General features: G+C 68.2%; 54 protein-coding genes (1 of these 54 running past the window's edge). 23 read left to right on the top strand and 31 right to left on the bottom strand.

Going from position 1 to position 56,423, the window contains the following annotated elements:
- Window positions 1-730, top strand: partial view of a LysR family transcriptional regulator gene (locus tag ACZ3HV_RS06930; RefSeq protein ID WP_465681679.1) — the 3' portion only. The gene continues 173 nt to the left of window position 1, outside the view; the window shows 730 of its 903 coding nt (coding positions 174-903); its start codon lies off the left edge, out of view; it ends in the stop codon at window positions 728-730.
- Here the strand turns inward: ACZ3HV_RS06930 and ACZ3HV_RS06925 are convergent.
- Together ACZ3HV_RS06925 and ACZ3HV_RS06920 are read right to left on the bottom strand one after the other, a co-directional pair.
- Window positions 727-1,560 (bottom strand): SRPBCC family protein, encoded by an 834-nt coding sequence (locus ACZ3HV_RS06925; protein ID WP_465681677.1) that lies wholly within the window; start codon window positions 1,558-1,560, stop codon window positions 727-729. The genes ACZ3HV_RS06930 and ACZ3HV_RS06925 overlap by 4 nt on opposite strands.
- Complete coding sequence (locus ACZ3HV_RS06920) at window positions 1,553-2,116, bottom strand: ArsR/SmtB family transcription factor (RefSeq protein WP_465681712.1); 564 nt, start codon at window positions 2,114-2,116, stop codon at window positions 1,553-1,555. Before ACZ3HV_RS06920 ends, ACZ3HV_RS06925 begins: the two co-directional genes overlap by 8 nt.
- A 194-nt stretch (window positions 2,117-2,310) precedes the next feature.
- Between ACZ3HV_RS06920 and ACZ3HV_RS06915 the strand changes: the two genes are divergently transcribed.
- From ACZ3HV_RS06915 to ACZ3HV_RS06895, 5 genes are all read left to right on the top strand, one after another.
- Entirely contained in the window at window positions 2,311-3,390 is a 1,080-nt protein-coding gene (locus ACZ3HV_RS06915; RefSeq protein ID WP_465681675.1) for an ABC transporter ATP-binding protein, read from the top strand.
- Window positions 3,391-3,488: 98 nt separating this feature from the next.
- The gene (locus ACZ3HV_RS06910; RefSeq protein ID WP_465681673.1) at window positions 3,489-3,917 is read left to right on the top strand and encodes a protein-tyrosine phosphatase family protein; all 429 of its coding nucleotides are present in this window, start codon (window positions 3,489-3,491) and stop codon (window positions 3,915-3,917) included.
- A gap of 42 nt (window positions 3,918-3,959) precedes the next feature.
- A complete protein-coding gene (locus ACZ3HV_RS06905) occupies window positions 3,960-4,355 on the top strand; it encodes a RidA family protein (RefSeq protein ID WP_360379237.1) in 396 nt (131 codons plus the stop codon).
- Window positions 4,352-4,864 carry a GrpB family protein gene (locus ACZ3HV_RS06900; RefSeq protein ID WP_465681671.1) on the top strand — a complete coding sequence of 171 codons (513 nt, stop codon included), beginning with the start codon at window positions 4,352-4,354 and terminating at the stop codon, window positions 4,862-4,864. The genes ACZ3HV_RS06905 and ACZ3HV_RS06900 overlap by 4 nt, the downstream gene beginning before the upstream one ends.
- A gap of 127 nt (window positions 4,865-4,991) precedes the next feature.
- The gene (locus ACZ3HV_RS06895) at window positions 4,992-5,294 is read left to right on the top strand and encodes a hypothetical protein (protein ID WP_465681669.1); all 303 of its coding nucleotides are present in this window, start codon (window positions 4,992-4,994) and stop codon (window positions 5,292-5,294) included.
- Here the strand turns inward: ACZ3HV_RS06895 and clpX are convergent.
- Entirely contained in the window at window positions 5,242-6,480 is a 1,239-nt protein-coding gene (gene clpX / locus ACZ3HV_RS06890; protein ID WP_465681667.1) for an ATP-dependent Clp protease ATP-binding subunit ClpX, read from the bottom strand. The genes ACZ3HV_RS06895 and clpX overlap by 53 nt on opposite strands.
- Before the next feature lie 68 nt (window positions 6,481-6,548).
- Here clpX and ACZ3HV_RS06885 point away from each other — a divergent pair, with 68 nt between their 5' ends.
- Complete coding sequence (locus tag ACZ3HV_RS06885; RefSeq protein ID WP_465681665.1) at window positions 6,549-7,538, top strand: TetR/AcrR family transcriptional regulator; 990 nt, start codon at window positions 6,549-6,551, stop codon at window positions 7,536-7,538.
- A gap of 9 nt (window positions 7,539-7,547) precedes the next feature.
- Here the strand turns inward: ACZ3HV_RS06885 and ACZ3HV_RS06880 are convergent, their stop codons facing one another.
- Together ACZ3HV_RS06880 and ACZ3HV_RS06875 are read right to left on the bottom strand one after the other, a co-directional pair.
- Window positions 7,548-7,949 carry a hypothetical protein gene (locus ACZ3HV_RS06880; RefSeq protein ID WP_465681663.1) on the bottom strand — a complete coding sequence of 134 codons (402 nt, stop codon included), beginning with the start codon at window positions 7,947-7,949 and terminating at the stop codon, window positions 7,548-7,550.
- The gene (locus ACZ3HV_RS06875; RefSeq protein ID WP_465681661.1) at window positions 7,946-8,452 is read right to left on the bottom strand and encodes a DoxX family protein; all 507 of its coding nucleotides are present in this window, start codon (window positions 8,450-8,452) and stop codon (window positions 7,946-7,948) included. Before ACZ3HV_RS06875 ends, ACZ3HV_RS06880 begins: the two co-directional genes overlap by 4 nt.
- A gap of 87 nt (window positions 8,453-8,539) precedes the next feature.
- On the opposite strand from ACZ3HV_RS06875, the gene ACZ3HV_RS06870 reads away from it, so the two are divergent.
- Complete coding sequence (locus ACZ3HV_RS06870; RefSeq protein WP_465681659.1) at window positions 8,540-9,172, top strand: MerR family transcriptional regulator; 633 nt, start codon at window positions 8,540-8,542, stop codon at window positions 9,170-9,172.
- Between the two features lie 201 nt (window positions 9,173-9,373).
- On the opposite strand, the gene ACZ3HV_RS06865 is transcribed toward ACZ3HV_RS06870, so the two are convergent.
- Window positions 9,374-12,448 (bottom strand): replicative DNA helicase, encoded by a 3,075-nt coding sequence (locus ACZ3HV_RS06865; RefSeq protein WP_465681710.1) that lies wholly within the window; start codon window positions 12,446-12,448, stop codon window positions 9,374-9,376.
- Window positions 12,449-12,918: 470 nt separating this feature from the next.
- On the opposite strand from ACZ3HV_RS06865, the gene ACZ3HV_RS06860 reads away from it, so the two are divergent.
- Window positions 12,919-14,244, top strand: a complete 1,326-nt coding sequence (locus tag ACZ3HV_RS06860) for an MATE family efflux transporter (RefSeq protein ID WP_465681657.1) — start codon at window positions 12,919-12,921, stop codon at window positions 14,242-14,244.
- Between the two features lie 41 nt (window positions 14,245-14,285).
- Entirely contained in the window at window positions 14,286-15,011 is a 726-nt protein-coding gene (locus ACZ3HV_RS06855) for a hypothetical protein (protein WP_465681656.1), read from the top strand.
- 51 nt (window positions 15,012-15,062) lie between these two features.
- On the opposite strand, the gene ACZ3HV_RS06850 is transcribed toward ACZ3HV_RS06855, so the two are convergent.
- Genes ACZ3HV_RS06850 through ACZ3HV_RS06810 form a run of 9 tightly spaced genes read right to left on the bottom strand, consistent with a single transcriptional unit; the run spans window position 15,063 to window position 26,022 of the window.
- On the bottom strand, window positions 15,063-15,437 hold the full coding sequence (locus ACZ3HV_RS06850) for a DUF4913 domain-containing protein (protein WP_360379204.1): 375 nt from the start codon (window positions 15,435-15,437) through the stop codon (window positions 15,063-15,065).
- Complete coding sequence (locus ACZ3HV_RS06845; RefSeq protein ID WP_465681654.1) at window positions 15,427-17,274, bottom strand: type IV secretory system conjugative DNA transfer family protein; 1,848 nt, start codon at window positions 17,272-17,274, stop codon at window positions 15,427-15,429. The genes ACZ3HV_RS06850 and ACZ3HV_RS06845 overlap by 11 nt, the downstream gene beginning before the upstream one ends.
- Window positions 17,274-20,192 carry an LAGLIDADG family homing endonuclease gene (locus tag ACZ3HV_RS06840; protein WP_465681652.1) on the bottom strand — a complete coding sequence of 973 codons (2,919 nt, stop codon included), beginning with the start codon at window positions 20,190-20,192 and terminating at the stop codon, window positions 17,274-17,276. The genes ACZ3HV_RS06845 and ACZ3HV_RS06840 overlap by 1 nt, the downstream gene beginning before the upstream one ends.
- Before the next feature lie 34 nt (window positions 20,193-20,226).
- The gene (locus ACZ3HV_RS06835) at window positions 20,227-21,735 is read right to left on the bottom strand and encodes an SCO6880 family protein (protein ID WP_360379196.1); all 1,509 of its coding nucleotides are present in this window, start codon (window positions 21,733-21,735) and stop codon (window positions 20,227-20,229) included.
- The gene (locus ACZ3HV_RS06830) at window positions 21,722-23,317 is read right to left on the bottom strand and encodes a type IV secretion system protein (RefSeq protein ID WP_465681649.1); all 1,596 of its coding nucleotides are present in this window, start codon (window positions 23,315-23,317) and stop codon (window positions 21,722-21,724) included. The genes ACZ3HV_RS06835 and ACZ3HV_RS06830 overlap by 14 nt, the downstream gene beginning before the upstream one ends.
- A gap of 1 nt (window position 23,318) precedes the next feature.
- Window positions 23,319-24,227, bottom strand: coding sequence for a type IV secretion system protein (locus ACZ3HV_RS06825; protein ID WP_465681647.1), 909 nt, complete (start codon window positions 24,225-24,227; stop codon window positions 23,319-23,321).
- A complete protein-coding gene (locus ACZ3HV_RS06820) occupies window positions 24,224-25,069 on the bottom strand; it encodes a DUF8175 domain-containg protein (RefSeq protein WP_465681645.1) in 846 nt (281 codons plus the stop codon). Before ACZ3HV_RS06820 ends, ACZ3HV_RS06825 begins: the two co-directional genes overlap by 4 nt.
- A 41-nt stretch (window positions 25,070-25,110) precedes the next feature.
- Window positions 25,111-25,377, bottom strand: coding sequence for a TrbC/VirB2 family protein (locus ACZ3HV_RS06815; protein WP_360379186.1), 267 nt, complete (start codon window positions 25,375-25,377; stop codon window positions 25,111-25,113).
- A gap of 15 nt (window positions 25,378-25,392) precedes the next feature.
- On the bottom strand, window positions 25,393-26,022 hold the full coding sequence (locus ACZ3HV_RS06810) for a DUF6668 family protein (RefSeq protein WP_360379183.1): 630 nt from the start codon (window positions 26,020-26,022) through the stop codon (window positions 25,393-25,395).
- 248 nt (window positions 26,023-26,270) lie between these two features.
- On the opposite strand from ACZ3HV_RS06810, the gene ACZ3HV_RS06805 reads away from it, so the two are divergent.
- Entirely contained in the window at window positions 26,271-27,713 is a 1,443-nt protein-coding gene (locus ACZ3HV_RS06805; protein ID WP_465681643.1) for a hypothetical protein, read from the top strand.
- Window positions 27,710-27,979: a hypothetical protein gene (locus ACZ3HV_RS06800; protein WP_465681641.1), complete on the top strand. Its 270-nt coding sequence runs from the start codon at window positions 27,710-27,712 to the stop codon at window positions 27,977-27,979. Before ACZ3HV_RS06805 ends, ACZ3HV_RS06800 begins: the two co-directional genes overlap by 4 nt.
- A gap of 145 nt (window positions 27,980-28,124) precedes the next feature.
- Here the strand turns inward: ACZ3HV_RS06800 and rplI are convergent, their stop codons facing one another.
- From rplI to ACZ3HV_RS06775, 5 genes are all read right to left on the bottom strand, one after another.
- Window positions 28,125-28,571, bottom strand: coding sequence for a 50S ribosomal protein L9 (gene rplI / locus ACZ3HV_RS06795; RefSeq protein WP_360379175.1), 447 nt, complete (start codon window positions 28,569-28,571; stop codon window positions 28,125-28,127).
- Between the two features lie 14 nt (window positions 28,572-28,585).
- Window positions 28,586-28,819, bottom strand: coding sequence for a 30S ribosomal protein S18 (gene rpsR, locus ACZ3HV_RS06790; RefSeq protein WP_012924539.1), 234 nt, complete (start codon window positions 28,817-28,819; stop codon window positions 28,586-28,588).
- 78 nt (window positions 28,820-28,897) lie between these two features.
- Window positions 28,898-29,479, bottom strand: coding sequence for a single-stranded DNA-binding protein (locus tag ACZ3HV_RS06785; protein ID WP_465681638.1), 582 nt, complete (start codon window positions 29,477-29,479; stop codon window positions 28,898-28,900).
- Window positions 29,480-29,572: 93 nt separating this feature from the next.
- Complete coding sequence (gene rpsF / locus ACZ3HV_RS06780) at window positions 29,573-29,863, bottom strand: 30S ribosomal protein S6 (RefSeq protein WP_145804544.1); 291 nt, start codon at window positions 29,861-29,863, stop codon at window positions 29,573-29,575.
- A 196-nt stretch (window positions 29,864-30,059) separates the two neighbouring features.
- Entirely contained in the window at window positions 30,060-31,193 is a 1,134-nt protein-coding gene (locus ACZ3HV_RS06775; RefSeq protein ID WP_465681636.1) for an MFS transporter, read from the bottom strand.
- A gap of 94 nt (window positions 31,194-31,287) precedes the next feature.
- On the opposite strand from ACZ3HV_RS06775, the gene ACZ3HV_RS06770 reads away from it, so the two are divergent.
- Together ACZ3HV_RS06770 and ACZ3HV_RS06765 are read left to right on the top strand one after the other, a co-directional pair.
- Entirely contained in the window at window positions 31,288-31,788 is a 501-nt protein-coding gene (locus ACZ3HV_RS06770; protein WP_465681635.1) for an Lrp/AsnC family transcriptional regulator, read from the top strand.
- Between the two features lie 63 nt (window positions 31,789-31,851).
- Window positions 31,852-32,655 (top strand): deoxyribonuclease IV, encoded by an 804-nt coding sequence (locus ACZ3HV_RS06765; RefSeq protein ID WP_465681634.1) that lies wholly within the window; start codon window positions 31,852-31,854, stop codon window positions 32,653-32,655.
- Here ACZ3HV_RS06765 and ACZ3HV_RS06760 read toward each other — a convergent pair.
- The gene (locus tag ACZ3HV_RS06760; RefSeq protein WP_465681633.1) at window positions 32,636-33,055 is read right to left on the bottom strand and encodes a hypothetical protein; all 420 of its coding nucleotides are present in this window, start codon (window positions 33,053-33,055) and stop codon (window positions 32,636-32,638) included. The two genes, ACZ3HV_RS06765 and ACZ3HV_RS06760, sit on opposite strands and share 20 nt — an antisense overlap.
- Before the next feature lie 35 nt (window positions 33,056-33,090).
- Here ACZ3HV_RS06760 and ACZ3HV_RS06755 point away from each other — a divergent pair, with 35 nt between their 5' ends.
- The gene (locus ACZ3HV_RS06755) at window positions 33,091-33,627 is read left to right on the top strand and encodes an NUDIX domain-containing protein (RefSeq protein WP_465681631.1); all 537 of its coding nucleotides are present in this window, start codon (window positions 33,091-33,093) and stop codon (window positions 33,625-33,627) included.
- On the opposite strand, the gene ACZ3HV_RS06750 is transcribed toward ACZ3HV_RS06755, so the two are convergent.
- The 3 genes from ACZ3HV_RS06750 to ACZ3HV_RS06740 are packed head-to-tail and all read right to left on the bottom strand — an operon-like array spanning window position 33,596 to window position 36,128.
- Window positions 33,596-34,801, bottom strand: coding sequence for an MFS transporter (locus ACZ3HV_RS06750; protein WP_465681629.1), 1,206 nt, complete (start codon window positions 34,799-34,801; stop codon window positions 33,596-33,598). The two genes, ACZ3HV_RS06755 and ACZ3HV_RS06750, sit on opposite strands and share 32 nt — an antisense overlap.
- A gap of 31 nt (window positions 34,802-34,832) precedes the next feature.
- Window positions 34,833-35,549 carry an SDR family NAD(P)-dependent oxidoreductase gene (locus tag ACZ3HV_RS06745; RefSeq protein ID WP_465681627.1) on the bottom strand — a complete coding sequence of 239 codons (717 nt, stop codon included), beginning with the start codon at window positions 35,547-35,549 and terminating at the stop codon, window positions 34,833-34,835.
- A gap of 9 nt (window positions 35,550-35,558) precedes the next feature.
- Complete coding sequence (locus ACZ3HV_RS06740) at window positions 35,559-36,128, bottom strand: TetR/AcrR family transcriptional regulator (RefSeq protein ID WP_360363284.1); 570 nt, start codon at window positions 36,126-36,128, stop codon at window positions 35,559-35,561.
- Between the two features lie 123 nt (window positions 36,129-36,251).
- On the opposite strand from ACZ3HV_RS06740, the gene ACZ3HV_RS06735 reads away from it, so the two are divergent.
- The 4 genes from ACZ3HV_RS06735 (at window position 36,252) to ACZ3HV_RS06720 (ending at window position 40,154) form a co-directional block, all read left to right on the top strand.
- Window positions 36,252-37,169, top strand: coding sequence for an SDR family NAD(P)-dependent oxidoreductase (locus ACZ3HV_RS06735; protein ID WP_465681625.1), 918 nt, complete (start codon window positions 36,252-36,254; stop codon window positions 37,167-37,169).
- A gap of 81 nt (window positions 37,170-37,250) precedes the next feature.
- Window positions 37,251-38,381 carry a lipid II:glycine glycyltransferase FemX gene (locus ACZ3HV_RS06730; RefSeq protein WP_360363288.1) on the top strand — a complete coding sequence of 377 codons (1,131 nt, stop codon included), beginning with the start codon at window positions 37,251-37,253 and terminating at the stop codon, window positions 38,379-38,381.
- 4 nt (window positions 38,382-38,385) lie between these two features.
- On the top strand, window positions 38,386-39,387 hold the full coding sequence (locus ACZ3HV_RS06725) for an alanine racemase (RefSeq protein WP_465681623.1): 1,002 nt from the start codon (window positions 38,386-38,388) through the stop codon (window positions 39,385-39,387).
- Between the two features lie 44 nt (window positions 39,388-39,431).
- Window positions 39,432-40,154 (top strand): methyltransferase domain-containing protein, encoded by a 723-nt coding sequence (locus ACZ3HV_RS06720; protein ID WP_465681621.1) that lies wholly within the window; start codon window positions 39,432-39,434, stop codon window positions 40,152-40,154.
- Here the strand turns inward: ACZ3HV_RS06720 and ACZ3HV_RS06715 are convergent.
- Window positions 40,151-41,308 carry an NAD-dependent epimerase/dehydratase family protein gene (locus ACZ3HV_RS06715; RefSeq protein ID WP_465681619.1) on the bottom strand — a complete coding sequence of 386 codons (1,158 nt, stop codon included), beginning with the start codon at window positions 41,306-41,308 and terminating at the stop codon, window positions 40,151-40,153. The two genes, ACZ3HV_RS06720 and ACZ3HV_RS06715, sit on opposite strands and share 4 nt — an antisense overlap.
- Window positions 41,309-41,466: 158 nt before the next feature.
- Here ACZ3HV_RS06715 and ACZ3HV_RS06710 point away from each other — a divergent pair, with 158 nt between their 5' ends.
- Window positions 41,467-41,946: a GtrA family protein gene (locus tag ACZ3HV_RS06710; RefSeq protein WP_465681617.1), complete on the top strand. Its 480-nt coding sequence runs from the start codon at window positions 41,467-41,469 to the stop codon at window positions 41,944-41,946.
- Here the strand turns inward: ACZ3HV_RS06710 and ACZ3HV_RS06705 are convergent.
- Both ACZ3HV_RS06705 and ACZ3HV_RS06700 read right to left on the bottom strand, forming a co-directional pair.
- Window positions 41,852-44,017: a glycosyltransferase gene (locus ACZ3HV_RS06705; protein WP_465681615.1), complete on the bottom strand. Its 2,166-nt coding sequence runs from the start codon at window positions 44,015-44,017 to the stop codon at window positions 41,852-41,854. The two genes, ACZ3HV_RS06710 and ACZ3HV_RS06705, sit on opposite strands and share 95 nt — an antisense overlap.
- A gap of 41 nt (window positions 44,018-44,058) precedes the next feature.
- Window positions 44,059-44,958 (bottom strand): NAD-dependent epimerase/dehydratase family protein, encoded by a 900-nt coding sequence (locus tag ACZ3HV_RS06700; RefSeq protein WP_465681613.1) that lies wholly within the window; start codon window positions 44,956-44,958, stop codon window positions 44,059-44,061.
- A 265-nt stretch (window positions 44,959-45,223) separates the two neighbouring features.
- On the opposite strand from ACZ3HV_RS06700, the gene ACZ3HV_RS06695 reads away from it, so the two are divergent.
- On the top strand, window positions 45,224-49,183 hold the full coding sequence (locus tag ACZ3HV_RS06695) for a GH92 family glycosyl hydrolase (protein ID WP_465681611.1): 3,960 nt from the start codon (window positions 45,224-45,226) through the stop codon (window positions 49,181-49,183).
- Window positions 49,184-49,334: 151 nt separating this feature from the next.
- On the opposite strand, the gene ACZ3HV_RS06690 is transcribed toward ACZ3HV_RS06695, so the two are convergent.
- The 4 genes from ACZ3HV_RS06690 to ACZ3HV_RS06675 form a co-directional block, all read right to left on the bottom strand.
- Window positions 49,335-49,685, bottom strand: a complete 351-nt coding sequence (locus tag ACZ3HV_RS06690; protein WP_465681609.1) for a hypothetical protein — start codon at window positions 49,683-49,685, stop codon at window positions 49,335-49,337.
- Between the two features lie 47 nt (window positions 49,686-49,732).
- Entirely contained in the window at window positions 49,733-50,929 is a 1,197-nt protein-coding gene (locus ACZ3HV_RS06685) for a mannosyltransferase family protein (protein ID WP_465681607.1), read from the bottom strand.
- Between the two features lie 134 nt (window positions 50,930-51,063).
- Window positions 51,064-53,268, bottom strand: a complete 2,205-nt coding sequence (locus ACZ3HV_RS06680) for a transglycosylase domain-containing protein (protein ID WP_465681605.1) — start codon at window positions 53,266-53,268, stop codon at window positions 51,064-51,066.
- 161 nt (window positions 53,269-53,429) lie between these two features.
- Window positions 53,430-54,437: a TIGR00366 family protein gene (locus ACZ3HV_RS06675; RefSeq protein WP_465681603.1), complete on the bottom strand. Its 1,008-nt coding sequence runs from the start codon at window positions 54,435-54,437 to the stop codon at window positions 53,430-53,432.
- 216 nt (window positions 54,438-54,653) lie between these two features.
- Between ACZ3HV_RS06675 and ACZ3HV_RS06670 the strand changes: the two genes are divergently transcribed.
- Window positions 54,654-55,223, top strand: a complete 570-nt coding sequence (locus ACZ3HV_RS06670; RefSeq protein ID WP_360363309.1) for a PadR family transcriptional regulator — start codon at window positions 54,654-54,656, stop codon at window positions 55,221-55,223.
- 9 nt (window positions 55,224-55,232) lie between these two features.
- A complete protein-coding gene (locus ACZ3HV_RS06665) occupies window positions 55,233-56,312 on the top strand; it encodes an inositol-3-phosphate synthase (RefSeq protein WP_465681600.1) in 1,080 nt (359 codons plus the stop codon).
- The last annotated feature ends 111 nt before the right edge of the window (window positions 56,313-56,423 follow it).

Below are 56,423 nucleotides of genomic sequence, written 5' to 3'. Positions count from 1 at the left end.
CGCGGCCGGTCAGGCTTTGTTGCCGGAGGCAAAGGCTGCGTTGGAGGCCCTGGACCGGGCGCGGGCCGCGGTCGAGGAGGCGTCGGCCGGACTGCGCGGCAACATCCGGATCGGCACGCTGGCACGGCTGAACCTGGTCAATCTGGCTGAGCTGCTCGGGGCGTTCCACCGGACGTACCCGCTGGTCGACGTACAGGTGGCCACCTCGCCGACCGGTTCGAGCGGGCTGTCGGACGACATACGGCACGGCCGGCTGGATGTGGCGCTGGTCGGCCAGGCCAGATCGGACCTGCCCGGACTCGAGGTCCGCGAACTCGCCACGGTGCCCTTCGTCGTACTGCTGCCGTCGTCGCATCCACTCGCCGACGAGCCGGCGGTCCGGCTCGATGAGCTCACCGGCGAACGGTTCGTCGACATGCCGCGCGGATTCGGCAACCGCAGCACGGTCGACCGGGCCTTCGAGAACGCCGGCATCCCACGGCGAGTCCAGGTCGAGGTGCCGGAACTCACGACGATCCCCGAATACGTCCGCGTCGGCCTCGGTGTCGCCGTCGTACCCGAGCTGGAGCCGGCGAACGCACCAGGCGTCGTCGAGAGGCCTATCGCCGGCACCGACCTGACCTGGACGTTGTCCGTGGTCACGACGGGCAGCAGGAGACCGAGCAGAGCGGTGAGCGCCCTGCTCGATCTCCTCACCGACTCGGTCCGCTCAGCTGGACCGTACTTCTAGGCAACCCAGATCGACTGCCAGTCCTTCTGCTCGTTGAAGCGACGTAGCGACGCAACACCGCTGAGCCAACCGAGCCAGGCGCCGTACGGCGGGTTGCCCTCGTCGAACCCGCTCATCACGAAGGTCAGTCGCGTCTTCCCACCGGAGTCGGCCAGCTCCCAGGTGCTGATGCCGGCCGGACCCCAGTCCATCGACATCTTCCGGCCCTCGACCAGGTCGACGATCTCCACGCCAGGCCCGGCGTCGAAGCCGCCCATCGCGAACCGGCCACCCTTGCGCAGATCGATGTCGACCGGGTAGCCGAACCACGCTGACGCCTTCGCCGGCTCGGTCAGCGCCGAGTACACCTGGGCGATCGGCGCATCGATCAGCGCCTCACCCTCGAAGGTCGACGACGTGAAGTCCGGGCGCGTGGTGAGCTCGCGGCCCTCCAGGTGGTCGACGAGGTTGGCCAGCGCCAGCGACCAGAAGGTCTGCAGTACGCCGCGGATGTTCGCCCCGCTGATCGCGTCGGCGAAGTCGAAGTGGCTCTGCTCGAGCTTGACGACCGTGGAGTCGTCGCCCTCGGGGGTCAAGGTGATCTCGGTGGTGGTTTCCTCGCCGCCGAGGAACCAGGCCAGCTTCAGCGTCTGGCCGTCGTACGCGAGCACTCGCTGGTGCGGCGCGTCGCCTTCGGGGATGTAGCGGCCCCAGAACTCGAACGTGCCGGGCAGGTCGACGGTCGAGTGCTCGCCGAGCCAGAGGTTCAGGGCCTTGGGGTCGGTCAGCGCCTGCCGGACCTCGTCGATGCCGGCCTTGGCGCGGGCTTGCAGGATGAGCGGTTCAGTCATGATCTTGGTCTCCCTTGGGGTAGCAGGCCACGGCCAGCTTGAAGGCGTCGCCCTCGGCGCCGCCGTAGCGCGAGAAGAGGTCTTGCAGCGTGCTCTGCAGGTCTTGGAAGAACTCCCGCCGCCGTTCGGGCGGGACCCTGATCTCACCGGACACCCCGACGGACGGCAGCTCCGGAGCTGTCCGGTCCAGCGCGGCGATGTCGGTCTGGACCTCTTCCATCAGGTCCAGCAGGTAGCCGAGGCTCAGCTCGTCCTGAGCCCGGCGCAGGCCGCCGATCCGGCCGACAAGCTTCGGCGACAGCCAGTACGAGCGGGCGGTCGCCTGGTAGATGCCTTCGTGGACGCCGCGCACCTTGCGCTCCTCGACGAGCGTGACCAAGCCGGCGTCGACGAGGCGCTTGACGTGGTAGTAGACGCGCTGCGGTGTCTGCCCGAGCTGCTCGGCCACCTCACCACAGGTGTGCGGCTCGGCGAGCCGCCGCAGCACCTCGATCCGCTGCGGCTTGAACAGCGCCTCGGCCTGTTCGAGCTGCTCCAGGTGCATCACGTCTCTCATCACACAAAAAAGTTTGTACGTAAAAAATCTGCTTGTCAATGAGGTGGTTTACATCACCCGGGAATGTAAATCGGGCTTCAACCGTTGGAACAAGTGCTTTGGTGATGCATCGCCCAGGCAGACACCCAGACCCTGGGGGCCTTTGCTACGGATCGTCCGGCACGTTCCTGCCGGCGAAGGAAAGGAAGCGCGACATGGCAACTGTCTCGTTCAAGGGAGCCACCCGGGTCTACCCGGGCACCGACATCGCCGCGGTGGACAAGCTCGACCTCGACATCTCCGACGGCGAGTTCATGGTGCTCGTCGGGCCGTCGGGTTCCGGTAAGTCGACGGCGCTGCGGATGCTGGCCGGCCTCGAAGAGGTGAACGAGGGCTCCATCTACATCGGCGACCGCGACGTGACCAACGCCCCGCCGAAGGAACGCGACATCGCGATGGTGTTCCAGAACTACGCGCTCTACCCGCATATGTCGGTCGCCGACAACATGGGCTTCGCGCTCAAGATGCAGGGCATCCACAAGGACGAGCGGGCCAAGCGCGTGCTCGAAGCCGCCAAGCTGCTCGGCCTCGAGGAATACCTCGACCGCAAACCGAAGGCCCTGTCCGGCGGCCAGCGCCAGCGCGTCGCCATGGGCCGCGCGATCGTCCGTAACCCGCAGGTCTTCCTGATGGACGAGCCGCTGTCCAACCTCGACGCCAAGCTCCGGGTCCAGACCCGCACCCAGATCGCCGAACTCCAGCACCGCCTCGGCGTCACCACCGTCTACGTCACCCACGACCAGGTCGAGGCCATGACGATGGGCGACCGCGTCGCCGTCCTCAAGGACGGCCTGCTCCAGCAGGTCGACACCCCGCTGAACCTCTACGACCGGCCGAAGAACAAGTTCGTGGCCGGCTTCATCGGCTCGCCCGCAATGAACCTGATCGAGGCCGAGATCACCGACGGCGGCGCCAAGATCGGCGACTACGTCGTACCGATCGAGCGTGCGGTGCTGGCCAAGGCCGGCGACGACAAGACGCTCACCCTCGGCATCCGGCCGGAGGCGTTCCACCTGGCCGACGCGGGCCTGCCCGTCAAGGTCGCCGTGATCGAGGAACTCGGCTCGGACGCGTTCCTCTACGGCACCGCCGAACACACCGACGAGAAGCAGCAGATCATCGCCCGCATCGGCACCCGCCTGCACAACGACAAAGGCACCCTCGTCCACCTCGCACCAGACGCCGACAAGCTGCACCTCTTCTCCACCTCGACCGAGGAACGGCTGACCGCCTGATTGGTCGTGTCTGGTGCTCCGGCGCCGCAGCGAGCAGGTGCCGTGCCGAGTGCCGCGCGGTAGGCGCGGGAGCACCAGACACGGCCTACTGTTGCCTGGTGCAGACGTGGGAGAAGGATGCACCTGGCGTGATGGTGCTGCCGTCGGGTCGGATGGTGCGCGGACGTGGTCTGCGCAACGGCCCGGCGGCAGCGCCATTTCCTACGTACGGCGTCTACCTCTTGGGTAAGCCACCTCCTGCCGTCAACTGGGACGCGCAGTGGCTGCGGTGGCCCGATTTCCGGCTTCCCGCCGATCGTGACGAGGCTCGCTCCGTATTCGTCGACGCGTTGGAGCGCGCGGGCTCTGAGCGAGTCGAGTTCGCCTGCGGCGGTGGCCGCGGCCGGACCGGTATGGCGCTCGCCTGCCTTGCCGTCCTCGACGGGATCCCCGCCGCGGACGCCGTCGAGTACGTACGGCGAAACTACGACTCGCACGCGGTGGAGACGCCGTGGCAGAAGCGGTTCGTACGACGCCTTACCCGGTAAACCTTTTGACCCGGGCAGGTGATCTCGCGTTGGCTCTGAGGCGTGACGATCGAGCGCACGAATCCCGCCGGGCTGCACCCGACGCCCGGGTACCACCATGTGACCAAGGTTCAGGCCGACACTCTGATCTACCTGGCCGGGCAGTGTCCGCTCCAACCCTCGGGTGACCTGGCCGAGGGCGGACTCGAAGCCCAGACCGAGCAGGTGATCCGCAACATCCTGACCGCCCTCGAATCCGCCGGCGCCTCCCCGGAGCACGTCGTACGGACCGTGATCTATGTCGCCAGCCCGGTCCGCGAGGACCTTGCCGCAGTGTGGACCCAGCTGAACGCGTCCCCGCTCGCTCCGGCCTTCACTACGGCCAGCACGCTGCTTGGCGTCGCGCAGTTGGGCTTCCCCGGTCAGCTCGTCGAGATCGACGTGACGGCGGCCCTGTGATCGTGCCGGCCGAGGTCGTCGAGTACGACCCGCGCTGGCCGGTGTGGTTCGCCGAGATCCAGGCGCGACTCACGCCGTACCTGACCGAGTTGCCGCACCAGATCGAGCACGTGGGGAGCACCGCCGTACCGGGGCTCGCTGCCAAACCGATCATCGACGTGGATGTCGTGGTCCCGTCGGCGGACCTGCTCCCGGCGGCGATCGCGGCACTGATCGCCGCCGGCTACCAGCATGAAGGCGACATGGGAGTCCCCGGACGGGAGGCGTTCGCACTCCCGCCGGACACCGTCCGCTATCACCATCTGTATCTGGTTGTCGAAGGCAACAAGGCTCACCAGGACCACATCGTGCTGCGCGACCACCTGCGGACGGACCCCGCCGACCGCGAACGGTACGCCGCCCGCAAGCGCGAACTGGCGCACCTGCTGACGACGGACCGCGCCGCGTACGTCGACGGGAAGTCGGCACTCGTCGAGGAGCTGATCCGGCGCGCGGCTCAGCCCTCGTGATCCGGCGTGCGGCCCTCGTGATCCGACATGCGGCCCTCGTGATTCGGCATGCGGCCCTCGTGATTCGGCATGCGGCCCTCCTGATTCGGCATGCGGCCCTCGTGATTCGGCGTGCGGCTCAGAGTTCGTGATTCGGCGCCAGCCGGTGGTCGGCGTCGTACCGCTGCCGGAGCTCGGTGAGCCGTCGGCAGTCACCGGGGTCGAAGGCCTCGGCAACCTCATCGCGGGCCTGGACGCGTGCGTGGTCCGGTTCAGCGCGGACACGCCGTCGCTGGTGCTGTCCCAGGTCGTGCCGATCGTTGCCCTGGGCGCCGAGTTCGCCGTCGACGAGGCGACGCCGGAGGTCGCCGTACGGATGACCGAGGTGGGCGACCGGCTCAGGCGGTCCTCCGCCGCCGCGGCGGAATCCGTGGAACCAGGGTCGGATTGACGTTGCTCTCGACGGCGTCGCGGTCGACGACCACGCGCTCGATGTCGTCGCGGCCGGGTACGTCGTACATCACCGGGAGGAGCACCTCCTCGAGGATCGCGCGGAGGGCGCGGGCGCCGGTGCGGCGGAGGAGGGCGAGGTCGGCGATCGCCTCGACCGCGTCGAGGGTGAACTCGAGGTCGACACCGTCGAGCCGGAAGAGCTTGCGGTACTGCTTGATCAGGGCGTTGCGCGGCTCGGTCAGGATGCGGACGAGCGCGTCGCGGTCGAGACCCGGGACGGTCGCCACGATCGGGAGCCGGCCGACGAACTCGGGGATCAGACCGAACTTCACCAAGTCCTCGGGCATGACCTTCGGTTCTGACGACTGCTGCATCGACAGGCCGAACCCGACGCTCGTCGGGCGGCTGCGGCGAGCGATCAGTTCGTCGAGACCGTCGAAAGCACCGCTGACGATGAACAGCACCCGCGTCGTGTCGAGCTGGATGAACTCCTGCTGTGGATGTTTGCGACCACCCTGCGGCGGGACACTCGCCGTCGTACCCTCCAGGATCTTCAGCAGCGCCTGCTGCACACCCTCACCGGAGACGTCACGGGTGATCGACGGGTTCTCGCTCTTGCGGGCGATCTTGTCGATCTCGTCGATGTAGACGATGCCGGTCTCGGCCTTGCGTACGTCGAAGTCGGCGGCCTGGATCAGCTTGAGCAGGATGTTCTCGACGTCCTCACCGACGTACCCGGCCTCGGTCAGCGCGGTGGCGTCGGCGATGGCGAACGGGACATCGAGCATCCGGGCCAGCGTCTGCGCCAGGTGGGTCTTGCCGGATCCGGTCGGGCCGATCAGCAGGATGTTGGACTTGCCGAGCTCGACGTCGGCGTCCCCCCGGTTTGAAGGACGCTGCGTTCGATTCCGTTTGTAGTGGTTGTAAACGGCGACGGCCAGCGCCTTCTTCGCCTCGTCCTGGCCGATCACATAGCCGTCGAGGAACTCCCGGATCTCCTGCGGCTTGGGCAGCCGGCCGGGCAGCTCATCACTGAGGTCGGAGAGGTCCTCGTCAGCGATCAGCTCGTTGCACAGCTCGACGCAACCGTCGCAGATGCACAGCGGGGTGGGGCCGGCGATCAGCTTGCCGACCTGCTGCTGGCTCTTGCCGCAGAACGTGCACTTCAGCACCTCGGCTGCCATCCCCACTCACCCTTCAGATGTTGTCATCATCCAGATGATAGCAACATCTGAGTGCTATCGTAGGGTCCGTGAGCCGGTTGAGCAGGGCTGAGTTGCAGCTCCGCACCCGGGCGAAGGTGCTGGCCGCGGCCCGGGCGGAATTCGCCGAGCACGGCTACGGCGACACCACCATCGACCGCATCGCCGCCCGCGCCGATCTCACCCGGGGCGCGGTGTACTCGAACTTCCCCGGCAAACGCGCTCTCTACTTCTCGACTCTCACTCCTCACATCTCCCAACGAGCCGCGCCCCGGCAGGTGACTACTCCGGCTGAGGGACTCGCCGCGTTCGCGTCTGCGTGGCTCGACCAGCAGCACCCCGGTCCGGAAGTGCTGACGGAACTGGCCGACCTCGGCACGCCGTACGCCGGGCTGCTCGGGCTGAACGCCGTACTACTCGGGCTCTCCCTCGACGCGCAGGATCTCGGCCGGATGATCCGGATCTCACGGCTCGCTCTGACCCTGCTCGCCGGCGCGGACCAGCTCACGTCGGCGCCCGGGTTCGTCCAGCCTCTCGCCGTCGCCCGGGCGTGCGCGCACCTCGCCGACCTCTCTCTTGATGATCCCTGGACTCCGCCACCGACCGCTCCCCCGATCCGTCCAGCTGATGAGGCATGGTCACCGCCGGCTGTGACCGACGAGGTGCTTGGTCGTACGGCGGACCTCGACGGGGTGATCGCGGTGCTCGGACTCAACCGCCTCAGCGCTGCGGAGGACGTCGTACGGACGACCGACGGACCCATCATCATCGCGCTTGTGTCCAGCCACCCGGACGAGCTCGGGCCACTGGCCCGTTACACGACCGGCGCTCTGCTTGGTTGCCTGCGGCAAGCAGTTCCCGTGCTCCAGCTCGTGCACGACGAGGACGGCGTACTCGCGTCCGCACTGGGGTGTGACGTGATCGGGGACGACCTCGAGTTCGCGGCGTCGGTCGCTGACGGCCGGGTTGTCGCCCGGGCCGAGGGGTTCGGTGCTGCGCATGCGATCGCACAACTGTTGCAGAACACCTGCGGGAGGTAGTCCTGTTTGTCAGGCGACGATCAGGCCGATGCCGAGCGTGAGTACGCCAAGGGCCAGGGACGCGGCGCCGAGCCAGAGGACCCAGAGGAACTGGTTCGGCTGGGTGCGGTCCTTGCCCGCGGACGAGGCGAAGAAGCCGCCGGACATCAGGATCGCCGCGGCCGGGATCGCCAGCCGGGCGACCCACAGCCAGAAGCCGGTCAGGCTGGTCTGGTCGACGTACAGCAGTCCGACCAGGCTGAGGATCACCAGTACGCCGGCGTGCGCGTGACCGGCCCGGGCGAACGACTTCTGGAATCCCGTCATCGGCACCTGACCACGGACGATCCTGGTCATGAAATAGCCGCCGAACTGGATCGTGACGATGGTCAGCAGGATGACGCCGGCGATGATCCGGGACGAGTCGGTCATGAGTACGAGTGCTCCTTGCGGGTGGCGAGTTCGATGGTGGACTTCGCCGTACGCGCAACCCACAGAGCGACGGCGATGTAGAGGACCTGCTCGGGGATGCGCTGCCACAGCGGCGTGGCTTCGCCGCCCGCGAACGGTACGTCGGCGACAGCGGCGTAGATGTTGGCCGGAATCAGCGCCACGAACAGCGTGGCCAAGGCGTAGCCGGCTGGTTTGCGCGTCGCGGTGAGCACGAGGCCGGCCGCGCCGAGCAGTTCGAGGACGCCGGTGACGTAGACCAGCGCATCCGCGAACGGCAGGAACGGCGGCACCATCCGCACCATGTCAGCGTGGTTCGGCATCACCGTCACGCCGGCCGGGACGAAATGCGCGCTCGCGGTGATCGGCAGCATCACGGCCATCCCGTGCGCCGCGCTGACCGGCCAGCTGGCGAACCGCCGGACCCCAAGCGCACCCAGCGCCCGGAAGACCAGCGTCGCCAGCACCAGTACGAGGGGGATCATTCTGTCCAGCTCCTTCTATGGATAGTTGAGGTATCCGTTTATGGATACTGATACTATCCATCAGGAGCGAGAGGAAGGCAAGCGAGAATGCGAATCGGGGAACTGAGCAAGGTCACCGAGGTCCCGGTGCCGACGATCAAGTACTACCTGCGCGAGGGCCTGCTCCCCGCGGGCGAACTCAGCAGCCCGAACCAGGCGTCGTACGGCGAACCCCATGTCCGTCGGCTGCGCCTGATCCGCGCCCTGGTCGAGCTGGCTCAGGTCCCGGTGGCGCAGGTCAAGGACATCCTCGAGTCGCTCGACTCAGACGACGTACCCCTGCACGAACAGATCGGCCGCGCCCACCGCGCCCTCACCCCTACCCGGCGGCTGACGGCCAGCGGCGAAGCCCGAGCCGCCGCCACCGATCAGGTCACCGACCTCATCGCCCGCCGCGGCTGGTCCGTCGACCCCGAAGCCCCCGCCCTCGCCACCCTGATCGAGACCGTCGCCGCCCTCCGCACCCTGGGTCAGGACAACCTCGTCGCCTTCCTCGACGCCTACGCCGAAGCCGTCGAACGCTTCACCGAACTCGAGATCGACGCCGTCACCACCAACCCCACCCGAGACCAACTAGCCGAATCCGTAGTCATCGGCACCATCCTCGGCGAAACCCTCATCTCCTCCCTCCGCCTCCTAGCCCAAGAATCAATCTCCGCCCACCGCTGGTCCTCGAGCTAGGCCCCCGCAGGCAGCCTGATTCAACGAGCCGGCCCCGGGACTTCACGTCCCTCGGCTGGTCGTCTCCCGGGGGCTAAGACACCTTCTGGTGGGCGAGCACACGAAATAACCTGTCCAAGCCCACCAGTTCCCGTCCGACCACCCCAGACGCCTGCACCCGGCGACTCCACGCACCCCGAGCGCCCCGCGCGGACTCGCGGCTCAGCCGTCGTGGGCCATGTCCACGAAGCGGGAGTAGTGCCCCTGGAACGCCACGACTACGTCGGCGGTGGGCCCGTTGCGATGTTTGGCCACGATGAAGTCGGCTTCACCGGGCCGGGTGGACTCACGCTCGTACGCGTCTTCGCGGTGAAGGAGGAGAACCACGTCAGCGTCCTGCTCAAGACTGTTGTGGGTGGCGATGCCGTCGGCGACGAAGTTGTGGGTGCCTAGGACGGTGGCGTCGTACACCTCTTGGTCGCCGAGGGATTCGATCGAGGTGATCGTGTCCCAGAAGATGTCGTTGGTGGCGAGGACTTCGAGGTCGGCGTTGTCGAGGATGTCGGCGACCTTGGCGAGGCGTTGCCGGCTGGGGGCGTGTTTCCACATCGTCGAGCCGGAGAACTTGGTGCCCATGGCTGTCGCGAACTCGCGATGGGTGACGTTGCGCTCGGCAAGGACTTCCCGAACCCGCGACCAGACCTCCTTCGGCACCGTGTCGAGGTTGGTGTTGGTCTTGATGTCCCGCAGGGCGGTTGCGACCTCCAGCACCTTCAGGCCGCGGAGACCGTGCACGCCGATCTCGTCGCAGAAGCGCAACTGGTTCTCCGCGCCGTAGATGTGCAGGTGGTACGAGTCGCGGAAGCCCGTCTTCTTGGCGGTCTTGATCCGGGTGAAGATGTTGTGGCGGAGGAGGAGGCGGGCCAGATCGTCGACCAGGCGGCGGCTGGTGGACGCGTAGTAGATGCGACCCTGGCCGGCCTTCGCGTCCCAGCGGACGGAACCGTCGGTGGCCCACAGGTGACGGACGAATTGGGCGACCTGCTCCTTCGGCAGCGCGAAGATGCCGGCCGGGATGAACTTCTCGTAGCTGCGGAGGCCGAACAGCCCCAGACCATCGAGCCAGGCGGCGATCGGGTTCCGCTTGCCCCGAGCCAGCCGGTACGGCGCGGGCAGGCGCAGGCTGGTCACTCGCGCCGCAGCGTACTCATCGCGGATCGCGGTGATGCCGAACCGCCGGTGGGCAGCTTCGGCGACCGCGGTCAGGTTGGCCTCGTCGATGCTCGCGTAGCGAATCGGCTGACGCTTGACGAAGGATCCGTCGCCGAGCAGATGGCCCAGCAGCGTGATCTCGTCCTCGTCCCAGGGCCTGAGCTCGAGCGGCGCGGGGACGTGGCGGACTGATCCGAGTCGTGCGCCCGGAGCCAATTCGCCGAGCGGCTTCCAGCCGTCGTACGTCAGGAAGGGGTGGTTCGCGGTGGCCTTGATCTCGCGGCCGGAGGCGAGCTTCAGCTTGAAGACCTCCTTCACCCCACTGGGGAAGGCGTGCGTCAGCGTGCGCGGCACCAGCTTCAGCCGGTCGTCCAGCGACCAGACCGGGACGTCCTGCGCACCAGTCGAGAGCAGCTCGCCGAGTGAGATCTCCGCACCCGTGTCCGCACGCAGCAGCCGGGTGTCGGCGGTCAGGCAGCCGGATTCGCGGAGGTCGGAGGCCATGGGGCGTTTGTCGGAGCGTTGTTCGGAGCCTCGGTTGAGCTGGCAGATGGCTACGACGGGGAGTTCGAGTTCTTTGGCCAGGAGCTTGATGGAGCGGGAGAACTCGGAGACTTCGAGTTGGCGGGACTCGACTTTCTTGCCCGACGTCATCAGCTGGAGGTAGTCGATGACGATCAGGCGGAGGTCGTGGCGCTGTTTCAGGCGGCGGGCCTTGGCGCGGATCTCCATCATGGTGAGGTTCGGCGAGTCGTCGATGAACAGCGGGGCCTCGGAGACCTCGCCCATCTTGCGGGCCAGCCGGGCCCAGTCCTCGTCGGTCATCTTGCCGTTGCGCATGTGGTGCAGCGGGACCTTCGCCTCGGCCGAGAGCAGCCGCATGGTGATCTCGTTGCGGCTCATCTCCAGCGAGAAGATGCACGAGGTCAGGCCGTGCCGGATCGAGGCGGAGCGGGCGAAGTCCAGGCCCAGCGTGGAGTTGTGGGTCGGGATCATCGTCTTGCCGGCCAGGTACAGATGGTCGGGGTTGTCGACCTCGACGCAGCGCACCGGCACGCTGTCGACCTGGTCGATCCACTCGACCCGTCGCTCGCCCTCCCCGGCGAGCGCGGCCGGGAAACCGTGCCCGGTGATCTGGCGCGGCGCCGACCCGGGGATCGGCGGTGTCAGCCCGGGACTCGCGGACATCGCCGTGTGCAGGTCGGCGGTCGTGCAGACCACCGGGCGGCCGCCGTCCTCGACCACCCACTGGTGCTCGGCGTCGGCGACGATCGTGCTGGCGTCGGAGAACGACAGCCGGAAACACGGCCGGTCCACCATCACCTCGGTCGCCGCCACCACCGTGGTCGGCTGACCGTTGACATCGAGGAGCTGGTCGCCGACGGCGATCTCGCCCATAGTGGTCCAGCCGGACGGCGTCGGCAGCGCGGTGTCGAGGGCCAGCGCCTTCCCCATCGCGGGACGGGCGGCGACGATGATCATCTGCCCGGGGTGCAGGCCGTTGGTCAGCTCGTCCAGGTCGGTGAACCCGGTCGGCACGCCGACCATCGCGTCACCGCGGGAGTCGATCGCCTCGATCTCGTCGAGGGCGCCCTCCATGATGTCCTTCAGCGGCGCGTAGTCCTCGGTGGTGCGCTTCTCGGTGACCGAGTAGATCTCCGCCTGCGCCTCGTCGACGACGTCGTCGACCTCGCCCTCACCGGCATACCCGAGCTGGACGATCTTGGTGCCGGCCTCGACCAGGCGGCGCAGGATCGCCTTCTCCCGGACGATGTGCGCGTAGTAGCCCGCGTTGGCCGCGAGCGGGACGGACGCGACCAGGGTGTGCACGTACGGCGCGCCGCCGATGCGGGCCATCTCACCGCGCTTGTTCAGCTCGGCGGCGACGGTGATCGCGTCGGCCGGCTCACCCCGCGCGTACAGATCGGTGATCGCGTCGAAGACGATCTCGTGGGCCGGCCGATAGAAGTCAGTGCCGCGCAGCGTCTCGATGACGTCGGCGATCGCGTCCTTGCTCAGCATCATCGCGCCGAGCACGCACTGCTCGGCGGCCAGATCCTGAGGCGGTGTGCGGTCGAAGCCCATCCCCGGGTTGCGCTCTTCCTGGCCGCCGCCCTGCCCCCCGCGGAACTCCGCCACACTCACTTCGCCCGACCTCCTCGTCACACCGCTGCCCGATCACCGGTGCCGGATTCGAACACCTGATCGAACCATAGCCGCCCTGGTGGACAGTTTTCTGCCCACGGAAGGCATCGGCCTCGCGACCGTACGCCGGTCCCGTCACCCAAAGCCACCTGGTCGTCCACAGGGGGTGTGGACGAACTGTGGGAAACCCCGGGAACAGGTGTGCACAGGTTGGGCACAACCCTGTGGATATCTGGGGACAACAACCCACAACATCCCCCTGACCTGCGGTTTCACTCATTCACAACTGTGGAGAAGAAAAAGTTGGTGTCCTTTTTCCGGAGTCCGGGATCCGGCGCCTGTGCACAGCCCAAGTCAGGCACAATGAGCCCCATGCCCATGACAGGAGTCCCGCCGAAGACCCCGCGACGGTGAGGCGGGCGCGGCAACTCTTCGGGGAGCAGGACCAGGAGATCCTCCGGCTCGCCGTCCCGGCGTTCTTCGCGCTGGTGTCGGAGCCCCTGATGCTCCTGGCGGACTCCGCGATCGTCGGACATCTCGGTACGCCGCAACTGGCCGCGCTGGGTATCGCCGGGACAATCCTGCAGACACTGGTCGGAGTCTGCGTGTTCCTCGCCTACGGGACAACCTCGGCGGTCGCGCGGCGGATCGGTGCCGGTGATCACCGCGGCGCGCTCGCGCAGGGCATCGACGGACTGTGGCTGGCTTTGGTGCTGGGCGTCGTACTGGCTCTCGTCGGACTCGTACTGGCTCCGCAGGCCATCGCGGCGTTCGCCCCGTCCGCGGATGTGGCGGATCATGCGGTGACGTATCTGCGGATCTCCTGCTTCGGGATCCCGTCGATGCTGCTCCTGCTCGCGGCGACCGGCGTACTGCGTGGTCTGCAGGACACCAAGACACCGATGGTCGTCGCGATCACCGCCAACCTCGCCAACATCGGACTGAACGTCCTCCTCGTCTACGGCCTCGACCTGGACATCGCGGGCTCGGCCCTCGGTACGGCGCTCGCCCAGACAGGTGCCGGGATCGCGCTCGTCGTGGTCGTCGTCCGCGGCGCCCGGCGCGACGGCGCCAAACTGCGGCCGGACCGTCCGGGCATCCTCGCGTCCGCGCAGATGGGCGTCCCGCTGATCGTCCGCACCCTGACGTTGCGCGTGGCAATCATCCTGCTCGCCTTCGTCGCGACGGCCTTGGGTACGACGTCCGTCGCGGCGCACCAGGTCGCGTTCACCCTGTGGTCCTTCCTGGCCCTCGCCCTGGACGCGATCGCCATCGCGGCCCAGGCACTGACCGGCCGCTCGCTGGGCGCGGGCGACGTGGAGGGCACCCGCGCGATTACCCGCCGGATGATGTGGTGGGGCCTGATCTCCGGAGTGATCGGCGGTCTGGCCCTCTGGGGACTGCGCGACCTCTACGTCCCCTTGTTCACCACCGATCCAGAGGTACGTCGCACTCTCGCCGCCGTACTGATCGTCGCCGCCCTCTGGCAACCGGTGAACGGTGTCGTGTTCGTCCTGGACGGCGTACTCATCGGTGCCGGCGACGGACCGTACCTCGCGGTGGCCGGCGTCATCGCGCTCGTGCTCTACGTACCGCTCGCGCTGAGCGTGCTCTGGCTCGATGGCGGCATCGTCGCGCTGTGGTGGGCGTTCGGCGGGTTCATGCTGCTGAGACTGGTCACCCTGACCACCCGCGAACGCCGCGACTCCTGGCTGGTGACCGGAGCTATCCGCTGACCCTGGGGTGCGGCATCGTGGGGCAGGAGGAAAGGAGCGGCATGGCCGACACCGACGACGAGCAGACGATCGCGCTCGAGCCCGACCAGCACGTTCAGGGTGACGACGACACCGAGGCCGCCGGTGAGCGGCGCGGCGCCCGTGCATGGGAGCGGGACGGCGAGCGTCCGGACGCCGTCGCCGGGCTGACGCCGGAGGAGGAAGCCGCCCGCCGCCAGGAGGAGCTCGACGAGGTTCGCGACGAGGAGGACCTCGCGCAGGCCCGCGCCGAGGAGCTCGACCTCGATGCGCTGGACGAGCGCCAACTGGAGGAGCTCCGCCTGCGACGCGAGGTCCTCGCCGCCGCGGAGACCACCGAGGCGATCCGGCTGTCCGAGGCGAGCCGTGAGCTGCGTCGCGACGGCGACGCGAAGACCCGGCAAGCCATGAGCGACTGGTCCCACGGCCACCATCAGCTCGACGAAGCGGCTGCCCGGCCGGACGAACCGGGCGCAGCCGCCCAAGCCGCCTACGGCCGCCGCTACCAGCGCGCAGCCGTCCGCGAGGACCGGTCGGCGGAGGCCGATTACGAGCGCGCCGACCAGTACGACGCCGAGGCCCGAGAGCGCCGTGGTGTCGCGCAGCAGGAGCAGCCGCCGGCCGCCGAGGCCGTCCGCAACCGGCCCGCTGAGACACCGCAAGCCCGCAAGTTCGTGAACAAGAACCTCAAGAAGGTCAGGAAGGTACGCGACCGCAGCACCGAGCCCGACCTGGAGATCGGCGGCTAGGGCAACCAACTGGGGCCGGAAGGCGCCGAGCAGGTTGCCCCACCGACCTGGTCAGATACCGCGCAGGTTCGGTTGGCGCTGGTCGAAGAACAGGCCAGCCGGCGGCTCCTCCACCGGGAGCGGCGGGATCGGGTAGTCGGTGTGCGAGCCCCGGCAGGCCGCGAACGGACCGTCGGGGTCGAGCAGCGCCATCATGTGCGGGTCCGCGTGGTCACGCCACCAGACCGACATCCCGGTCGCCGGGTCGAGCCGCAGGTGTTCCCAGGCGCGCCAGATCGAGTCCAGCCGGCTGAGCGCCTCGGCGTGCCGGTACCACTCCGGGCACCAGATGAACTGCTGCCCGATCCGGCGCGTGTACAGGTAGATCAGCCGGTCCTCGACGAACGCCGCAACGTGCGGGTAGAAGAGTTCCTGTTCACCATCCACCGCGGTCCCCCTCGTTCTGCTCCCAGACCGGCTTCTCCGGACCGCGCGGCAGAACAGGCGCCTGCTGCGTGCCGGCAGACACCCACGGGTTGTTGCTGACCGGAGCGGTCGCACCGGACGCACCCGGGTCGTACTTCGTCAGCGACGCCTTCACCGCGCCGGCGTCCGGCCGGGTGAACCACGGCACCGTCTTCACCATCGTCGCCGGGATACCGGACGGGAACACGACCGCGCGGCCGGGCGGCATCGCGGCCAGGTCGGACACCTCGAGGATGTTGTGCCGCTGGGTCTGCCGGCTGGTGCCGCGCTCGCCCTTGTTGTACGACACCGAGCTGGAAATGATGTCGTAGTCGCCGATCAGCTTGCTCAGCCGCTCGAGGAAGTTCGAGTCCGAGGCGCCGCCGCCGTACACCCGGATGTTCGCGGCGGACCAGAGCTTCTCCATGCCGTGGTCGCCCCAGCACTCCTGGCCCTGCGCCCACGACTGCAGGATCGTCATCAGCACGATGCCGCGGGAACCGAAGTGGCTGTACAGGTCGGGCAGGTTCTTCCAGCGGCAGACGTTCGCCGCCTCGTCCAGGACGCCGACCAGCGGGTTCGGCATCCGGCCCATCGGCATGCCACGGGCGTACTGCTCGGCCGCCTCGACGACGGCCACCGTGAGTGCGGTGACCAGCGGTCCCGCCGTACCGGCGCCTTCCTTGGACAGGCTGTAGAGCGTGCCGCCCTGGCGGACGAACTCGTGCGGGTTGAACTGCGGGCGGGTGTCGTTCGGCCCCTGCGGGGTGACCCAGCGGGTGACCTTGCGGTTGACCAGGAACTGGGCGCTCTGCTGTGCGGTGCCGTAGACACCGGCGCGCTGCTTGTCCGGCGCGTTGATGACACCGGACAGCGCGTCCGCGGACAACTGCAGGCCCGGGGTGTTGCGCAGGATCCGCTCGGGCTCGTCGTTCCGCTGGTCGGCCAGCCAGGTGTAGACCTGGGTCAGCGGGCGCTTGGCGACCGCGGCGGCCAGCAGCAGGCCGGCCAGCAGATCGGTGCCGGCGGCATCGAAGAACGCGTCGGTCTGGGCGTTCTCCTTGCGCTGCGAGGAGACGAAGTGCTCCGCCATCTCGCGCGCCTTGGTCTCGTCGGTGATGTAGCTGAGCGGGTTCCACCACCAGTTGTGCGGCTCCTCGCAGACCTCCTGCGGGTCGAACACCCAGACCGGCCCCTTCTCGGACCGCGGGCCGCGGGTGGCGTCGACGATGTCGCGCTTGTTCGACGTCGCGACCACCGCGCCCGGCGCGTCCAGAATCGCCGGTACGGCGCGGGACGTGGTCTTACCGGTCCGCGGACCCCAGATGTCGACGTGCATGTCTTCCCAGGACCCGAACACCTCGAGGTTGTCCCGGACGGTCCGGCCGATCATGATGCCTGGCCCGGCGTGCCCGGCGCCGAGCCGGTTGGCGATGTCCTGGGCGCCCTCGCGGGTGAGCTTGTAGATCTCGGACCGCTTCGACATCAAGAACGCCTGCTTGTCGACCCGTCCACCGGACTCCTTGCGGTTCCGGACGACGTACCAGATGCCGCCGGCGATGCCGAGCAGCACGATCAGCTCGAGCAGCAGTACGCCGGTGGCCGCGCCGGACCAATGCTGTTTGCCCTTGATCAGCTCGACCAGCGCGTTGAACGGGCCGGGCACCGGGCGAGCGGTCGCCCCGTTGACCGCCTCCGCGACCTTGAGCGCGCCCCACACCCCACCGGAGACGATCAGCAGCACGCCGACCCCGACGAAGATCAGGATCGACTCGACCGACAGCCCGCCCGGTCCGGTGCTCTTCTTGCCCTGGGCCATTACTCGTCAACTCCCGTTCTGGCGACCACGCGGGTGGTCGGGTCGGGCGGTGGTAGCAGTGCCGGGTCGTCCAGGCTGTACTCCCCGACGATCTCCTCGGTGCCGTCGGGGGCGACCTCCACCTTCAGCGGCTTGCCGTCGGTGCCGGTCTTCCACAGCTTGTTGGTGTCGTTGATCTCGCGCTCGACCGAGGTGAGGCCGACATGCACCGGGATGCCCGGGCGACCGCCGACCTTGACCAGGAAGTTGCCGCGGCCCGGAGGCGCGGCCTCCTCACCGGTGGCCGGATCCCACGCGGGCGGGTCCTGCCAGCCGATGAGCATGTTCTGCTCCTCCTCGGACATCGGCACGACCTCGCTGAGGTTCTCCATCTCGGCCCGCGGCAGACCACCGCAGATGACCATGCCGGACCGCTCGACGAAGCCCTTGGCCTTCATCCGGTCCTCGGAGTTCTCCAGCGCCAGTAGGTCGGACATGGTGTGCGAGATCATCGCCATCCCGACACCACGCTGCCGGTTCAGCCGGGTCAGGGCGTCGACGCGGTCGACCAGACCTCGCCCGGCCCGCAGCACCCGCCAGAGCTCGTCGAGGATGACGAAGTAGTGCCGCCGCGGCTCCAGGCCGGCGTCGGCCAGCGCCTGCGAGACCGCGACCGCGCCGAACCCGTACGACCAGCAGGCCAGCAGTACGGCGGCCTGCAGGTTCGTCTCGGAGTCGTCGATGTTGGACACGTCGAACACGACCGGCCGGTCCATCTGCATCGGGTTGTCGGTCTGCTCGGAGAAGATCTCACCGAGCCGGCCGCCGCCGACCAGACCGATCAGCGACGCCTCTAGTCCCTCGGTGATCTGCCGGTACCGGTCCAGGCTGCCCCGGTCCAGGGCGACGTTGCGGACCCGGTCCGGTGCCTCCTGGACGACCTGGAGCAGATCGCGCAGCAGCGGCGTACCGACGAAACGCTCGTCGAGGACCTTGAGGGCCTCGTCGAGGATGGTCTCCTCGCGGTCGGTCGGCGGGGCCGAGCGCATGATCGAGATCAGCGCCGACACCATCGTCTGCCGGCGGCCGTGGGCGTCGGCCTGGATCGCCTCGCGGGCCTTGCCGGTGAGCCGGAGCGCGGCCTGACGGGACTCACCCGGGTCCAGCACGTTCAGGTGCCCGCGGCCACGGCCGAGCTGGATGACCTGGCCGCCGAGGGCCTCGATCAGGTCCTTGTAGTCGGGCTTCAGGTCGCCCAGGACGAGTGGCATCACGCCGTACCCGGCCAGGCCGAGGGCCATCCGCCGGGTGATCGTCGAGTTGTGGGTGGTGATGAAGGAACGCCCCGCCAGATACAGGCCGTCCGGGTTCGCTACCTGGATGCATCGGACCGGTCGGGAGGCGACACGGCGTGCCGAGACGACATAGCGGCGTGAGGTTCGGGCCGGCTGACCGACGGTCCGCTCCGCGTGGAGATGGTGCTTGCGCCTGAGCCCGAACACCTCGTCCGTGGTGGTGAATCCGACCGTCCACTTCGGGCCGCAGTCCTCGCCGTTCAAGATCGCCCGCCCTTCGCGGAGGGTCGGGCGATAGCCAAGGCTGGCGACGAGTTCGGCAACATCCTCAGCGAGTCCGCGACTCGTGGAGGTGTACTGGACCTGGCCGCCTGCGGGCGAGACAGTACCGTCTGTGTCGAGCAGGCCGGCCAGCAGATCACGCCGCTGCTGGTCTGATGCGCGCAGGTACGACGCCGGAATGTGCTTGTTCCCCAGTACGCCGAGCTGCCGCAACACCTCCGTCAGGCCCACACCTTTCTGCCGGTACGTCCCCGGAATCGTCAGCCGGTAGACCATCGGCCCGTTCGGCTCGCACTCGATGCCTGCGGCCCGGATGCGATCGACGACGCCCTGGTCGATCGTCGTCAGTCGAGGTACTGCGCTGTGTCCGTCACCGAGCCAGGCTCCGAGGGTGTAAGGATCCAGAGTCAGCTTCGCCTCACGCAGTACCAGACCCGGCATCACCCGCACGGCATGGTTGGCCTTGCCACCCGTGACAAGGGTTGCAGCAATCTGCGCTGTCGTCACCGCCGCTTTCTCCGGCGTCCGGTCGCGTTGGTCGTTCTTCGTCCTACGCATGGCCTCGTCCACCGCACTGAGCAGGATTGCCGGGTCGTACCATCGTCGGCTGCCCTTGCTGCGGACCGGAGTCACAGTGCCCGCCCAGCGATAGACAGCGCTCTCGCGGGTGGTGCCGTTCCAGCCGAGGGCCCGGGTCAGATCCCGAACCGAGACCGGCTCAGGGCCGAGACTCGTCCGCGCGGCAGCGACGGCGGCCCGTTCCACATCGGTGCCGGCCGGGAGCCGCTTGCGTGGCACGTTCCGCTCAACCCATGCTCGCCGCCGGTCCTCGACTGTCTCGGTCACCCACAGGTGCTCGGCGTCGGCGACGATCGTCTCACCGCTGGAGAAGGTCAGCTCCCAGCACTCGCGATCGGTCATCACCTCGGACACCGCGACGATCGGGGTCGGCAGGCCGTCAGCACCGAAGACGAAGTCGCCCGGCTGGAGCTCGGCCATCCGCCGCAGCCCCTCGGGTGTCGGGATCAAGGTGTCGACATCGAGTGCTTTCCCCAGACCCGGCTTGCCGAGCACGAACATCGACGGGTTCGAGATCAGCTTGGCCCGCATGAACCAGCTGATCGGGTCGCAGCACATGGTCGCGCCGGAGAGGATGTTCCGGCCGATCGGTACGCCGACCATCGGGCTGCCGGTGCCCGCCGCGAACGGCCACAGTCCGCAGACCTGCACCGTCGTACCCCGCCACTCGGCCGGAGCCTGCACATACGTCGAGTACCCGCCGCCCATCCCAGGCCAGCCACGCGGCATCGGCCGCTTGCCACCACGGGACGGATCGACCGGCTTGTTCGTCTTCTTGCTCACTGTGACTCCCCAGAGGTCACTGTGCTGCTCTTGGTCATAGGGCTTCCCGCAGCCCCGCCGGTACCGACAGGTGGCTGGAGAGAACGACGCCCAGCGGCAAGGCGGCCACGAACGCGGAGTCCTGCGAGCCGTACGCCGGCCGGAGCAGGATGCGCGCGGTGGCGCCCAGGTTGTCGATGGCAGCAATCATGTCCGGGATCTGCTCGGCCGTCATCACCGTTCCGGTGACGACCATGCCGAAGTTGACCAGACCGGCGCCCCGCGCCTCCTCCTGCGCGGTTCGGTCCGCGGCGCGCGCCTCGGCCATCGTCCGTGCGGTCGGCCGGCTCGACGTGGTGGCCCGGAACGACGCGTTGCGCTTGTCGGCCTCCACCATCCGGGCCGAGGTGGCCGCATCCAGCGGACGGTAGAGCAGGGTGACCCGTTTGCGGTCGACGTCGATGTGCGGCGCGACCAGCTGGGACAGCACCGAGGAGAACACCTCACCACGCGGCGCCTGGGTCATCTGCCAGGTCACCGACCACGCGGAGTCGTGCCGGTACTTGTCCCAGAACCCCTGGGCCGCGGCCGGGCCGACGTCGGTCCACTGCAGCTCCGGCGCCATCCCCTGGCTGCGCGCCTCGTCAATCAGTACGGCGGACGCCGGGTCGTACGCGATCCGGACGGTCTCGCACAACTCCTGCGCGGTGACCGGACGGGCCGCACCGGCGCCGGTGGCGTTCAGGCTCTGGGTGAGCGCGGGAAGCCGGGACGCGAGCTCGCGGCCCATGTCCTCTTCCTTGCGGCGCTTGCCGTTGCGGTCGGTGCCCTTGAAGGTGAGGGCGACCCGGGCCGAGACCAGCGCCGAGCCCTCCGGGTAGCTCTGCACGACCTCGGTGAGCATTGCGCGGGCGATCGCCGGCGTCCCGTCCATCATGTTGTTGCCGACCTCACGGCGCAGCCGGATGCCGGTGTCGGGCGCGCTCTCCACGGTCACCGACGCGGCCACGATGCCTGGCTCGTGGCCGAGCGATGCCAGCCACTGGCCCCAGTGCGCGACCCACACGTCGACCTGTTCCTCGTCGACCAGCGACGCACCGTCGGGCTCGGCGTTGATGACGACGGTGAAGTGCCGCGTGCTCGGGTAGTACAGCAACGCGAACGGACGGCCGTACGAATCCTGGAACTCGCTCAGCTGTGACGCAGCGGCCAGGCCGGGGAGCTGGAACTTGCCCCAGGCGGTGCGACCGAGCGGACCGGAACGGTAGATGTTGTGCTTGGCCATCTTTGCTCGTTGCCATCCAATGCGGGTCGAAAGCCGTTGCAGGGCGGACTGTCCGTGCTTGTCCTTCGTCATCAGCATCAGCAGCGCGACGCCGACGATCAGCAGCGTGATGAGCGCGGCGAGCAAGCCGCCGGCCATCGTGGCGAAGACCGTGACGACCAGGCCGCCCATCATGATGCCGGTGCCGAGTGTGCCCAGGCCGCCGATACCCGCCGAGGCGGGCTGGCGCCAGTTGCCGTAGGTGCGCGGGGCACTTCGCACGTGGTCAGCCGCTGCCACTTGGTCCCTCCGGAGGTCGAGGAGGCGGAGGTTGCTGGTCTCGGGTCGTCTGTTGCTGCTGGGCGCGGGCCCGGTCGTTCTGGCGGTTCATGTCGCGCGTACGGCCGCCGCTGCCGGACGGGCCGCTGTCGCCGCCACCACCAGCGCCTCCGCCACCGCCGCCCCCACCACCGCCACCGCCACCGCCGCTGGAACCCTCGTCCATCGCGTCGTTGCCCATGCTCTCGTTCGCAGCCATCTGGCCGAAGGCCTTGGTGGCGTCGACGCCCATCTTGACGGCCACCACCGCGGCCGCGGCAGGCCCGGCGGCCGCCGCGGCTCCACCACCGGCAGCCGCTGCCCCACCGCCGGCGGCACCACCGGCACCACCCGCAGCGGCGCCACCGCCACCACCCGCGGCAGCCGCACCGCCTTCACCACCGGCCGCCGCGGCACCTTCACCACCTCCGGCGGCTTGGCCACCACCGCCACCGCTAGGGCCTTGCTGCTGGGCGGCGCGACCGACGTTCTGGGCGCCGGACGGACCATCGCCACCGCCGCCACTGCCTTGATCACCGGCTTTGTTGGCCGCGTCGGCCAGTTTGTCCATGCCGGGCCCGGCCAGCTTGGCGGCGAGCATGCCCGCCCCGGCACCACTCGCGGTCGCGGCCACCATCGGAACGATGAACCGCATCAGCGCGGGCAGCGCGAACAGCGCGAGCACCAGCATCGTCACGCCGGTCACCATGTTCATGATCTGGCCGCCGACGTCCTTGTCGTCGAAGCTCAGCCCCTGCCCGTTGTTCGAGGTGAGTCTGATCGCGGTCGCGTAGACGATCGCGGCCACCGGTTTGTAGAGGATGAACGCGAGCAGCCAGGAGATGATCCGCTTGAACCAGGTCCGGCCCATCTCGGTGTTCGTCGCGGCGGCCGCGATCGGCAGGACGCCGATCAGCAGGATCAGCATCGCCGAGCGGACCACCATCAGCACGATCTGGATCACGCCGGCGACGATGGTCAGGATGCCGATGGTGATCATCAGGCCGATGCCGATCGGACCCGCGGCCGCGGAGAAGCCGAGCAGGGCCGCCATCGTGTCGCCGAAGCCCTTGCCGCCGCCGTAGTTGCCGATGCCGCAGTGCCAGCCCGCGCCGTCGTCGCGCAGCGCGGTGGTGACCAGGCAGTCGGAGAACTTGTCCCCGAACTCGATCAGTGCCTGCGCCACCCCGACCGACAGCGCCGAGGCGACGGCCAGCGTGATCAGGGACCTGAGGATGTCGCGAGCCGGCTCACCACGGTGACTCCAGGCCATCTGCATGGCACCGACCAGCAGGCCGATGACGGCGATGAAGACCGCGATGTACTGCGTGTGCGCCCACATCCAGCCGACCGTGTCGTTGGCCGGGTGACCGTTGGCATCTCCGACCGCCGGCGTCTTCACATAGATCCAGAAGGTACCGATGGTGCCCATGATCAGCGTGATGGCGGCGGCGATGGCATCGAGAATCGGCTGAAAGATCAACTGGATCAACTTCTCAATCGCAGGCGCCAGGACCTTGGTGATGGCGTCGAAGAGGATGTCGTACCACGCGAGCGGGATCATGTCATGACGTCCTCGGCGACACGAAGCGGAGAATAGCGGGCAGCGCGACCACCGCGATGATCATCATGGTGACGCCCATGATGACCTTGAGCGTCTCCGGCGTACCCTCCGGCGGCGTGTAGCCCTCCGGCGGCTTCGGCGTCGACATCAGCTTGATGGCGGTGGCATAGATCAGCGCCGCCACCGGTTTGTAGAGGATGAATCCGGCCAGCCAGGCCACCGCCCGCTTGAACCACATCATCCCCATCTCGGTGTTGGTCGCAGCGGCGGTCAGCGGCAGGACGCCGACCAGCAGCACGAGCATCCCGTACCGGACGATCATCAAGGCCAGCTGGATGATGGCGGTGATCACCATCAGGATGCCGACGAAGATGATCAGGGCGAACTGGAGTTGCTCCGTGGGGTCCTTGAGCGGATCGGCCATCCGTTTGGTGAGCTCGGTCGCGAAGGCGTGGTCGTCGGCTCCGAGCGCCTGACCGATGATCCAGGAGGAGAACTCGTCCGACGCCTGGATCAGCAGGCCCGCGAAGCCGGCGCCCGCGGCGGAGACCACGACCATCGTGAGCAGCGACTTCAGGATCTCGCGCAGCGGCTCGCCCCGGTGCGACACCGCCATCTGGATCGCGGCCACGATGACGGCGATCGTCGCCGCCGCGGCCAGGATGTAGTTCGTGTGGACCTGGATGTAGCTGACGGCGCCGTTGTCGGAGACGTCCGGCGTCTTGATGTAGATCCAGAGGAACCCGACCGCCTTCAGCACGGCCTCGACGGCCGCCACGACCACGGCCGCGATGGCCTTGAAGATCAGCTTGAAGAACGGGTTGAGCGCGGCGCTGATCGCCTGGCCGAGGTACTTCTCGACGCAGTCGTCCCAGTTCCAGGGAGCCCAGGAACAGCCGAGGGTGATCATCCGGCACCACTGAACCTGACGTAGCCCTCGAGCCCCTGCAGGACATCGGGCGCGACCTCGCCGTTGAAGGTGCCGTCGGGCTGCAGCTCCGCCTTCCAGTCACCGTTCACCCAGACCATCGTGATCGGCAGCGACGCGACGTTGTCGTTGTTCAGCTCGGCGGCGACCTGGATGATCGCGCGGCGGGTGGTGTAGTCGATCACCTTGAAACCGGCGAACTGCACCTGGCCCGTGGCCTTCGGCGTCGCGCTGTTCCGGGCCTCGGCGACCGCGCGGCTGCGGCCCGGCCCGTCCACGACGCGCGTGGCGAGCACGGCATCGGTCAGGTCCGGGTTGCGAATCTGACCGAGCATGACGAGCGTGGCGAGCACGGCACCGGTCGGCGAGTGGGCGAAACAGGAACGCACGCCGTGGCTGTCCATCGCCGCCGGACCGCCGGCCGCCTGGAGCGGGATCAGCATGTCGGCCTCGAACTGCCAGGTCACAGCGGGCGGCGCGGCTCGCGGGGTCCGCATGTCCGGGTGTTTGTTCTTGCAGCCACCCGAGCCGTTGATCGGCGGCGGCGTACCTGGTGTGGTGCTCGGTTCATCCGTGGGTGTCGCGGGCGGCACGGACGGCTCCTCCGTGGGCTGTTCAGTGGGTACGACGGTGCTCGGGGTCTGGGTCGCCTGGGAAGCCGGCGTCCCCGAGTCTCCACGGGCGAAGAACCAGACCAGCAGGCAGACCACGACCGCGCCGACGACGATCGCCGACGCGACGAACCCACGCTCCTGCCAGAAGCTGGTCTCACCGCCGTCGGCGTCGTCGTCCCCGGAATCCGGATTGCTGCTGAACAGTCCCACCCGCGATCAGTCTCCGACGCGCGGGTCTGAGTACCCCGGGATCACTTCAGCGCGTCCACGAGGGCCGTCGCCGAACCGATGACGATGCAGGCCGCCAGCACCCAGCCGAGCCGGGCGGCGTGCTCGCCACCTTCACCACGACGCTGGCCGACCGCCATCATCGCGCCGGCGATCAGAACGCCGAGGATGCAGACGGTGTAGGCGATCCACTTGACCCAACCGAGGACCTTCTCGAGCTTGTCGGCGCCCGGCGGCGCTTCCATCGGGAGCAGGTTGGGGAGCTCCGAGACCAGATGTACCAACATCATCGTGCTGAGTACCTTTCAGTATGGGGCGGGGTAGTCCGCTGGGTTTGACGCGCGAAGAGCGTAGATGGATTCAAGAACCTCGAAAACCTCGTCGGGGGTGTTGTCAGGCGTGGGAGCCTCCCCTCTGCGCCACTCCTCGATCCAGGGAATGTCCCAGACTCTCGGAACGCCGCCGCCGACGATGTCCGCGAAGTCGTCGAGCACGCGGGGCAAGCGGCCCGGGGCGTCCGCGATCAGCACCAGGCCGAGCACGGCCACACCCTGCACCACCCCCGACGCCCACTCGATCGCGGCGCGCTGAGCGGCCCGCAGGCCGGACCCGTGGGTCCGGGCCACCAGAATGACCGGGGTCGGCACCGGTGGTGGCGGGATCGGCCAGCGGTGGCCGGCCGCCCGCGTCCCCGGGAGCAGCAGCGACATTGTGGTCTCGCCGGCACCGCCGTGCACACCGACCCACCACAGCGTGTCCGCGACCGGGATCGCGAACTTCGGCAGTCGCTCGTCCTCCGCGGGCGGCGCCACACCGTGCTGCGGCGCGGACGGACCCCGTGGCGGCAGGTCCGGCCGCGGCGAAGGGCCGGCTGACGGCTGCTGCGGACCCGAGGTCGGCGACTGTTGCTGCCGAGTCCACGGGTTCTGCGTCATGGCCCCTCCTCTCGCGGTGCGTCACAGGCTGTCGCCCACAGTATTCTCTCGCTTTCCGGGTGTACTTCCGTGACCCATCCACAGGCGAGGATGTTTCTACCCCCTTGTCGGGGTCAGTCGAGCCGCCGGGCTCGCGTGGTTTCTGCCTGCCCGGAATCCCTGGCATGCCTTCGTGCGGAGACATGCTAGAACGAGGACTTCGGAGTCGGATGAACGAGGGAGATCTGTGGCGGGAATGAGAGGTCGTCGTGGCTGAGAAGATCCCGTCCTGGCCCAAGGTCACGATTCGGCTGTACGACGACCACAACGCCGAGGTGAAGATCGCCGGCCGGAGTCATCCGGTCAACCATCACGACCCGCGACAGGCCGCGATCGCACTCGTCAGCGAACGGGCCGGGCAGCTGGGCCGCCCGATGAAGGCGACCGCCGTGGAGTCCGACGGTGCCTCCTGGCCGCTCATCATCCACCCGGACGGCCGGGTCGAGGCGGTCGAGACCGACAGTCGCGGACGCCCCCGCAGCAGCGGTGGCGGCGGTGGCAACGGTGGCAACGGGAAGAAGCCGATCTGGCCGATCATCCTCGCGTTCGTGCTGGCCGGCGTCCTGATCTTCGGGACGATTCTGTACGTGACCGTGCTCAGCAAGCTCGGAGACGGTACGCCGACCACGACCGAGTCGCCGAAGCTGCCCTCGCTGCCCGAGCCGAGCGTCGGTCCGGACCAGTTCGCGGCGCGCCCGGCGCCGCTGGGCTGGTCGAGCAAGGCGGACTGGACGGTCGACATCGCCGCCGACTCGGTGCCCGCGGTGTCCCCGGACGGCACGGAGGTCGCCGTACTGACGCCGGACCAGAAGATCGCGGTGTTCGATGCCAACGGCAAGGTGCTGTGGCAGGACAAGGTGCCGAAGGGCGCGGAGAGCCCGGTCTACACGACCGTCGACTCCAAGACGGTGGTAGCGGTGGCCACGCAGGACACGCTGTACTACTGGGCCGGCGACGGTGCCCAGGCGACCGAGATCGAGCTCCCCGACTCCTCCACCGTCCAGTTCTTCGGGACGTCCCCACTGATCCAGCTGTCCTCCGATGCGGGCGCGAGCGTGGTGTCGGGCGGCCAACTCAAGGCGGTGCCGGACCAGAAGCGACAGTCCACCATCCTGCTGGCCGAGGGCGACAAGGCGCTGATGGCGCGGTACCGGGGCCCGCTGTTCTGGAGCCAGCCGGGCAAGGACCTGCAGGAGGTCGACCTCAAGCCCCCGCGCGGGCTCAAGGATGTCGATCACGTCGTTGCCGCCAGCCCCGGTCGTGCGCTGGTGCTGTGGAAGACCAAGGACCCGGACGTCGTGGTCCCGGCCGTGCACTCGACCGCGACCGGCGCGGGCGTCGCCATCTGTCCGTCCGTGGACCTGGACCAGGTCCAGAGCTGGCAGTGGGTCCCGGACACCGCCCGCGGGGTGGCCGCCTGGGGTGAGTGCCTGATCAACTTCACCAGCAACTCGACCGTGCGCCGTCCCGGCTTCCAGCCGCTCTCGATCACCGGTACGACGATCTACGGGACGATCAGCAGCAACATGGTTGCCATCACCCCCGGTGCCGTCCGCACCCTGGCGCCCGGTACCGCTCGCCCGTGGGGCCTCGCCGGCAGCCACGCGATCGTCGTCCAGGACTCGGTCGTCTACGCGCTGGACAAGCCGTGAACCAGGTCGTACGACGGCGGTGGGCGCGGGTGGTCACCAGCCTGGTCGCAGCCGCCGTGGTGCTGGTGCCGTCGGCGGCGGCCAGGGCCGATGACGACCCGGGCCCGGTGCAGTGGCCGAAGATCGATCAGCCGGATGCCGGGGGCGGCGACGAGTCGGATCCGGTCCCGGTCAAGTGGACGAGGATCACAGCGCCGGAGAACAACTCCGACACCAACGACCCCAAGCCGGCCACCTGGCCGACCATCGTCAAACCGGCGAACTGACGGGACCCGGCGCCACCGAAGCCGGTCCGGCGAACTGACGAGACTCGCGCCACCGAAGCCGGTCCGGCGAATTGACAGGCTGAGGGAAAGCCAAGGCCCGCGTCTCCCCGAGGGGAGGACGCGGGCCTGTGGTGTGCTGCTGAGGTCAGCCGGCCGCAACCTCGAGGCGGACCGTGGCGGCCACCTCGGGGTGAAGCTGCACGGAGACCTGGTGCTTGCCGGTGGTCTTGATCGGCGACGCGATCGCGATCGCGCGCTTCTCGACCAGCGGGCCGCCGGCGGACTTGATCGCACCGGCGATGTCGGCCGGGGTGACCGAACCGAACAGGCGACCGGTGTCGCCGGCCTTGACGTCCAGCGTGACAGTGAGCTGCTCGAGCTGGTTCTTGACCTCGCTCGCGTGCTCCTTGCCCTGGATCGCCCGGGCGTCACGCGCCCGCTTGATCGAGGTGATCTGCTTCTCGGCGCCGCGGGTCCAGCCGATGGCCAGGCCGCGCGGAACCAGGTAGTTGCGGCCGTAGCCGTCCTTCACCTCGACGATGTCGCCGGGAGCCCCGAGGCCCTCGACCTCCTGCGCCAGGATGAGCTTCATGGTCCGCGCCTCCCTCAGCGAGCCGTGCTCGTGTACGGCAGCAGGGCCACCTCACGAGCGTTCTTGATTGCGGTGGCCACGTCGCGCTGGTGCTGCACGCAGTTCCCGGTCACCCGGCGGGCGCGGATCTTGCCGCGGTCCGAGATGAACTTGCGCAGCAGCGCGGTGTCCTTGTAGTCGACGTACGTTGCCTTGTCCTTGCAGAAGCCGCAGACCTTCTTCTTCGGCTTCCGAATGATCTTGGCCATTGTGGTGCTCTCTTCCTTCCAGAGCCCGGCACACGTGCCGGAATGGTCTGTCTTACCTGTTCACGACCCGGACCGGGATCAGAACGGAGGCTCCTCCATCGAGCCGCCGCCCTGGCTGGCCCAGGGGTCGTTCTGCGGGGCGGACTGGCCGCCACCGCCCTGTCCCTGCGGGGTTGCCCAGGGGTCGTTCTGCGGGGCGCCACCCTGGGCGCCGCCGTAGCCACCGCCCTGGCCGCCCTGGTTGCCACCGCCACCACCGAAGCCACCGCCGCCACCTTCGCCGCCGGGGCCCGAGCGCATCGCCCGGGTCACCTTGGCCGTGGCGCTGCGCAGGCTCGGACCGACCTCGTCCACGTCGATCTCGAAGACCGTGCGCTTGTTGCCCTCACGGTCGTCGTACGAACGGGACTTCAGCCGGCCCTGTACGATCACGCGCATGCCGCGCTGCAGCGACTCGGCCACGTTCTCCGCGGCCTGCCGCCAGACGGAACAACTGAGGAACAGCGACTCGCCGTCCTTCCATTCACCTGACTGCCGGTCGTAGGTCCGGGGCGTCGACGCGATCCGGAAGTTCGCGACGGCGGCACCGGACGGAGTGAACCGGAGCTCAGGATCGTCGACAAGGTTGCCGACCAGTGTGACGACGGTTTCGCCTGCCATTGCCGTTCCTCCTGCTATCGGGTGTGACTGTGTCTACAGCTATCAGTAGCGGCTGGCGCCGACAGTTACCGATGGCTGCTGACGACCCCAGGGTCAGTGCTGGTCCGGCCGGATGACCTTGGTGCGGAGGATCGACTCGTTCAGCGTGAGCTGACGGTCGAGCTCCTTCACCACCGCGGGCTCCGCGGTCAGGTCGATGACGGCATAGATGCCTTCGGCCTTCTTCTTCACGTCATAGGCAAGCTTGCGACGACCCCAGATGTCGAGCTTCTCGACCGAGCCACCTTCCTTGCGGACGATGTTCAGGTACTGGTCGATGGACGGCTCCACGGTGCGCTCATCGAGCTCAGGGTCGAGGATCACCATGACTTCATAACGACGCATGCGCGAACTCCACCTCCTTCGGACTTGGCGGCCACGGTCTCTCCGTGGCAGGAGGGCGATGCGAGTGCTCCACGCCGACACTTGCCGTCGGCGCCAAGCAACGAGCCCGGTCGATGGACCGGGCCACATCCAAGAGAATACCAGCGTCCGGGCGCCCTCCAGACCATATCCACAGGCCTATTCCGGTAACTCTCCGTCACCGAGACGGGACCGCAAGCGAGGGCCGACGCGCCACCAGCACGAGCAACAGTACGGCGAGAACCGCCGAGATCACGGCCAGGACCGGGAATCCCCCGACGGTGTACAGCCAGGGCGAACTCGCAGCGGCCAGAGCGGAGGCGGCCCAGATGAAGGACTCGACCTTGCTCTCCAGGTCCGCAGTCCGCAGCTGCGCGCTGCCGCCGAGGTAGCAGAGGTTCCAGGCGTAGCCGAGCAGGAAGAGGCCCGGTGTGAAGACCAGTCCCGTCCTGGTGACCAGCAAGGCGGACACCAGTAGCAGGGCAAGTCCCGTGAGGACCACCGGTCGCGGCCCGGACCGGTCGATCCACCAACCCGTCAGCGGAGACAGCGCGAACATGCCAAGGGTGTGAGCCGACAGCATGACCCCCAGCAGACCCAGCCCGTCACCGTGCTGGTGGGTATGAACGGGGACCGCACTCATCAGCGCAACCATCACCAGTTGCCCCACCACCATCACACCGGCCGCGAGGAGGACCGGCGTACGAAGTGATGCGGACGAAGAGTCGTGGTGATCCCGGACTGGCTCGGCGGTGGAGAGGACGGCGCGAATGTGGGTGGATGCGACCAGCGCCAAGAACACAGCCGCCACTGCGAGCAGGAACGGTCCGGACACGGCCGGCAGACCGATCGACGTGGCGAACGTCTGTGACGGCGCCATCAGGAACGGTCCACCGGCTGCACCTACGGTGCCTGCCCAGACCACAGCGCTCATGGCTGACGCGCGACGGGCAACAGGTACCGCATCCGCCGCGGCGTACCGCGACAAGAGGGCCGCTGCGTTGCCGACACCGAGGAGGAACATGCCGGCGAAGAGCGGTGCCACAGGCGAACCGACCGCGGTCAGCACTGTCAGCGCTCCACCGGCGACACCGACGCCGTACCCGATGCGCAGTGCCTGGATGCGTCCTAGCCGCGCAGTCCAGCGGCCCACGGCGAGTGCGCCGGCTGCTGTGCCCAGCACCCCGGCTGTGTTGGGTAGACCGGCCAGGCTGGGGCCAAGCCGGTCGGCGGTCAGGATGGTGCTCATCGCGCTCGCGGCGATCATGGCGGCGTTCATCAGGGCCGCGGCGACAACGATGGGGACCAGCATGTCTTCAACGGTAGGAAGGCGGCCATCGAACCTGAAGGCCTGATGTAAGGCGTTCGGGCTTGCACACCGGCGATGTCGAAGGTGTTCTGGGGAGATGACCTTTCAGGAGCGTGAGCTGGACACGACCGACTGGCAGATCCTGGCCGCACTGCAAGCCGACGGGCGGCTGTCGTTCAACCAGTTGGGCAAGCGGGTCAACCTCTCACCGCCCGCGGTCGCGGATCGGGTACGCCGCCTGGAAGAGGCCGGTGTGATCACCGGCTACCGCGCCCAGGTGGACCCGGCGCGGGCCGGTCAGCCGCTGTCCGCCTTCGTCCAGATGCGCTGCACGACCGGACGCTGCCTACTGAAGACCACACGAGCGGAGGACTTCCCCGAGGTCCTCGAGATCCACAAGCTCAGTGGCAACTCCTGCTCGATGCTCCGGGTCCGCGTCACCTCCATGCGCCACCTCGAAGGGCTCTTCGAACGCCTCGGTGAGCACGGCGAGATGAACACCCACGTCGTGCTGTCCACAGAGTTCGAGGGCCGTCCCGTACAACCACCGGCGCACGAGACGCGGCCGGTCACTCGCTCAGCGGGATGGGGTTCCTGAGACCGCGGCGGTGGGGCGGGGGACGAATTCAGTACTGTCGGTGGACGGTTCTAGGGTGGGGTCATGACTGTGAAGCTGGGTGCGCACGTCGATCAGCAGGACCCGCTGGCCGAGGCGGCCGACCGGGGCGCCGACCTGGTGCAGTTCTTCCTCGGCAACCCGCAGGACTACAAGGCGCCGAAGCTCGCGTACGCCGACGGCGAGGAGGCACTGCGGGAGCGGTCCGCCGCCGCGGGCGTGGACTTGTACGTGCACGCGCCGTACCGGCTGAACGTGGCGAACACGAACAACCGGATCCGGATCCCGAGCCGCAAGCTGCTCCAGCAGACCCTCGACAAGGCCGCCGAGATCGCCGTCAAGGGCGTGATCGTGCACGGCGGGCACGTCGGCGACGAGGACGACCCCGAGGCCGGCTTCGACAACTGGCGCAAGTGCATCGAGCGGGCCGAGCTCCCGGTGCCGCTGCTGATCGAGAACACGGCCGGCGGCGAGAACGCGATGGCGCGTCAGCTGGACCGGATCGCGCGACTCTGGGACGCGGTCCAGTCGTCCGGCAACGACCGCCTGGAGAACCTCGGCTTCTGCCTCGACACCTGTCACTTCCACGCGGCCGGTGAAGAGCTGCCGTCGATCGTCGAGAAGGTGCTCGCGATCACCGGCCGGATCGACCTCGTGCACGCCAACGGCTCACGCGACGAGTTCGGTTCCGGTGCCGACCGGCACAGCAACTTCGAGGAGGGCCACATCGACCCGGCCGACATCGTCGCGGTCGTGCAGGCCGCCGGTGCCCCGGTCGTCGTCGAGACGCCGAACGCCGACCACGGCCAGAAGGCCGACATCGACTACCTCAGGGCGCACCTGAGCTAGTCGGCTCGAGGTTGTGCAGCCAGTAGGTCAGGCCGAACGGGAGCAGCAGCGCAAGCCCAGTGCTGTTCCGCGTGGGAATCAGGACGCCGGCGACGATCGCGACGAGGAGCAGGATCGTCGTGAGCTGGAAGACGTCGACTCGACCGAGCACCCGGGTGCGCAGGGTGAGACGGCCGATGGCGCACGCACTGTAGACGACGACCAGCGCGAGCAGGCAGAGCCCCGCGACGGCCACGCCGACCCAGGCGAGTACGTCGTACCCGTCGGCGCCACTGAGGATGCCGGAGAGCTGGAAGACACCGACGAGCACCGTGAGTCCGGCAGCGGACCACAGCAACCGCGCAGTGGTACGACGAGCCCGCTCAGGATCAGGCACGGGGTCCGGTTCCGAGGGCGCCATGGGGGCGACGGTAGCGCAGGGAGACAATGGCGCGCATGCAGACCTGGGCCGAGCGGTTCCCCGAGCTCTTCGCGCCGGACCACTGGGCCTGGGGCGAGCTCGACGTCCGGTACTCCACCGAGCGCGCGCCGGACGAGCTGATCAGCAACGTGCACGTGGTCGGCCGCGCCGACGGCGGAATCGTTGTCTGTAGCAACGATCTGGGCTGGCGCTTCCTCCCCGGCGGTACTCGCGAACCAGGCGAGACGATCGAGCAGCTCGTCCACCGCGAACTCCTCGAGGAGGCCGGTGCCCGGCTGACCGGTCCGTTGACCTGGCTCGGCGCCCACCGCGCCGAGCACGGCCGGCCCGCGCCGTACCGCCCACACCTCCCGCACCCGATCTCGTACTGGGCCACCGTGGTCGCGGACGTCGTGGTCGACGCGCAGCCGACCAACCCCGACGACGGCGAGCAGGTGGTCGAGGTTCTCGTCCTGCCACCGGAACAGGCGGCCGGCTACCTCGACGCCCAGGCCGACGGCGGGGCGATGGGCAGCCAGGTCAGACTGGCTCAGGCAATGGGGCTGGTTTAGCCGACTGCCACGGCAGTACGGCGGCACTCACCGCACAGCAGCCACCCGCGACCCATAGCGCGCCGCGAAGCCCGACCAGCGCCGCGAGCACCCCACCGAGCGCCATGAAGGCAGGCTGGACACAGCGTGAACTGATCGACCACGCCCCGACCACCCTGGCCATGAAACCGTCCTCGGTCACGTCCATCCGGTACGTCGCGAACGACGGGTTGAACACACCGGAGGCCACCAGCAGGCAAGTCTCCGCCGCAGTGAGCAGCACGAACCCGCCCAGACCGTGTGGAGCCAACGGGAAGAGCAGCAGCCACGGAGCCCGCAGAATGCCGAACACGATGAGCATCCGATGCAGTCCGTGCCGACGTATGAGCCGGGGCGCCAACTGGGCGCCCAGCACGCCACCCAGGCACGCGAGACCGAGGAACAAGCCATAGCTCCACGGCGCCAGGCCGAGGTCACGCAGCATGAACACCGTCAGCAGCGGCACCGTCATCATCACCGGCCCGCCGAACAACTGCGAGTTCCAGAACAGTGCGCGCAGTCCGCGATGGCCAAGGATGTACCGCCACCCGGCGGTCACATCCGCCTTCCCGTCCCGCCGTACGGGCGTCGGCTCGGGCTGCTCGATCCGCCGGACGCCGATCGCGGACAGCAGAAACGACACCGCATCGACCGCCAGCGTGGCGGTCGCACCGACCAGGCTGACCAGCGCACCGCCGATCGCCGGACCGATGCTCAGCGAGATCCAGTTGGTCTGCTCGAACCGGCTGTTCGCCTCGGCCCGCCCCTCGGCCGGGATCAGCGCCTTCAAATGCGCACCGCTCGCCGACTGGAACGCGATCATCGCAGCGGCTTGCACGATGCCGACCACGCACAGCTGCACGTACGTCAGAACGTCGAACACCGCGGCCAACGGAACAGAGATCAGTACGGCGAACCGCACCAGGTCCGCCGTGATCATCACCGGCCGCTTCCGCCGTTGCTCGATGAAGTCACCCATCGGCACGCCGAGCACCGCCCCGATCGCGGACAGCGCGGCGAGCATCGAGACCTGGAACGTGCTGGAGTCCAGAGCGAGTACGGCGATCAGCGGCAGGGCACCGAGGCCGACCGCCGATCCGACAGCGCTGACAGTGAACGCGAGCCACAACCGGCGGAAGTCCCGACCCAAAGACATCCCGCGATCGTAGGAGGCGGCACCGACAGAATCAGCGCAGGTTCAGACCGCCGTCCAGCAAGATCACTTCGCCGGTCAGATAGGTGTTGTGGATCAGTGCGGAGATCAGGTCGGCGACGTCCGACGGCTGAGCCGCGCGACGCATCGGGCTGGCGGTTTTCCACAACTCCTGGGCCTCGGTCCACGAGGCGGTGAGGGGTGTGTCGACCAGACCGGGCGCGACCGCATTGACGCGCACCGATGGTCCGAGTGCGGCGGCCAGCAGCTTGGTGACGTGGTTCAGCGCGGCCTTCGAAGCGGCGTACGCGACCGAGCTTCCCTTCGGCCGGACGCCTGCATGACTGGTCACGTTGACGATGCATCCGCCTGATTCCCGGAGCGCGGGCAGGGCCGCCGTACACAACAGCCACGGCGCGATCAGGTTCACATCGAGCAGCCGCCGCCAGTCGTCCGCGGTCAGGCCGTCGAGCTCGGCATGTGGCACCGGCCAACTGATCCCCGCGTTGTTCACCAGTACGTCGAGCCGCCCGTGCTCGGCCACGACCTGAGGGACCAACTCGGCCGCCGCAGCGTCGTCGGCGAGATCAGCCTGGTGGTACGACCCACCGAGCTCGTCCGCCAACGCGATCCCGGCCTCCCGGCTGCTGCGCGAATGCACCGCGACCGTCATCCCGTCCGCCGCCAACCGCCGAGCCGTCGCCGCACCGATCCCCGAAGCCGATCCCGTCACCAACGCCACTTTCTGCACCGGGTCAGCCTACGAAGGTCGGTGGCGGAGCCCGTCCAGGAGGAGGTTGACCAAGCGATCGGCCTGGTCGCGTTTGGCACCGGCGGCGAGGACGATGCCGCTGAGGCTGACCAGGACGTCGTCCGCCGAGACGTCGGGACGGATGTCGCCGGCTCTGACGCCCGCGTCCAGCAGGGGTTTGATCGCGCCGACCAGGAGCTCGAAGCTCTGGGCGTACGGATTGGCCCCGGAGGCGATCACGGCCCGGAGCGCGTCGGCCATGCCGAGCTTGCGGGTCATGTAGTCGATGTAGCGGTCCATCCACGTCCGCAGCGCGTCGGCCGGCGACAACTTGTCGAGCAGCTCGGGGGCCGCGGCGCAGACGGCGGCCAGCTCGTTCCGGTACGCCGCCTCGATCAGCAACTCGCGGGTCGGGAAGTGCCGGTACAGCGTGCCGATCCCGACGCCGGCGTCCTTGGCGATCCCCTCCAGCGTCGCCTCGAGACCGCATTTCGAGAACGCCCGGGCCGCGGCGGCCAGGATCTGGTCGCGGTTGCGCTGGGCGTCCGCGCGCAGCGGGCGCTCACCGGTGCCCGTCATGTCCCCCTCCTCCATGGCGTCCTCAGACCCTAGCGGACTTGTTAACCGGAGGTTCCTCCGGTTAACTGGATTCATCCGGAGGATCCTCCGTTTAAGCGTAGCTCGCAGAACAGGACAGCCCTGATGAGCAGGATCACGACACCTTTCACGCATGACTCCACCGCCGCCGAGGTGATCGACGGCGTCGACCTGACCGGTCGGCGGGCCGTCGTCACCGGCGGCGCTTCCGGTATCGGCGTCGAGACCGCCCGCGCCCTGGCCGCGGCCGGCGCGCAGGTCACCCTCGCCGTCCGCAACACCGCCGCCGGCGAGCGCACCGCAGCCGGGATCATCGAGAGCACCGGCAACAACCACGTCTTCGTCGCGCCGATCGAGCTCGCCGACCGCGCGTCCGTACGCGCGTTCGCCGCCAACTGGGACGGCCCGCTGCACATCCTGGTGAACAACGCCGGCGTGATGGCCGAGCCGCTCAACCGCACGCCGGAGGGCTGGGAGCACCAGTTCGCCACCAACCACCTCGGCCACTTCGGCCTCGCGCTCGGACTGCACGACGCCCTGGCCGCGGCCGGTGACGCCCGCATCGTCTCGGTCAGCTCGAGCGCGCACCTGCGCTCGGACGTCCACCTCGACGACCTCCACTTCGAACACCGGCCGTACGAGGAGTGGGCGGCGTACGGGCAGTCGAAGACGGCCAACGTGCTGTTCGCCGTCGAGGCGGCCAAGCGCTGGGCGAGTGACGGCATCATCACCAACGCCCTGATGCCGGGCGGGATCCGGACCGCGCTGCAGCGGCACGTGGACCCCGAGGTGCAGAAGGGCTGGGACAGGTTCCAGTGGAAGACCACCGAGCAAGGTGCATCGACGTCGGTGCTGCTGGCTGCCTCGCCCCTGATCGCCGGCGTCACCGGCCGGTACTTCGAGGACAACAACGAGGCCTTGCCCAACACGGGTGCGGAGATGAGTGGTGTCGCGACCTACGCGCTCGATCCGGAGTCGGCCACTCGGTTGTGGGATATCTCGGAGAGGCTGCTCGCCGGCTGACTTATCCACAGGTTTGATCAGGTCACCGGCCCGACCTGGGCCGCTAGGGTCTTTGGCTCCGGGCCGGTAACCTGACCGACCGTGAGTGACTTGAGCATCCGGACCATCTCGGCCGACGAGCACGCGGCGTACATCGCGACGCAGCCGTCGGCGAGCTTCCTGCAGACCCCTGGGTGGGCGGCGGTGAAGAGTGAATGGAAGGCGGAGTCACTCGGTTGGTACGACGCCTCGAACCCAAGCGAACTGCGCGGCGTCGGGCTCGTCCTGTACCGGCAGATGCCCAAGGTGAAGCGTTATCTCGCCTACTTGCCCGAGGGTCCGGTGATCGACTGGGACGCCGTCGACCTCGGTGTGTACCTGCGCCCGCTGGCCGCTCATCTGCAGCAGCAGGGCGCGTTCGGCGTCCGGATGGGTCCGCCGGTGGCGACGCGGCGGTGGGGCGCGAAAACCATCAAGGACGCGATCGCCGGCGGGCAGCAGCCGAAGCTCGGCGATGTTCGGCCCGACGTGATCGAGCCGTCCGGTGCGACGGTGACCGGCCAGCTGCGCACCCTCGGCTGGAAGGCGCCACGCGTCGGCGAAGGATTCGCCGCCGGGCAACCGCAGTACGTCTTCCAGGTCCCGCTGGCCGGCCGCGGCCCGGACGACCTGCTGAAGGGCATGAACCAGTTGTGGCGGCGCAACATCAAGAAGGCGGAGAAGGCCGGCGTCGAGGTGACGCAAGGTGGCGTCGAGGACCTGAAGGCCTTCCACCAGCTGTACGTCGAGACCGCGGAGCGGGACCACTTCACGCCGCGGCCACTGCCGTACTTCGAGAAGATGCACTCGGCGATGGCGAACCAGCCGGCCGACTGTTGCGACTTCCGGATCTACAACGCCTACCACGAAGGCGATCTGGTCGCGTCGACGATCTGGGTCCGGGTCGGCGGTCACTCCTGGTACTCCTACGGCGCCAGCTCGACCGCCAAGCGAGACGTCCGTGGATCGAACGCGATCCAGTGGCGGATGATGTCGGACGCGCTCGCTGCGGGCGCATCCGTGTACGACCTACGGGGCATCACCGACACCTTGGACCCGAACGACCCGCACGTCGGGTTGATCCAGTTCAAGGTCGGCACCGGCGGCGAGGCCGTCGAGTACGTCGGTGAGTGGGATCTTCCGTTGAACAAGGCGCTCTACACCGCATTCGACCTCTACATGAGACGGCGTTGACACCATGCCCCTAGTCCTGCACGTCGATTCCGATCGCTGGCGTGATCACCTGCGTTCCACGTGGAACCCCGACATCATCCCGGTCGCCAAGGGCAACGGGTACGGCTTCGGCAACCAGCGGCTGATCGCGGAGTCACGCGCACTCGGCGCCCGCACGGTCGCGGTCGGCACGTACTTCGAGGTGCCGCCGGACCCGCGCGAGGACATCGTCGTCCTCTCGCCGTGGCGGCCGTTCCTCGAGGTCCCGCAGAGCAAGAACGTGATCCACACGGTCAGCCGGCTGGCCGATCTGGTGTCGATCCCGGCCGGCAGCCGGGTGCTGATCGAGGTGATGACCTCGATGCGGCGACACGGTATCGGCGCCCGCGAACTGCGGCACACGATGCTGCTCAACGCGCTGGACCGGATCAGGTTCGAGGGCTGGTCGCTGCACTTCCCGATGGGTGCCGGCGGTACATCGGCCAACCTGAGGGAAGCGCAGCAGTTGGCCAAGGCGGCGCTCGATGTCCGCAAGGGCACGCTGTGGGTGTCGCACGTACCGTCGCAGAAGCTGGCCGATATCGGCGAGAGCGTGAAGCTGCGGATGGGCACCGGGCTGTGGCTCGGCGACCGCGGTGCGCTGACGGTTCGGGCGACGGTGCTCGACGTGCATTCGGTCCGCCGCGGTGAGCGCGTCGGCTACCGGCAGCGCCGGGTCAGCGGAGACGGCCACATCCTCGTCGTGTCCGGCGGTACCGCTCACGGCGTCGGCCTGGAGGCACCGACCGCCGCCGCGACCGTCCGTCAGCGGGCGATCGCGATGGCGAAGGGCAGCCTGGACGCGGCCGGCATGGCGCTGTCCCCCTTCACCATCGAGGGCAAGCAGCGCTGGTTCGCCGAGCCCCCGCACATGCAGGCCAGCATGCTCTTCCTGCCGTCCTCGGTCGCACCCCCCGCGGTCGGCGACACCGTCGGCGTGGACGTCCGGTACACCACCACCTCCTTCGACAAGGTCTCGATGGACTAGCTCACTGTTGACTTCAGGTGGACCTGAAGTTGCAGCGTGATCTCATGAGCTTTCTGGAACGGATCGAGGAGCGGCCCGGAGCAGCGGAGCTCCGGGCGGAGTCGTACCGGTTGCTGGGCCTGAAGCGCGGTGCGACTTGCGTGGATGTTGCGTGCGGTGCGGGCCACGCGGTTGCCGAGCTGGCGGCCAAAGGGCTGAAGGTGACCGGGGTGGACACCGACTCCGAGGTCATCGACGCTGCCCGCGGCCGTGCGCCCGGGGCAATGTTTCACGTGGCACGGTCCGACGACCTGCCACTGGAGGACGAGTCGATGGACGGCTATCGCGCGGTCCGGCTCTTCCATCTCCTGGAGGACGCCGGGCCGACCGTGGCCGAGGCGTGGCGGGTGCTCCGGCCCGGCGGGCGGATCGTGCTCGGCGGCCAGGACTACGGGTTCCTGCTCGTCGACAGCTCTGACCAGGACCTGACCGACGTCGTCCTTCTGGGCCTCGAGTCGCGGTCGGTCTCTCCTCGCGCGGCGCGCAGCCTCCGCGACGTGCTCCTCGACAGGGGCTTCCGCGACGTCGACGTCGTCGTACACACGGAGGTCGTGTCGGACCACCGGCTGATGGCCGGTCAGCTCGAGGGCGCGGCAGCCGCCGCGGTCGAGAAAGCGCTGATCACCCAGGAGGACGCCGACGCTTGGCTCGCCGAGCAGGCGGACCGCGGCCGGGACGACAGGTTCCTGGCCGCCCTCCCGACCCTTCTTGTCAGCGCACGCCGTTAGCGTTGTTTGAGGTGACCCTTCCAGCGGACGGTCGGTAGCAGCGCGGCCGGGTCGACGCGGTCCTTGTTGGCGGCGACGATGTCGAACATCGAGTCGATCAAGGTGTCCGACAGCAGGTGTGGCTGCAGGCCCAGGCCGACCAGGCCGGTGTGCTTGACGTTGTAGTAGTGCTCGGCCTGCTCGACCCGCGGGTTCTCCAGGTGCTCGACCTGGACCGGGCCGGGGAAGCATTCCGCGACCTTGTCCGCGAGCTGGGCGACCGAGTAGCTCTCGGTCATCTGGTTGAAGACCCGGAACTCACCGGCGTCGGCCGGGTTCTCGACCGCGAGCCGGATGCACTCGACGGTGTCCCGGATGTCCAGGAAGCCACGGGTCTGGCCGCCGGCGCCGTACACGGTCAGCGGCTCGCCGAGCACGGCCTGGATCGCGAACCGGTTCAGCACCGTGCCGAAGACCGCGTCGTAGTCGAACCGCGTCGCCAGCCGCGCGTCCCGGACCGTCTGATCGGTCTGCTGCCCGTAGACCACGCCCTGGTTGAGGTCGGTGACCCGCATCCCCCAGATCCGGCAGCCGAACTCGAGGTTGTGCGAGTCGTGCACCTTGCTCAGGTGGTAGAACGAGCCCGGCTTCTTCGGGTAGAGCATCCGGTCCTTGCGACCGTTGTGCTCGACCTCCAGCCAGCCTTCCTCGATGTCGATGTTCGGCGTCCCGTACTCGCCCATCGTGCCGAGCTTGACCAGGTGGATGTCCGGGTTCGTCTCGGCGACGGCGTACATCAGGTTCAGCGTGCCGACCACGTTGTTGTGCTGGGTGTAGACCGCGTGCTCGCGATCGATCATCGAGTACGGCGCCGCCCGCTGCTCGGCGAAGTGCACGATCGCGTCCGGCTGGAACTCCTCCAGCACGCGGTAGGTGAAGTCCGCGTCGAGCAGGTCGCCGGTGTACGCCGTGATCCGCCGGCCGGAGACCTCCTCCCACGCCGCCACCCGGGTCTCGAGGTCCTGGATCGGCACCAGGCTCTGCACGCCCAGCTCACGGTCATAGCCGCGGCGGGCGAAGTTGTCGAGGACGGCCGTGTCGTGGCCGGTGTCGGACAGATGCAGCGCGGTCGGCCACCCTAGGTAACCGTCACCGCCCAGGACGAGAACACGCACGGCTCGGCCGCCTTCCGGTGGGACATTGGCTGTCACAGTCCTTCCTATCCCGAGTACCCACTCCAGTAACGTGATCAGCCCCACTGATTAGCTGGCAATCGGCTGAGAATCCCCGCCGGGAGGCGCATGCCAGGCGCGGGGGTGCAGAATAGGCGGCGATGCGTCTGCTCACCAGGATCAGGAACGGCTCCGGCCCACGCCGGGGCCGATGGTTGCTGTGGGCGAGATATTCGGCCTCTTCCGTAGTCGCCACCGTGGTCAGCCAGCTGGCGTTCGCGCTGTGTTACTGGTTCGGTTCGGCGGCGATCGTGGCCACGCTGGTCGCCTGGCTGGCCGGCGCGGTGCCGAACTACCTGATGAACCGCCGCTGGGCCTGGGGCCGGGGCGGACAGCTGTTGCCCTACGCAATCATCGTGATCGGCACGGCCGCGACCGCGGCGCTGGTCACGACGGTGACCAGCCACCTGGTCCAGGGCATCGACTCACACGCGTGGAAGACCCTGCTGGTGACCGGCTCCTACTTCGGTACCTACGGCGTGCTGTTCATCCTGAAGTTCTTGCTGTTCGATCGGTTCGTGTTCGCCAAGCCCGCGAACGCCGACCCCGCCGCAGCACGTACTCCCGTAACCACGTCGTAGTCATCACCCGCCCGTAGTTCGCGCCGTACACCAGGCCCGGGCCCTTCTTGCTGGCCCCGTCGCCGCGGCGCCGCATCGTCATCGGCAGCTCGACCACGCGCGCACCGAGCGCGAGGGCCCCGAGCAACAACTCCGACGACTGGTACTGCGGCTCGCGCAACGTCACCGCGGTCGCCAGCTCGGCCCGCAACGCGCGGAACCCGAACGACGTGTCCGTGAGCCTCCGCCGCGTCAGGATCGACGCGAGTACGGCGAACACCCGTACGCCGACCCACCGCAGCCGACTGTCCGCGTCCTCCGCCCCGAGCCGCCGTGACCCGGTGACGAAGTCGGCCTCGTCGTCCAGGATCGGCCGCAGCAGGACCTCGAGCTCGTCGTTGTCGTACTGCCCGTCCGCATCCGTGGTCACGACGTACCGCGCGCCTCCCCCGGCGGCTAGGTGGTACCCGAGCCGGAGCGCGGCACCCTGACCACGGTTGCTCGGGGCAACACACACGAAAGCCCCATGATTGCGGGCGACTTCCGCCGTGTCGTCGGTGGCGCCGTCCACGACCACCAGGACGTCGACGGGCAGACTGGCGCAGGTGCGGGGCATGCCGGTCAGGACCGGACCGATCCCGCCGGCCTCGTTGTACGCGGCTATCACCACGACGACAGGCGCGAAGTTCGGTTTCCCGAAGTCCTTCACAGCAAGGGAATCCACGGTGTCCGGGTAGTCGGCCATCGCCGGCCGGGCCTGGTCCTTGCCGAGGATCGCCCGCAGGCCGATCGCGCCCGCGAGCGGGAAGAACACGAGCCCCGGCAGCTGATAGCGCCAGGAGAACTCGAAGGCTGCCGAGGCCAGCAACAGGATCACACCGGACGCAAGCGGGAGCAGGGCGGCCGATCTGAGACCGGATTTCTTGGCACGGCCGAGTCCTGCGACCGCGGCCAGGGCGATCAGGGCGTAGAGCCCGAGGAGGGTTCCAGAGGTGTAACCGCCATGCAGTTGGTACGCGCGCAGGATCACAGCCGGCCCGTGGGCGACGTGTGGCTCCGATCCGCCCCACTTCACCGCGGCCTTGGCGGTGTTGGGGTCCTGCTGGTTCGGATAGGTGAGCTGGAACTGCCAGCGGTCCAGTGGCACGTCGTCCGGCGAGGTGGTCCGCGTCGGGGCGAAGCCCTTCGCGAAGTCCTTCAGTGCGGCCCACGTGACATCAAGCGGCTGATGCCGGATAACCAGGCGGGCGAACTCAGTGGCCAGCTCCCGCTTGGTGGTGCCGGGTGGCAGCGGTCCGGGCCAGTTCGGATCGCCGTAGTGGTTGTGCGCGTACTTGTCCACGCCCAGGCGCTGTCCCAGCGGCTCCTTGGGACAGAACAGCCTCGTGCCCTCGTTGAGCGGCAGCTTGGCGCAGTTGGCGACCACTGCGGTCCGCCCGTAGAGCACCTGGTTCTCAGCGCCGGTGAAGCCCCATCGGCCGGTCTCCGCGTGGTAGTAGGTCGCATAGGCCCCGAACACGACCGCAAATCCGGCTATGGCTGCGGCAGTGCGTAGTACGAGGTGCATGCGGCGCTTGCGCCAGGCGTTGCCGACCACAATCAGGTAGAGGACGACGGGGATGATCAGGACCATGCCGATCGCGCGGACCGCGAAGGCGGCTCCGATGAGGACGCCTACTACCGCTGCGCGCTTCCAGCCGGGTGCGCCGCGGCCGAGGAGCAGCCAGAGGATCGCCACCAGCAGTACGTCGAAGGTGGTCTCGGCCATGATGTTCTGCTCGATCTGCACCTGGTAGGCGTCGAGCAGGATCGGTGCGGCCGCTACTGCGGCCAGCCAGCGGTAGACGGTGAGCCGGCGGGCCAGTGCGTAGATGGCGATGCCCAGGAGCAGTCCGACCACGTGCTGCACGATCACGACGAACGTGAGGCCGCCGAGGGCGACCATGGGACGCAGGACGAAGTCGTAACCGATCGGGTTGAGCTGGTCCGGGCTCAACTTGTGCATGTTGTTCAGGTACTGCTGGGAGTCCGTGTAGACGATCGCGGGACGGTAGGCGATCGTCGCGAGAACCCGCAACACAGTGCCCGCCACCAAGAAGACAGCGAGCAGCCAGTGGGTTCGGAGAACCCGCTTCACTGTGCGCGGAAGTACTGCCACGTGCGGGCCAGGCCGTCCTCGAGCGACACCGTCGGGGCGTAGCCGAGGTCGTTGGTGATGTCGACGACCACCGCCGGCATCTCACCGGCCGGTGCCTCGACGTGCTCGGCCGGAACCGGGCAGCCGGTCGCCGTACGCACGGTGTCGATCATCTCGAGCACTGACACCGACCGACCGGATCCGATGATCGCGCGACCGTCGTACCGGCTGTCGAGAGCGAGCAGTACGCCGTTCACCACGTCATCGATGAACACGAGATCCCGCCGCTGCTGTCCATCGCCGTACACCCGTACACCGGTGCCAGTGAGCGCTGCCCGCATCATCCGGGGCACGAAGCTGTCCTTGTGCGACATGCCCGGCCCATAGACGTTGGTGAACCGCAGTGCGGCGGTGGCCATCCCATAGCTACCGGAGTACGCCGAGAGCAGCATCTCGCAGGCCGCCTTGGTCGCGCCGTACGGCGTGAGTGGCCGGAGCGGGAGGTCCGCGGTGATGGTCGACGTACCGACGTTGCCGACGACCGCATTGGTCGAGGCGAGCACGAACCGATCCACACCACTGCCGCGCGACAGCTCCAGCAGCACCTGAGTGATCGTCACGTTCTGCGCGAACGTCTGCATCGGCGCATCGACCGACCGCAGCACCGACGTCAACGCCGCCAGGTGCACCACCGCGGTAGGCCGAGTCTCGAAGGCCGAAATACAGACCTCCTGCTCAGCCAGATCCCCGGTCACCACGGTCACACCCTCGTCCCAGGACGCATCCGGCGGCTCCCGATCCACAGCCGTGACTGGCACCCCACGCCCCCGCAACGCAGCCACCACGGCCCGTCCGATAAACCCGGCCGCCCCGGTGACCAGCACACGTTCGTCCATGGGCTTCAACCTACCGCTCACAGACCAACTGAGGGACACGGGCGAACAGTGTGCGACGAAGCCTTGACCGCAGGTGATCATGATGGGCAGGATCACCCCGGGCGCGGGCTGACAACCTTGTCATCGGGGCCGCGTAAACCCACTGGCGGGCAGCCCACGAGGCTGCCGCGCCGGTCCGGCCGTGCAAGGAGCGTAGATGGATCTCCGCCGCCCACTGGGGCTCGTCGCGTCTCTAGGGCTTGTTGCTGTGACACTGTCTTCTTCCATGACGCCAGCGAATGCCGTCTCACCGACCTCGGAGGATCAGCCGGTCGTGTCCGGATCCTCGTATTTCACCTCGTTCGAGCCGGGCCAGCCGCAGCCCGGGTACACCGATGCGGTCGAGACCGGTCCGGACGGGAAGCCGCGGACCGACGGGGTTCGCGGCCCGACGCCGACCGGGATCGGCGGCAGCGAGATGGACAAGGTCACCAAGGTGACCGCGAACGGCGAGAACACCGGTGGCGGCGAGATCGCCACCAACGCCGCCGACGGTGACAAGTTCACCAAGTGGCTGGTGTTCGAGCCGACCGGCTGGCTGGTCTACGAGACCTCGGCCCCGGTGGTGATCCGCAAGTACGCGCTGACCTCGGCCAACGACGCCGACGGCCGCGACCCGCGGAACTGGACCGTCTCCGGTTCGAACGACGGGACCACCTGGACCGCGCTGGACACCCGGACCGGCGAGAGCTTCGAGAACCGGTTCCAGACCAAGGAGTACAGCTTCACGAACGAGACGGCGTACAAGTTCTTCAAGCTGGACGTCACGCTGAACCACGGCGAGAACATCGTCCAGCTGGCCGACTGGTACCTGTCCAACGGCGCGCCGCTGCCGCCACCCGGCCCGGTCGCCGAGTCGCGGCTCGACTCCGGGCCGACCAGCGCGTACAACGCCCGCGCCCGGGTCGGCTTCACCGGCGTCAAGTCGTTCCGGTACGCCGGCCACCAGGAAGCCGAGGGCCGTGGCTACACCTGGAACAAGATCTCCGACGTGGACCTGAAGGTCGGCAAGGACACCCGGCTGTCCTACAAGATCTTCCCCGAGCACGTCGAGGGTGACCTGAGCTACCCGAGTACGTACGCCGCCCTCGACCTGGCCTTCTCCGACGGCACGTACCTGAGCGACCTCAAGGCTCGCGATCACCACGGGTTCGAACTGAGCCCGCGTGGTCAGGGCGACGCCAAGGGCCTGTCGACGAACCAGTGGAACAACGTCGAGGCCGACCTCGGCAGCGTCGCCGCCGGCAAGACGATCAAGCGGATCCTGATCGGGTACGACAAGCCGTCCGGGCCGGCCGACTTCCGCGGCTGGCTCGACGACATCCGGATCGCGGCCGCGATCAGCCCCGACCGCGCGGCCCAGAAGACCGCGGCCAAGCACCCGTCGGACCTGGCGCTGACCACCCGCGGTTCGAACGCGACCGGCGGCTTCTCGCGGGGGAACAACTTCCCGGCGACCGCCGTACCGCACGGCTTCAACTTCTGGACCCCGGTGACGAACGCGGGCTCCACGTCCTGGCTGTACGACTACGCCAAGGGCAACAACGAGGCGAACAAGCCGACCCTGCAGGCGCTGTCGATCAGCCACGAGCCGAGCCCGTGGATGGGTGACCGGCAGACCTTCCAGGTGATGCCGTCGACGGCCGCGACCCCGACCGCGGACCGCAAGGCCCGCGCCTGGTCGTTCAGCCACGACAACGAGATCGCCCGGCCGTACTACTACGGCGTCACGTTCGACAACGGCAACGCGGCCGAGATCGCGCCGACCGACCACGCCGCGATGATGCGGCTCAGCTTCCCGGCCGGCCAGGCATCACTGATCTTCGACAACGTGAACAACAGCGGTGGCCTGACGCTCGACCCGGAGACCGGTGTGGTGACCGGCTTCAGCGACATCAAGAGCGGCCTGTCCACGGGCGCCGGAAGGCTGTTCGTGTACGGCGTGGTAGACCAGAAGGTGGTTGCCTCCGGCAAGCTGTCGAACGGCGGCGGCGCCAACGTCGGTGGCTACTTCTCCTTCGACCCGAAGGTCACCCAGGTGCAGTTGCGGATCGCGACCTCGCTGATCGGCACCGCGCAAGCCAAGAAGAACCTCGAGCTGGAGCTTCCGGCCGGATCGACGTTCAGCAAGGTCAAGGACGCCGCGCAGGACCTGTGGGACGCCAAGCTGCGCACGATCGAGGTCGAGGGTGCGACGGCCGACCAGCTGACCACGATGTACTCGAACCTGTACCGCCTGTTCCTCTACCCGAACAATGGCTCGGAGAACACCGGTACGGCGTCGAAGCCGGTGATCACCTACGCGTCGCCGACCTCGCCGAAGGTAGGCACCGACACCCCGACCACGACCGGCTCGAAGCTCGTGGCCGGCCAGACCTACGTGAACAACGGCTTCTGGGACACGTATCGCACCGTGTGGCCGGCGTACTCGCTGTTCGCGCAGGACGAGGCGGCGGACCTGGTGAACGGGTTCGTCCAGCAGTACAAGGACGGCGGCTGGATCTCCCGCTGGTCGTCGCCGGGATACGCGAACCTGATGGTCGGTACGTCGTCCGACGTCGCCTTCGCGGACGCGTATCTCAAGGGAATCAAGGGCTTTTCAGACGACGACGTGCAGTCGATTTACAATGCGGCACTGAAGAACGCGGCCGTCGTGCCACCGTCACAGAACGTCGGCCGCAAGGGGATGGACCTGTCCACCTTCAACGGCTACACGGCCAACACCACCGGTGAGGGCTTCAGCTGGTCGATGGACGGCTACATCAACGACTTCGGCATCGCGAACATGTCGAAGAAGCTCTACGACACCGCGAAGAAGAGCGACCCGCGCAAGCAGGAGTACCTGGACAACTACAAGTACTACCTGAACCGGGCCCGCAACTACGTCACGCTGTTCGACCCGGCGATCAACTTCTTCCAGGGCAAGGGCCCGGACGGCGTCTGGGGTTACTCGCCCAGCCTGTTCGACCCGCAGGACTGGGGTCACGACTACACCGAGACGAACGCGTGGAACATGGCGTTCTCGACCCCGCAGGACGGGGCCGGCCTAGCCGCGATCTACGGCGGCCGCGACGGCCTGGCGAAGAAGCTCGACGAGTTCTTCAGTACGCCGGAAGACGCGCTGCACCCCGGCGGGTACGGCGGCACGATCCACGAGATGCTCGAGGCCCGCGACGTACGGATGGGTCAGTACGGGCACAGCAACCAGCCGTCGCACCACCTGACCTACATGTACGACTTCGCGGGTCAGCCGTGGAAGACGCAGGAGAAGGTCCGCGAGGTGCTCTCCCGGCTGTACCTGGGCTCGGAGATCGGGCAGGGGTACCCGGGTGACGAGGACAACGGTGAGATGTCCTCGTGGTACCTGTTCAGCATGCTCGGGTTCTACCCGTTGCAGGTCGGGTCGCCGACGTACGCGATCGGGTCGCCGCTGTTCACCAAGGCGACGGTGCGGTTGGCCGGCGGCAAGAAGCTGGTGATCAGCGCGCCGGGCAACAGCGCTCGGAACATCTACGTGCAGAGCGTCCGGGTGAACGGGAAGAAGTGGACGTCGACCGCACTGCCGCACGACCTGATCGCGAACGGCGGCAAGATCGAGTTCGAGATGGGTGACAAGCCGTCGACGTGGGGCACCGGCCGGAACGACGCGCCGCCGTCGATCACCACCCCCGGCGAGGACCCGATGACGTGGCGGGACTCGACGTCCGACGAGGGCGCCGTGGTGGGTGCCGGTGACGCGGACGTGACCGCGCTGACCGACAACGACGCGAAGACCCAGGTCACGCTGCCCGGCGCCCAGTCAACCGTCACGGTCGCCCTGCCGCAGGGCCGGCCGGTCGGCATGTACACGCTGACCAGCGGTGCCACCGGTACGGCGCCGTCCGCGTGGGTGCTGGAAGGCTCGAACGACGGTACGACGTGGTCGACGGTGGATCGCCGGACCGGTGAGAGCTGGGCGTGGGCGTCGTACACCCGGTCCTTCAGCGTCGCCTCGCCGAAGGCCTACACGCAGTACCGCCTGGTGTTCACCCCGGCGGCGGGCGCTGACGGCGTCACGCTGTCCGAGCTAGAGCTCCTCGGCACCCTGAAGGGCGTCGAACCCGGCACACACCCGAGCGACAAGCGCGTCGCCGAGACGAAGCCGAGCCCGACCCCTTCACAGTCGATCGACCGCAACTACGGCTGACCGTCTCGCTGGGCGGCGGCTGGTGCCGCCGCCCTCGCGGACGATTGCCCGGCGAAGCCTGCCCCTGAAAGGTTCCGCCGGAAACTTAATGAGGGGTGGCGGTCCCCGCCCGGACTGCCACCCCTTCTTCCCTAACGACGCTCGAGCCAGGTCAGGGGTTGCCTCCGCCGGAAACTGTCCACATGCCGGACACAGTGAGGTCTGCGGCAGTCGCCAGGAACCAGGCGAGGTTCAACGCGAGCACGACAGTGGTGGCCACGGCGGCGACCACCCAGCCCAGCCTCGCGCGGAGTGCCAGCACCGGCAGCGCGAGCGCCATCGCGACTCCGCCGAGCTGGATGGCGAACAGCACACCCCAGGTGTCGACCGCGCAGTCCGTCGCGGTCGGCGGACATAGCGGCGCCTGGAGGTGCAGCATCAGCCCGTACGCCAAGCCCGCCACCGCCCCGACGAACCCCGCCTGCAACGCCACCCTGCCGATCGACCGCCCCCAGCTGTCCATGGCCTCACGCTAGGCGCGCGACGAACGGCGTACCTGAGCAGAACTACTCAGCCGGACCAGCGGCCGGTGAAGAAGCCGGCGGCCCAGATGGCGGCCAGTGGTATCGCGAGGGCCAGGTAGAGGCGGCCCAGCCAGGGTTTTCGGCGGGCCGCGACGGCGAGGCCGATCCACAGCGGCCACCAGAGCAGGGTCGCCCGGGTGAGTGAGTAGATCCAGAACGACGTACAGAACGCGCCGACGGTGGCGGCGACCCAGGCGGCCTCGCCCCAGGAGCGGCGCCAGAGCAGCCAGGCGAGGAGCAGTAGGCCGATGAGCAGCGCGACCAGCTCGGCCCGGAACATCCAGGTCCAGTCGCTGCGGTCGGCGGCGAAGTGGCCCTTGCTCGCGGCCTCGAACGTGTGCACCAGGGAGGTCCACGGCCAGGTGAACTCGCGCGCCCAGCCCTTCTCCTGCGCCTCTTGCCAGGCGAACCAGGAGCCGTGGATCTGCTTCAGGTACGCCATGAAGCCGAGTACGGGGACGGCCGGCAGTGCCAGCCACGGGAGCGAGAGCCAGTCCCGCTTCTTCGAGGTGACGAACTCGACGATCAGCGCGAACGCGAGGAAGATCCCGGACACCCGCACGGTCGACGCGAGCGCGACGAAGATCGCCGCCCGGCCCCACCGCCCCTGCCGTGCCGCCAGCCAGCCGGGGAACGCGAACGCGCAGAACAGCGCCTCCGTGTACCCGGCAGCCAGGAAGACGCCGACGGGAGCGACGTACCAGATCATCGCCGCGTTCGGACCGATTCCCTTGAGCTCCGGGAACTCGTACTGCGCCAGTCGCGCCAGGTACACGCCCGCGACCGCGCTGGCGACCGCGGACACGACGATGCCCGCGGCAACGTATCCGATCCCGGTCCAGCTGACGATCCGAACCAGCACCGGGAACCCGGGGAAGAACGCCGCCAGCGGAGCGCCCGACGGCTCCCCGTGGTTGTACCCGAACTCGGCGACCGCCTTCAGATGCCAGACATCCCACTGCAACCAGGCATGCCAGACGTTCGGGTAGTCAGTCCCCCGGTTGAACAGCAACGGCGCCGAGATCGACAGCAGGAACAGTCCGGCCCGGGTGACCAACCACCACCCGAGCACCTCCCGCGTCATCGCGGTCGGCATCCACCGCTGCCACCCCACCCCAACAACCCGGGCCCGCCGCGCCCGCCCGGACCGCTGTGGCTCGTCGGCAGCCGTCCGCTCAAACACGGCAGCACCACCGCACACCACAGTCCGCCCGAGTCACCCCCCTATGGTGCCCCATCCGTTCCACTGGGGACGCTGCCACGGCCGAACTGCCGCAAACGAGAACGGCACCCCGGATGGGGTGCCGTTCTCCGGAGCTATTGGCCGCCGCCGGGGTTCTTCGGGGTGCTGGTCGGTTGTGGCGGCTGGCCGGTGGGGATCGTCGGCCAGATCGGCGTACGCGTCGGTTTCGTCTTGGTCGGCGTACTGCTCGGCGTGTTCGACGGGGTGTTGCTGGGGGTGTTGGGCGGTGGGGTGTTGGTCGGGGGCGTGATGGTCGGCGTCTCCGACGGCGTGAACGTCGGCGTCGGGCTGTCCTTGATCGCGTCCTCGTCCGGCTCGGCGAAGTCCGCGGACTCGACACCGTCGAGAGCATCCGTCATGTAGGCCAGCCAGGTCTTCAGCGGCCAGTTGCCACCGAAGAACGCCGGGTCGTCGCTGTAGGGGTCGAGGTCCGACTCACCGGAGTTGCCGGCCCGATAGAGCACGGACGTGGACAGCTGTGGGGTGTACCCGGTCCACCACGACGTCAGCGTCGCCGTGCCCTCCTTGCAGCCGTCGCATTCCTTGTTCTTCTTCCGGTCCTCGAGCGCGACACCACCGGCGGTGCCGGTCTTCCCGGCGACCGGACGATCGAGCTCCTTGGCTCCGGTTCCGGTGCCCTTCTTGACGACGTCCTGCAGCACGTAGTTGACCATGTTGGCGATCTCGGGCGGGAAGGCCTGCTTCGACTTCAGCTTCGCCTCCGACCACAGCACCTTGCCGTCCGGTCCGCGGACCTCCTTGATGGTGTGCAGCGGCACGTACTTGCCACCGGCCGCGAACGTCGCGTACGCGTTCGCCATGTCGACCGGCGACGCGTACGCATCCGGGCCGAGCACCGTGGAGGGGTTGCTCTTGTCGCCCTCGAGGGTCTTCGTGGCCGGGATGCCGGCGGCCTCGGCCGCGGCGACGACCTTCTCCGGCCCCTGGTCCATCTGGTTGTCCACCAGGTCGTAGAAGGCGGTGTTGATCGACTGCTCGGTCGCCTTCAGCAGGCTGACCTCGCCGTAGTCCCGGTTGAGCTCGTTGCCGAGCTTGAGCCCCTGGACCACGATCGGGCTGTCACCCTGGTACGTGTCGTAGATCGACTTGCCGTCCTCGAGCGCCGCCGCGAGCGCGAACGGCTTGAACGACGAGCCCGGACGGGCCTTCGTGGTGGCCCAGTTCAGCTGACTCTTGAGGAAGTCCGGTCCGCCGTACATCGCCAGCAGCTGCCCGGTCCCCGGTTGCACGGTGGCCATCCCGACGTGCAGCTTGTCGCGCTTCTCCGGCAGTTCGTCCTGGGCCGCCTTGACCATCTTCTTCTGCTGACTGAAGTTGAACGTCGTCGTGACCTTGAGGCCGCCGCCACTGATCTGGTCCTGGTCGAAGCCCAGCCGCAGCAGCTCGCTGCGCGCCATGTCGAGCAGGAAGCCCTTCGGCCCCTGGTACCGGCTGTTCTTGTCCTTCTTGGTGATCGCGGGAAGCCTGTTCGCGTACTTCGTCTCCTGGGCAGCGGTGATCGTGCCCATCTGCTGCATGCCGTCGAGGACGTAGTGGTACCGGTCGATGATCCGCTTCTGGGTGCGCGGATCCTTGTCGTCGATGTCGAACAGCGTCGGGTTGTTCAGCACGGTCGCGAGGAAGGCGGCCTGCGGCACCGACAGCTTCTCCGGATCCGGCTGCTTGAAGTAGGCGTCGCCGGCGGCGGAGATGCCGTAGGCGCCCTCACCGAAGTAGATGGTGTTCAGGTAGCCCTCGAGGGTCTTGCTCTTGTCCTGCTGCCGGCTCAGCTTCGTCGCGATGAACAGTTCCTGGAGCTTCCGGGAGACCGTGCGCTCCTGGGTCAGGTACATGATCTTCACGTACTGCTGGGTGATCGTCGACCCACCCTGCAACTGCTCACCGTTGGCGATGTTCCACGCCGCCCGCACCATGCCCGACGGCGAGATGCCCGGGTTGGTCCAGAAGGTCCGGTCCTCGGCGGCGATCACCGCGTCCTGGACGTGCTTGGGAACGTCCGCCAGCGGGACCGTGTGCCGGTTCTGCTCGTAGAACGAACCCAGCGGAGTCTTGTTGTCCGAGTACATCACCGTGGTGGTGTTGGTCGCGAACTCCTTGTTCGGGTCCGGGATCTTCGTCGTCTGGTAGACGATGAAGAAGGTGGCGACAGCGCCGATGATGCCGACGAAGAAGAGCGCGGCCAGCCAGCCGAGCACCCGCAGCGCCCAGTGCTTCTTCAGGCGCGGGGGCTTGGCGGCCTTTCTACGAGCTTCACTCACAGTGCAATCCTCGACGATCTCGCGGAAGTCATTGCCCGCCAGACTACGGTGGGTGTGGTAACGCGCCCGAATCCGCTCCGGATGCTAGCAAGCCGGGCGGTCAGGCACGATTCGGGTGCGATCAGCCTTACCCAGATCTTTCCCGGGCCTTCGGCAAGCGATTACCCCGTCACGTGCGGTGCGAGCAGAGTCACAGCGATCAGCGCGGCCGGGAAGCAGGCGAGGAACATCGTGAAGGTGTAGCCCATGATGTCCCGGGCTTTCAGCCCGAGGATCGCGAGCGTCGGCAGCATCCAGAACGGCTGGAGCAGGTTGGCGCTGGCCTCTCCGAGGTCGTAGACCACGACCATCCAGCCCGCGTCCACGTTGAGCTCGTTGGCGGCCTGCAGCACGTACGGCGCCTCGATCACCCACTTGCTGCCACCACTCGGGACGAAGATGCCGAGGATGCACGAGTAGATCGCCACCAGCGGCGGGAACAGGAACTGGCTGCTCGCCTGCACCATCCAGCCGGCCAGCCGGGCCGAGATGCCGCTCGCCTTGATCACTTCCTGCACCGGCGCCGGGCTGCTGCTCGCACTGGCCACCTGCAGCGCGGCCGAGCCGGACAGACCTTGTGCCCATACAGGGCCGAGCCCCAGGAACGCCATCGCACCCAGCGCGCGGTAGTCCGCCTTCGGCACGTTGCGAGCCACCTCGCGCGCCAGGATCGCGGCGAAGATCAAACTGAACGCCCAGTTCAGGTACGACGCCAGCATCGCGACCGCGGCTACGAACGCCACCGCGGTCCGCGGGCTCTTGGGAATCCGCGCCAGCCGGGTGATCAACCGGGCAACCGGTCCGCTGGTCGCGACGGCGTACCCACCGATGATGATCACCGCCATCTGCAGCGTGAAGGTGATCAGCGACCAGAAGCCGAGGTCCCAAGCGTCGACCAGGCCGAAGCCCTTGGTCGCCGCCGGATCGTCCGGCCGCTTCAGCAGCGGCTCACCGGCGACGAGTCCGAACAGCAGCACCACGAACGTGCCGACCAGCACGAACCCGAACGCGTCGGGCAGCCACTTCTCGGTGAAGGCGGTGAACCGGAGCGCGATCTGGGCCAGCGGCCCGCCGCCCGCCGCACCATTCCGGACGTCCAGCTTCGTGTGCTTCCCATGGCTGTCGGCCATGACCCTCCGCTTCTGCGTCGCGACGCTTTGTGTCAACCGATTTACGCAGCTCGGCGCCTGACGTAACAGGTTTCCCGGGCGTGCCGCGTGACGCAGGTGACAAAGCCCGGCTTTGTCAAGAGTTGTCCACAGCCCTTGGCTGTGCTTACCCTGGCAACACGATGTATCGAACCGATACATCAGGTCATGACAAACTAGACCGAGGAGGTGGGGGTCATGGGAAACCGCAGTGGGGTCCTTGAGCTCGCCGTACTCGGTCTGCTGCACGAAGCGCCGATGCACGGTTACGAGCTCCGCAAGCGCGTCAACGCCCAGTTCGGCTGGGGGCGCGTGCTGTCGTTCGGGTCGCTCTACCCGTGTCTGAAGGCGATGCTCCGCAACGGCCTGATCACGGCCGACTCCGGTTCGCCGGAGTCCGGTCGCCGGCCGAAGATCGTGTACACGATCACCGCCGACGGCAAGGACTACTTCGCGCACGCGATGCACGACGCTGGTCCGTCAGCCTGGGACGACGACACGTTCGGCGTCCGGTTCTCGTTCTTCGGCCGGACCGATCCGGCCACCCGGTTGCGCATCCTCGAGGGCCGCAGGGCCCGGATGGAGGAGCGGCTGGCCAACTTCCGGGCCGCGATGAACCGCACCGCGGAGCGGGTTGACGCCTACACCCTCGAGCTGCAACGGCACGGCCTGGAGTCGGCCGAGCGCGAGGTCCGCTGGCTGAACGAGTTGATCGACGGCGAGCGGCGGCAGCAGCGGCCCCCTGACCTGCACCAACCGCCTACCTAAGGAGTTCAGATGACCTCGATCCGCGTAGCGATCGTCGGTGTCGGCAACTGCGCCAGCTCGCTCGTCCAGGGCGTGCACTACTACCGCGACGCGAAGCCCGAGGAGCGCGTCCCCGGTCTGATGCACGTCCAGTTCGGCGACTACCACGTCCGCGACGTGGAGTTCGTCGCCGCCTTCGACGTCGACGGCAAGAAGGTCGGACTCGACCTCGCCGACGCGATCGGCGCCAGCGAGAACAACACCATCAAGATCTCCGACGTGCCGCCGACCGGCGTCACTGTGCAGCGCGGCCACACCCTCGACGGCCTCGGCAAGTACTACCGCGAGACCATCACCGAGTCCGACGCGTCGCCGGTGGATGTCGTCGCCGCGCTGCGTGAGGCACAGGTCGACGTACTGGTCTGCTACCTGCCGGTCGGCTCGGAGCAGGCGGCGAAGTTCTACGCCCAGTGCGCGATCGACGCCGGCGTGGCCTTCGTGAACGCGCTGCCGGTGTTCATCGCCGGCACCAAGGAGTGGGCCGACAAGTTCACCGCGGCGGGGGTGCCGATCGTCGGTGACGACATCAAGTCGCAGATCGGCGCGACCATTACGCACCGCGTGCTGACCAAGCTCTTCGAGGACCGCGGTGTCACCGTCGACCGCACGTACCAGCTGAACGTCGGCGGCAATATGGACTTCAAGAACATGCTCGAGCGCGAGCGCCTGGAGTCCAAGAAGATCAGCAAGACCCAGTCCGTCACCTCGCAACTGCGCGACGAGATCGACGCCCGCAACGTGCACATCGGCCCGTCCGACTACGTGGCCTGGCTGGACGACCGCAAGTGGGCGTTCATCCGGCTCGAAGGGCGCAACTTCGGCGACGTCCCGCTGTCGCTGGAGTACAAGCTCGAGGTCTGGGACTCGCCGAACTCGGCCGGCATCATCATCGACGCGATCCGCGCGGTCAAGATCGCCGAGGACCGTGGCATCGGCGGCCCGATCCTGTCGGCGTCGTCGTACTTCATGAAGTCGCCGCCGGAGCAGTACGCCGACGACGTCTGCCGCGACCTGGTGGAGAAGTTCATCCGCGGCGAGGTCGAGCGCTGAGCTAGTCGTCCCTGCAGCCCCGGGGGGGGGGGGGGGGGGGGGGGGGGGGGGGGGGGGTGTGGGGGGGGGGGGGGGGGGGGGGGGGGGGGGGGGGGGGGGGGGGGGGGACCA

This window comes from Kribbella sp. NPDC020701, from assembly GCF_055562215.1.
This window is presented reverse-complemented; position numbering and strand designations above follow the sequence as displayed.

Coding starts and splice junctions, on each gene's coding strand:
- ACZ3HV_RS06925 (WP_465681677.1), bottom strand. CDS start 1,560: ATGACTGAACCGCTCATCCTGCAAGCCCGCGCCAAGGCCGGCATCGAC.
- ACZ3HV_RS06920 (WP_465681712.1), bottom strand. CDS start 2,116: ATGAGAGACGTGATGCACCTGGAGCAGCTCGAACAGGCCGAGGCGCTG.
- ACZ3HV_RS06915 (WP_465681675.1), top strand. CDS start 2,311: ATGGCAACTGTCTCGTTCAAGGGAGCCACCCGGGTCTACCCGGGCACC.
- clpX (WP_465681667.1), bottom strand. CDS start 6,480: ATGGCAGCCGAGGTGCTGAAGTGCACGTTCTGCGGCAAGAGCCAGCAG.
- ACZ3HV_RS06880 (WP_465681663.1), bottom strand. CDS start 7,949: ATGACCGACTCGTCCCGGATCATCGCCGGCGTCATCCTGCTGACCATC.
- ACZ3HV_RS06875 (WP_465681661.1), bottom strand. CDS start 8,452: ATGATCCCCCTCGTACTGGTGCTGGCGACGCTGGTCTTCCGGGCGCTG.
- ACZ3HV_RS06870 (WP_465681659.1), top strand. CDS start 8,540: ATGCGAATCGGGGAACTGAGCAAGGTCACCGAGGTCCCGGTGCCGACG.
- ACZ3HV_RS06865 (WP_465681710.1), bottom strand. CDS start 12,448: ATGGGCTTCGACCGCACACCGCCTCAGGATCTGGCCGCCGAGCAGTGC.
- ACZ3HV_RS06855 (WP_465681656.1), top strand. CDS start 14,286: ATGGCCGACACCGACGACGAGCAGACGATCGCGCTCGAGCCCGACCAG.
- ACZ3HV_RS06845 (WP_465681654.1), bottom strand. CDS start 17,274: ATGGCCCAGGGCAAGAAGAGCACCGGACCGGGCGGGCTGTCGGTCGAG.
- ACZ3HV_RS06830 (WP_465681649.1), bottom strand. CDS start 23,317: ATGATCCCGCTCGCGTGGTACGACATCCTCTTCGACGCCATCACCAAG.
- ACZ3HV_RS06825 (WP_465681647.1), bottom strand. CDS start 24,227: ATGATCACCCTCGGCTGTTCCTGGGCTCCCTGGAACTGGGACGACTGC.
- ACZ3HV_RS06815 (WP_360379186.1), bottom strand. CDS start 25,377: ATGATGTTGGTACATCTGGTCTCGGAGCTCCCCAACCTGCTCCCGATG.
- ACZ3HV_RS06810 (WP_360379183.1), bottom strand. CDS start 26,022: ATGACGCAGAACCCGTGGACTCGGCAGCAACAGTCGCCGACCTCGGGT.
- rplI (WP_360379175.1), bottom strand. CDS start 28,571: ATGAAGCTCATCCTGGCGCAGGAGGTCGAGGGCCTCGGGGCTCCCGGC.
- rpsR (WP_012924539.1), bottom strand. CDS start 28,819: ATGGCCAAGATCATTCGGAAGCCGAAGAAGAAGGTCTGCGGCTTCTGC.
- ACZ3HV_RS06785 (WP_465681638.1), bottom strand. CDS start 29,479: ATGGCAGGCGAAACCGTCGTCACACTGGTCGGCAACCTTGTCGACGAT.
- rpsF (WP_145804544.1), bottom strand. CDS start 29,863: ATGCGTCGTTATGAAGTCATGGTGATCCTCGACCCTGAGCTCGATGAG.
- ACZ3HV_RS06775 (WP_465681636.1), bottom strand. CDS start 31,193: ATGCTGGTCCCCATCGTTGTCGCCGCGGCCCTGATGAACGCCGCCATG.
- ACZ3HV_RS06770 (WP_465681635.1), top strand. CDS start 31,288: ATGACCTTTCAGGAGCGTGAGCTGGACACGACCGACTGGCAGATCCTG.
- ACZ3HV_RS06765 (WP_465681634.1), top strand. CDS start 31,852: ATGACTGTGAAGCTGGGTGCGCACGTCGATCAGCAGGACCCGCTGGCC.
- ACZ3HV_RS06760 (WP_465681633.1), bottom strand. CDS start 33,055: ATGGCGCCCTCGGAACCGGACCCCGTGCCTGATCCTGAGCGGGCTCGT.
- ACZ3HV_RS06755 (WP_465681631.1), top strand. CDS start 33,091: ATGCAGACCTGGGCCGAGCGGTTCCCCGAGCTCTTCGCGCCGGACCAC.
- ACZ3HV_RS06750 (WP_465681629.1), bottom strand. CDS start 34,801: ATGTCTTTGGGTCGGGACTTCCGCCGGTTGTGGCTCGCGTTCACTGTC.
- ACZ3HV_RS06740 (WP_360363284.1), bottom strand. CDS start 36,128: ATGACGGGCACCGGTGAGCGCCCGCTGCGCGCGGACGCCCAGCGCAAC.
- ACZ3HV_RS06735 (WP_465681625.1), top strand. CDS start 36,252: ATGAGCAGGATCACGACACCTTTCACGCATGACTCCACCGCCGCCGAG.
- ACZ3HV_RS06725 (WP_465681623.1), top strand. CDS start 38,386: ATGCCCCTAGTCCTGCACGTCGATTCCGATCGCTGGCGTGATCACCTG.
- ACZ3HV_RS06720 (WP_465681621.1), top strand. CDS start 39,432: ATGAGCTTTCTGGAACGGATCGAGGAGCGGCCCGGAGCAGCGGAGCTC.
- ACZ3HV_RS06710 (WP_465681617.1), top strand. CDS start 41,467: ATGCGTCTGCTCACCAGGATCAGGAACGGCTCCGGCCCACGCCGGGGC.
- ACZ3HV_RS06700 (WP_465681613.1), bottom strand. CDS start 44,958: ATGGACGAACGTGTGCTGGTCACCGGGGCGGCCGGGTTTATCGGACGG.
- ACZ3HV_RS06695 (WP_465681611.1), top strand. CDS start 45,224: ATGACGCCAGCGAATGCCGTCTCACCGACCTCGGAGGATCAGCCGGTC.
- ACZ3HV_RS06690 (WP_465681609.1), bottom strand. CDS start 49,685: ATGGACAGCTGGGGGCGGTCGATCGGCAGGGTGGCGTTGCAGGCGGGG.
- ACZ3HV_RS06675 (WP_465681603.1), bottom strand. CDS start 54,437: ATGGCCGACAGCCATGGGAAGCACACGAAGCTGGACGTCCGGAATGGT.
- ACZ3HV_RS06670 (WP_360363309.1), top strand. CDS start 54,654: ATGGGAAACCGCAGTGGGGTCCTTGAGCTCGCCGTACTCGGTCTGCTG.
- ACZ3HV_RS06665 (WP_465681600.1), top strand. CDS start 55,233: ATGACCTCGATCCGCGTAGCGATCGTCGGTGTCGGCAACTGCGCCAGC.